Source organism: Amycolatopsis deserti, from assembly GCF_014653945.1.
Lineage (GTDB): Bacteria > Actinomycetota > Actinomycetes > Mycobacteriales > Pseudonocardiaceae > Amycolatopsis_E > Amycolatopsis_E deserti.
In genome coordinates this window covers 168126-223728 of the sequence record NZ_BNAU01000009.1, presented here as the reverse complement: position 1 = coordinate 223728, position 55603 = coordinate 168126, and the positions used below count along the sequence as shown (strand labels likewise).

Sequence of the window (55603 nt, the reverse complement as noted above, 5' to 3'; positions counted from 1 at the left end):
CCTCGAACAACACCCGCGACCTCGCGGCCGCGCTGAAACGCCGGTGCCTGCACCTCTTCCTCGACTACCCATCGGCTGAGCGCGAACTGGACATCGTGCGCAGCAAGGACACCGGCCTGCCGGAGGCGCTGGCCCGCCAGCTCGTGGAGATCGTGCGCGGCCTGCGCGAGCTGGAGCTGCGCAAGTCGCCCAGCATCTCGGAGACCATCGACTGGGCGCGCACACTCGCCGTGCTGGGGGTCGACGAACTGACCGCGCCGGTGCTGTCGGACACCGTGTCGGTGGTCGTCAAGTACGACAAGGACGTGCGCAAGGCACTGGCGGCGCTGCCCCGGCTGGTCGACCCGAACGCCGAGGTCCCGGAAACCCTGCACGGACACGGTCATGGGCACGCGCACACCCACACCCACGAGGCGCCGAAGGTCAGCGCCGACCGCGGCAGCCGGTCGTTCGGCCGCCGGTCCTAGGGACACGCGATGGAGGCCAGTCTGCACCGGTTCGTGCGGCTGCTGCGGCTGCGCGACGTCCGGATCTCGGTGCCCGAGACGATCGACGCCCTGCGCTGCGCGGCCGAGCCCGGCATCCTCGCCGACCGGGCCGTGCTCAAGGAGGCCCTGCGGCTCGCGCTGGTCAAGGACCACCGCGACGACCCGGCGTTCGACGAGATCTTCGACGCCTTCTTCGCCCTGGTCCGGGTCGGGCCGGCCGAGCACGGCCACGGTCACGGGCACAGCCACGACGACCTGTCCGACACCGGCGAGCTGGAGAGCTTCACCCTGTCCGAGGAGCCGAGCGAGACGCCGCAGCAGGGGCACGAGCACGGCAAACCCAGCGACATCCGGGATTACTTCGATTCCGAGGACCTGGCCCAGCAGTACAACCTGCACCAGGAGGCCAACAAGATCGACCTCGCCTCGATGACCGACGAGATCGTGTTCTCGAAGGACAACACGGTCACCGGCGACGCCGGGTACCGGGTGCAGCTGGACACCGACCGCCTGCACGGCGCGGGTGTACCCGGCCGGCTGTCCCAGGAGACCGGTACCAAGGTCGACGCCGAGCTGAGCATCGCCGAGCAGGACGCGTTGCTGGGCTGGCTCGAGCAGGCCGCGGACGGCGACGAGGACGACGCCGCGCAGTTGCGCCGCCGTCTCGCCGGGGTGCTGGAGAACCTCCCAGAAGCCTTGAAACGGCACCTGGAGGCGTTGCTGGAGCTGGAGAACGCCGTCGTCGAGACCCGGGAGAAGCACGCGGCCCAGGTGGAGCAGGCCGGGGAGAGCGAGCGGGCCGAGCTGGAGGAGTCGCTGCGGCGGCTGGCGTCGTCGCTGCGTGGCGCGCTGACGCACCGCAGGCGCATCGCCAGTGCGGGCCGCGTCGATCCGGGCCGGACCATGCGGCGCAACATGCGCTTCGACGGCATCCCGTTCAGCCCGGTCACCGTCCGGCGCGCGGAGGACCGGCCGCGGCTGGTGGTGCTCGCCGACGTCAGCCTGTCGGTGCGCGCGACCGCGCGGTTCACCCTGCACCTGGTGCACGGCCTGCAGAACCTGTTCGCGCAGGTCCGGTCCTTCGCGTTCGTCGACGGCATCGCCGAGACCACCGAACTGTTCGCCGAGCACCCGGTCGAGCGCGCGCTCGGCCTGATCTTCGGTGGTGACGTGCTCGACGTGGACGCGAACTCGAACTACGGCGCCGCGTTCGGCGAGTTCCTGGCCGAACACTCGTCGGCCGTCACCCGCCGGACCACCGTGCTGGTGCTGGGCGACGGGCGGGGCAACGGCAACGACCCCAATCTGACGGCGTTCGCCGAGATCGCCCGTCGCTCCCGCGAAACGATCTGGCTCACCCCCGAGCCGCGCTACTCGTGGGGCCTCGGCGGCTGCGATCTGCCGGCCTACGCGGAACACTGCGGCAAGGTCCGCGTGGTCCGCGATCTGTCCGGTTTGGACCGCGTGGCGCTGGACCTGGTGGCCCGATGACCGCCGCGCTGGACCCGCTCGCGCCGTTCCCGGTCGCGGAGTACCTCGACGACCTGGTGCGCGTGGTGCGGGCCGAGGACGACGGGCGGCCGGCGGTCGTCCGCACCGAGCACTTCCGCCTGCACCGCGCCGGGCGGCGCATCGAGGTGAGCCACTGCCTGCGGCCGGACCAGCTGCACAACGGCCTCACCGGGCTGCTGATCGACGAGCTGTTCACGCCCGGCTGGCTGTGCGGGCAGGACGTCTTCGAGCGCGTGTTCTGCGGGGTCGTCCGCAGCACGGTGCCCGAACCGGCCCGGGCCTGGGAAACCTTCTACGCCAACACCCTGGAGCACCTGCGCGATCCGCGCACCGCGCCCGGACTGATCGCGGGGATCGCGCCGGTGTACGCGCGGGTGCTGCGGCTCGTGCCGCCCGGCAGCGTGCTGGACCTGGGTTCGTGCTTCGGGTTCCTCCCGCTGATGCTGGCGCAGCGCCCGCGCACCACGGTGATCGCCTCCGACATCGTCGCCGGTTCGATGCGCGTGCTGGCGACGGTCGCCGCCGCCTGGGACACACCGCTGCGCACGATGGTGTGCGACGCGGCGCGGGTGCCGCTGCCGGACGCGTGCGTGGACACGGTGACCGTGGTGCACCTGCTGGAGCACCTCGACCCGGGCACCGGTGCCGCGGTTCTGGCCGAGGCCCAGCGCCTGGCCCGCTCGCGGGTGATCGTCGCGGTCCCCTTCGAGGACGTCCCCAACGCCGACTACGGCCACGTACGCAGCTTCGACCTGGCGACGCTGACCGAGCTCGGTGTGGGAAGCGGATGGCGCCACCGCGTGTCCGGTTTCCACGGCGGCTGGCTGATCCTGGACCGCCGCCCCGCCTGACCGCTCGTCCCGCTCAACGAGGAGCACACCATGACCACTGCCGTTGCCCCCGAAGCCCCCGTCCGCACCGAGATCACCGGCGATCCAGCCCTGATCGGGGTGCCCACCTTCATCGTCGGCGCGATCGCGCTCGGCCTGGTGCTGACCGGGTACGTCCCGGCCGGCGCGGTCGGCGCGTCGATCGCGATCATCCTGCCCGCCACCGGCCTGGGCCAGCTCGTCGCCGCGCTCTGGGCGGCGTCCCTGGGCCAGAACGCGGTCGCCGCCGTGTTCGGAGTGTTCACCGGCTTCTGGCTCAGCTACGCCGCGCTGGTGCTGGGCCTGATCCACGGCTGGTTCGGCATCGCCGCCGACGCCGCCGTCGCCACGCAGGGCCTGTTCCTGATCGCCTGGCTCGTCACGGTGGTGCTGCTGACGCTGGGCACCCTGCGCCTGCCCGCCGCGTTCACGTTGCTGTTCGCGCTGATCGACGTCGCGCTCGCCCTGGTGCTCTACGGCACGGTGAGCGGCTCCACGGCCGCGACCACCGCCGGCGGGTACGTCGTCTTCGCGTTCACCGCGGTCGGCGTCTACCTGTTCGCCGGTGCGCTGTCGGCCGCGACCGGTGGCCGTGGCCTGCCGCTGGGCCGTCCGGTCCTGCGCTGAGTCCGGTCCTGCGCTGAGTCCTGGCCGCCGGGCGGGTCCGCTCGCCCGGCGGCTCAGATCAGGCCGCGCTTGCTCGCCTCGTACACCACTTCCGCACGGCTCGAGGCGTCGATCTTGCGCATGATGTTGCGGACGTGGAACTTCACCGTCGTCTCCGAGATGAACAGCCGCGATCCGATCTCCCGGTTGCTCAGCCCGCGCGCCAGCAGCTCCAGCACGCCCTGCTCGCGGCTGGTCAGCACCGGCTCCTCCGGCGCGGTGCGGATCGAGCGCACCATCGCCGAGGCCGACCGCGAGTCGAACGCGCTCTCGTTGCGCGCCACCGCCCGGATCGAGGACACCAGCCCGGTCGTGTCCACGTCCTTGATCACGTACCCGCGCGCGCCGCGGTGGATCGCCTCCACCACCAGGGCGTCGTCGAGGAACGTGGTCAGCACCAGCACCCCCAGCTCCGGGTACCGCGAGGTCAGCTCCGAGCAGATGTCCAGGCCCTCGGTGTTGGACCCGGTCGACAGCTTGAGGTCGAGCAGCACGATGTCCGGCCGCGTCCGCTCCACCACCGCTCGCGCCTCGGCCGCGGTGGCCGCCTCGCCGATGACCGTGATGTCGTCCTCGCGCTCCAGGATGGACCGCAGCCCCTGCCGGACGATGGCGTGGTCGTCCACCAGCACGATCTTCAACGTCCGCTCACCCGTGATCATCACGCCGCCTCCCGCGGCAGCGGTATCTCCAGCAGCAACAGGATCCCCCCGATCCGGGAGCGCCGGATCGACAGCGTCCCACCCAGTTCCTCGGTCCGGGCCCGCATGTTCGCCAGACCCCGGTGCGCACCGGCCAGGTCCGTCGCCGACGACAGCCGCAGCATCCGCCGCAGCTGAGCCGGATCACCGTCGCCGTCGTCGGCGATGGACAGCCGGATGCGGTCGGCGCGGTAGTCCAGCCGGATCCGCGCCCGGGCCGCGTTCGTGTGCATCACGGTGTTGAACAGCGCCTCGCCGGTGATTCGCAGCAGCGAGTGCTCGGCCTCGCCGGGCAGCGGAACCGGCTCACCGTGCACCGACACGCTCACCGTGAGGTCGGTCGGCAGGTGCACTGTGGACAGTCGTTCGAGCAGCACCGGCAGCGACCCCGACGGCTCGGACTCGGAGTGGTGCAGCGCGTAGATCGCCGCGCGCAGCCGTTCCACCGCGTGCCGGGTCAGGTCCTTGGCGCCGGTGAGCTTCTCCCGCAGCGCCCCGAGGTCCGCGCCCGGTTCGGTCAGCTCGGCGCGGCAGATCTCGATCATCATCCCGGCCGACAGGACGTCCTGCGTGACGCTGTCGTGCAGCTCGCGCGCGATCCGGTGCCGCTCGTCGTCGAGCGCCTGCCGCTGCATCACCTCGATCAGCCGGCGCTGCGTCTCCTGCAGTTCGGCGTTGCGCGCGGCCAGGTCCCGCGCCTGCTGCTCGGCCGCCTCGGACAGCGCCTCGGTCCGCCCGCGCAACTGCATCGTGGCGTGCACCAGGTAGGAGTTGTGCAGCGCGACCGCGGCCTGGTTCGCCAGCACCCGCAGCACCGCGAGGTCGGTCGCCGCGATGTCCATGCCCGGCGCCGGCCGCGCGGCGATACCGCCGACGGGCTCGCAGTCCAGCGTCATCGGCACCCGCACACCGGTGTCGGCGGGCTCGCCGGCCTCCCACGGCCTGGTGCGCAGGACCCGCAGGTGCGCGAGCGCGTCCGCTGGGAACAGCCGCTCGTCCTCGACCAGCGTGCCACCGGTCAGCAGCAGGAACCGGGGCCGCGCCGCCCGCAGCGCGCCGTCGGCGACCGCGAACAGCAGCCAGTCCGCCTGCACGTGTTCCGCCGCGGCCCGCACCACCGCCTCGACCAGCGCGCGCGGGCCCTCACCGGTGCGCACGAGCGCCCGGGAGATGCGGTCGAGGGCGCCGACCGCGCGTTCCAGCCGCTCCGCCGTGCGCACGTACTCGGGGTAGAAGGACCGCTTGCCCGACCGCACACCGGTCAGCGCGCCGAGGTAGTTCTCCGTCGTCATGGCCTACAGCGCCTGCCGGAACAGGCCCGCCACGTCCGCGGCGCTCGCCTCGCGTGGGTTGGTCGCCAGGCAGGCGTCCTGCAGCGTGGTGCGGGTCAGCGTGTCGATGTCGGCCTCGGTGACGCCGAGCGCGGCCAGCCCCCGTGGCACGCCCACGGCGTCGGCCAGCTCGCGCACCCGGCAGGCGAACAGCTCGGCCACCTCGGCCGCGGGCTTGCCGGTCACGTCGATCCCGGTGGCCGCCGCCAGCGGGACGAACCGCTCCGGCGCGGTGGCCGCGTTGAACCGGATCGCGTGCGGCAGCAGCACCCCGTTGAGCACCCCGTGCGGCGCGTCCAGCAGGCCGCCGACCTGGTGGCTCATCGCGTGCGTGATGCCCAGGATGGCGTTGGTGAAGGCCATCCCGGCCTCCAGCGCGCCCTGCGCCATCGCGATGCGCGGGTCCGCGGCGCGCGGGTGGACCATCGTGTGCAGCAGGTTGCGGGTGATGAGCGTGGCCGCGTGGAGCGCGTGCTGGTCGGTCAGCGGGTTGTGCGCGCGGGAGACGAACGACTCGACCGCGTGGGTGAGCGCGTCCAGCCCGGTCGCCGCGTTCAGCTCGTCGGGCATGGTGATGAGCAGGCGCGGGTCGACGATCGAGATGTCCGGCACCAGCGTGCGGCTGATGATCGTGATCTTGGTGTGCTGCGTGGTGTCGGTGATGACCGCGAACTGCGACACGTCCGCGCCGGTGCCGGACGTGGACGGCGCCATCACCAGCGGCGGGATGGGCTGCACCACCTTGTCGACGCCCGCGTAGCCGAGGATCGTGCCGCCGTTGCCGGACAGGATCGCCACGCCCTTCGCCGCGTCGATGCACGAGCCACCGCCGACCGCGATGATCACGTCCGCGCCGACCGAGGCGTACTGCTGGTAGGCGGCTTCGATCTCGTGGTCCTTCGGGTTCGGGGTGACGCCGGAGAACACGACCGGCCGCAGCCCGGCCAGCCGCAGGTGGCTCTCCGCCTCGTCCACCCAGCCGGCCTCGATCAGGCCCGGGTCGGTCACCACGAACGGACGGCGGGCGCCCACCCGCAGCGCGGCGTGCCCGAGTTCGGCGAGCGAGCCGGGGCCGAACACGACCTCCGGCACGTGGAACTTGGCGAGTTCGGCGGGCTCGGTGCGGGTCTGCGCCACGCACGGCCCGGTCAGCGGTTCGGCCTGGTCGAGGACTCCGCCCGGCACGGCTACCTCCCGCGGTCGAGGATCCCCGCGACGGTGCGGCGACCGGCTCCACGGTACGTCACGGTGGCCGTCCGCGAGAACACCACCGACGACGGCGCCGGGCAGTTTCGGCAGGTCGGACAGTCGTGGCATGGGGTGCTCCTCGTCCTTCGACCGCCTCGACGCTACCCCCTGAGGTGACGGCGGACACACCCTCCGGTCGGCTGCCGGTACCTACCCGATCGGATAGGTTCCCACCCGTTGACCGGCGCCCGCCCCTCCGTCCGGGCAGTGCCGTGCGCCGCGCGCGGATGCGACAGTGCTGGTACCGGCGACGAGGCCGGAGCGGCGGAGGGAGCAGAACATGGCGGTCCTCGACCGGCAGGGCAGGCGGAGCATCACCGGGATGGCCGTGACGGTGGGCCTGTTGCACGTGATCGGCTGGGGCACGCTGGTGCTGCTGGTGGTGCCCGGCCACTACGCGATCGGGCAGGCCGGGGTCTTCGGCGTGGGGCTCGGCGTCACGGCGTACACGCTGGGCATGCGGCACGCGTTCGACGCCGACCACATCGCCGCGATCGACAACACCACGCGCAAGCTGATGATGGACGGCAGGCGGCCGCTGTCGGTCGGGTTCTGGTTCTCCCTCGGCCACTCCAGCGTCGTGTTCGGACTGTGCCTGCTGCTCGGGCTCGGGGTGCGGGCGCTGGCCGGGCAGGTCACCTCGGACTCCTCGACGCTGCACGCCGTGACGGGTTTGATCGGCACGCTCGTGTCCGGCGGGTTCCTGCTGCTGATCGGGGTGCTGAACCTGGTGGCGCTGCGGCACATCGCGGCGGTGTTCCGGCGGATGCGCACCGGCGACTACGACGAGGCCGAACTGGAGCGGCGGCTGGACGAGCGCGGGTTCCTGAACCGGATCCTGGGCCGGGTGGCGCGCTCGGTGCGCAAGCCGTGGCACATGTACCCGCTGGGCCTGCTGTTCGGGCTGGGGTTCGACACCGCGACCGAGGTGTCGTTGCTGGTCCTGGCCGGTGGCGCGGCGGCGTTCGACCTGCCCTGGTACGCGCTGCTCACGCTGCCGGTGCTGTTCGCGGCCGGGATGAGCCTCCTGGACACCGCGGACGGGGTGTTCATGAACTTCGCCTACGGCTGGGCGCTGGTCACGCCGGTGCGGAAGGTGTTCTACAACCTGACGGTGACCGCGCTGTCGGTCGCGGTCGCCCTGGTCATCGGCGGTATCGAACTGCTCGGCCTGCTCGGGGAGCGGCTGAACGTGACCGCGGGCCCGCTGGCCTGGGCGGCCAGCCTGGACCTGGCCGACGTCGGCTACCTGCTGGTCGGGCTGTTCGCGGTGACCTGGCTGGTCGCGCTCGTGGTGTGGCGCGCCGGCCGGGCGGAGCAGCGCTGGGCGCCCGAGGCCGCCGAGTGAACGGCGGCCCCGGGGTCAGAACGGCCAGTGCGCGTCGCGGCCGGCCTCCAGCAGCGGGATCATCCGGAAGGCCGCGTCGGTCAGCCCGCCGAACGTGTGCCGCGTGCCCAGCCCGGACGGCGTGTTGCCGGCGGCGTACCCGGCGACGTTCCACACGTACAGCGGAACCTGGTCCGGCACGCCGGCCGACGCGTCCGTCGTGGCCGACTGCTCGTCGGTCACGATGACGACCCGGTCGTGGCGGCGGTAGTGCCTGCGCACCGCCGCCGCGGTGTTGGTGGCCGAGAACTTGTCCAGGCTCTCCACGAACGGCAGCAGCGAGCCGCCGCGCGGAACCTCGACCTCCCGGCTGTCCCAGCCGTACACCACGACCGTCGGCTTCTGCGCCCGCACCGCCAGCGCGCACCCGAAGACCGCCGCCTGATCGGCGAACGTGGCGGCCGACCGCCGGTCCCGCGTCCACATCGAGGCGGACCGGTCGATCAGGATCAGCGTCCGCCCCGGCAGAGCGGGCACGTGGGCCAGCGACGCGTGCAGGGCACGCTCCAGCGCCGGACCCCACCGCAGCGACGGCGCCGCGCGGTAGGCGGACAGGAACCGGAACGGAAACTGCCGCGAGCGCGCCACCTCGGCCGGATCGCCGAGCCGAGCCGCGACGCGGTCGGCCACCTCGTCCGGCACCCCGGCCTCGTCGAAGTTGCGCAGGTTGCGCAGCAGAGCCATGTAACCCATGCCCGGGATCACGGCCTGCCACGCCGCCGCGTCCAGCGGGCCCTGCAGCCATCCGGCCAGCGCCTCCCACGTCATGCCGGCGGCCCGCAGCTCGGCGGGGTCCAGGGCGGCGCGCCGCTGGTCGTCCGGGAGCGTCATGAGCGCCCGTCGCCGGGACAGCACGGTCAGCTCCGGCGCCGTGCCGCCCCGCAGGATGTGTGCGAAGAGCGCGTCCTGCACGGCGTCCCGCGGCGACGGGTGCACCAGGCGCAGCACGTCGGCGAACCGCACCCCGCGGCTGCCGCTGTCCCACTTCAGGAACGACCGCTCGTCGTACAGCGCGGCGACCGCGTCGGCGACACCGCGCTTGACCGGCTTGGGCAGGCGGCGGCCGTAGCGGCCGACCCAGTACGCGATCAACTCGCCTGGCTCGTCCGCCCGCCGCAGCACACTCGCCACGACGGCGCGGTTGGACGGCCCGTCGTCGGCGCCGCCCTCGAGCCGCGCCTTGACGAACTCGGCCGCGCCGACGAGCGACGCGGACCGCATGTGCGCCTCGGTGCGCAGCCAGCTCAGGAACCGCGCCGTCCACTGTGGATCGCTGAGCGCGGCCCGCCGGACCAGCTCGGCGTAGCGGTTGTCCCGGTCGTGCGCCGACTCGTAGAAGGTGTCCTCGCCGACCATGTTCGCCACCGCGAGCAGGAACAGCTCGGACTTGGCGTCGCGGGCGTACCCGGTGCCGCCCTGGTGGTTGACGGCATCGGGCACCGCGGCCGTGACGATCGGGGATCGGTTCGCCGGTCTTCGGCGGAGCAGGTTGAACTTGGACATGCCGGCCTCGCAAGGGGAAACGGGGAAGCCGGCGACCTCGGACAGGCCCGAGAAGGAGTCGGTGAAGGTTTCCACCTCCCGAAGGAAGGGCAGGAGTCGAACCTGAGGTGCCGGAAGTAACCCTCGCCTGCGCACCGGGCCTGTCCGAAGTGGCCGGCGTGCGGAGATCAGGATACGACCGGAACCCCCGGATCCCGAACCGGTTTTCCCGCTGCGGTCAGGCGCCTTTCGATTCCCGCCTGGTGAGCACCAGCGGGCCGTCCTCGGTGATGGCGACCGTGTGCTCGGAGTGGGCCGTGCGGGAGCCGTCGGCCGAGCGGATCGTCCAGCCGTCGGGGTCGTAGACGATCCGGTCGGTGGTGCGGGCGAACCAGGGTTCGAGCGCCAGCGTGAGGCCCGGCTGCAGCTTCAGTCCGCGGCCGGCCCGGCCCTTGTTGGGCACGTGCAGGTCCTCGTGCATGGTGCGCCCGATGCCGTGCCCGCCGAACTCGGTGTTGACCGGATAACCGTAGCCGGACGCCACCGCGTAGATGGCCGCCGAGATGTCGCCGAGGCGGTTGCCCGGACGGGCCGCCTCGATCGCCGCCTCCAGTGCTTCCTCGGTGGCGCGGATCAGCCGCAGGTCCTCCTCGGCGGCGGTCCCGACGACGATGGTGCGCGCCGAGTCGGCGACCCAGCCGTCGATGCCGACCGCGATGTCCGCGGTGAGCACGTCCCCGTCGCGCAGCGTGTAGTCGTGGGGCAGGCCGTGCAGGACGGCGTCGTTGACCGACAGGCAGATGACGTTGCGGAACGGGCCCTTGCCGAAGGACGGCGCGTAGTCCCAGTAGCACGACTCCGCCCCGCGCCGCTTGATCATGCCGCGCACGTGGTGCTCGAGGTCCATCAGGTTGACGCCCACGTCGGCGAGCCGGCCGACCTCGGTCAGCACCTCGGCGACGAACCGCCCGGCCACGTGCATGCGGTCGATCTCCGCAGGCGTCTTCAGCTCGATCACGAAAAACCTCACGTCACAGGGTTTGGTATTATTATACCGCCACCGTAGCATGGCCCGGTATAGTAATACCACTTCGGGTGTGACGCTCCGTGCGCAGTGGTGGATCACACTAGGCCGGATGGAGGCTTTTCCTTGCCCCGAGCTGGGCGAGTGTGGAGTGTTGACCGACGTGAGCCAGACCAGTGATCCGGCCGTCGCCGATCCGGTGCGGGAGCGGGCCCGGACCTTCGACCACCTCGACCCGGCCCAGGCCGCGACCATCCACGAAACCCTGGCGCGGTTCCGGAAGTCCTGTCCGGTGGCGCACAGCGAGGCGCACGGCGGCATGTTCGTGGTCACCCGGTTCGACGACCTCCGGCACGTGGCCAAGCACGGGGAGACGTTCTCCTCCGCGGCGGAGGTCGGTGCGGTCGTCGTGGCGCCGGAGACTGGCGAGGTGATCGCCCCGCTGTTCGAGCAGGACCTGGACGAGCACGCCGGCTGGCGGCGCCACCTGCAGCCGTTCTTCACCCCGCCCGCCGCGGCCGCCCACGAGGACTACATCCGCCGCGTGGCACGGCAAGTCGTGGCCGTGCTGGCTCCGCGCGGGCAGGCGGACCTGGTGCCGGAGCTGTGCGCGAAGATCCCGCCCCTGGTGATCGCGTCCCTGCTGGGCCTGCCGGAGGAGCAGCGCCCGACGCTGGCCGCGCTCGTGCACGGCCTGGCCGCGGCCGGCAACGCGCGGACGGCGGAGGCGATCGGCCGCGAGTACACCGAGTTCCTGCTGGCCCACATCCGGTCCCGCCGCGGGAAGACCGGTTCCGACGTGCTCACCTCGGTGGTCAACAGCGAGATCAACGGCAGGCTGGCCAGCGACCACGAGTTGCTCAAGTTCGCGTTCCTGCTCATCGCGGCGGGCAACCTGACCACCACCGACCAGCTCGCCAGCATCCTGCTGGAGCTCGCCCAGCGCCCGGACCTGCGGCGGCGCGTGGTCGCCGATCCCGGGCTGATCCCGCAGCTGGTCGAGGAAAGCGTGCGGCACGAGTCCGCGGTCGCGGCGACCGGCCGCACGGTGGTGCGGGAGACGGAGCTGGCCGGCGTCCCGCTCCGCCCCGGCGACCGGATGCTGCTGACCTGGGGCTCGGGCAATCGCGACGAGGACCACTTCCCGGACGGCGACGAGTTCCGGCTGGGCCGCCCGCGCCGGCCGCACCTCGGCTGGGGCGCGGGCGCGCACCGCTGCCTCGGCCTGCACGTCGCGCGCGTCGAACTACGGGTCATCTGCGAGGAGTTCCTCTCGGCGATCCCGGAGTTCACGCTGCCGGAGGGCTTCGTGCCGGAACGCACGTACGGCGTGATCCGCGGCGTGAAAGCGCTTCCCGTCACGTGGCCTGTGTAGCGCCGGTGCGGTTCATGCGCAGCTGGGCCTCCGCACCCCCTGCAGCGGGCGCCGCGAGCGCGGCAACCTCAGGACCTGCGTCGCCCGCTCGGCGTCCAAAAGTCGGCGGCAAGATCGAAAAGCAAAAACCCCAGGCCCGTGGACCTGGGGTGACTGTGCGCCATCAGGGACTCGAACCCCGAACCCGCTGATTAAGAGTCAGCTGCTCTGCCAGTTGAGCTAATGGCGCTGGCCTTGGCCGCCTGGTCTCCCTGGCGACGTGGAAAAGATTAGCACGCCCGCGGGAGGCCCTTCACGGGGGTCCCCTCTCGCGTTTCGGCAGGTCTCGCCCCTCGCCGCGGCGAGATCGGGCAGACTGGGCGGAGGAGAACGAAGCGGGCGATCTTCACCGGATTGGGGGCATGATGCGGCGTTCGGTGGTTGCGGGCAGATGGGCTTGCCTGGTGCTGGCGGCCGGGTTGCTGGCCGGCTGCACGGCGGAGTCGGGCAACGGCGGTACCAGCGGGGAAGGGTCACCGGGCTCGGCGTCGGCGGAAGCCGCGCGGCCGGCGTCGCTCGCCGTGGTGCCGCCGTCGGGTGCCGCGGACGTCGCGCCGGGTGAACCCGTTTCGGTGAGGGCCACGGACGGCAGGTTGACCGAGGTCACGCTGCGCAATCCCGAGGGTGAGGCCGTCGCGGGCGTCTTGTCGGCCGACGGCACGTCGTGGGAGTTCGCGGACGGTCTCGGCTACGGCAAGCAGTACACGCTGACGGCGGTCGCGGTGGGCGGGGACGGCAGGCAGGTCACCTCGACCTCGACGTTCACCACGGTGGCGAAGCCGCGGAAGACGATCTCGGTGTCGTTGAACATGCAGGACGGGGAGACGGTCGGCGTCGGGATGCCGTTGATCTTCACGTTCGGTTCGAAGGTCGCCGACCGGGCGGCGGCTGAGCGGGCGCTGAAGGTGGTGACGGAGCCGGTCACCGAGGGCGCGTTCCGCTGGATGAGCGACAGCATGGTGATCTGGCGGCCGAAGGACTACTGGCAGCCGGGCACGAAGATCTCCGTGGAGGCCGCGATCTACGGCAAGCCGTTGGGCGGTGGTGCGTACGGGCTGGAGGATCGTGCGGCGAAGATCACAGTGGGTGACAAGGTGGTCGTGGTCGCCGACGGTGCGTCGCACCAGGCGAAGGTGATGGTGAACGACGCCGAGGTGCGGACGTTGCCGATCTCGATGGGCAAGTCCGGGCACACCACGCCGGTGGGGACGTACACGGTGATGAGTGAGCACAACGGCTACACGATGGATTCCGGCACGTACGGTGTCCCGGCGGACACTCCGGGTGGTTACCGGACGTTCGTGAGGTACGCGGTGCGGTTGTCGAACAGCGGGATCTTCTACCACTCGGCGCCGTGGTCGGTGGGTTCGCAGGGGCGGCGGAACGTGTCGCACGGCTGCATCAACCTGTCGGACGCGAACGCGAAGTGGCTGATGGACCTCTCGAAGAAGGGCGACCTGTTCACAGTCACGAACAGCGGCGGCCAGCCCTTGGAAGCCACCGACGGCTGGTCAGTCTGGCAACTCCCCTGGCAAACCTGGACAACCCCCACAACCAGCTAAGCGGCCCCGCCGGCGCCCACCCACCGCCCCACGAGGTCGCCCAGCGACCGAGTAGGGGCCCCGCCACGCCCGACAAGGTCGCCCAGCGACCTCGTCCGGGCGATGCTGGTCGCCACGTGACGTGCCCAGCGCTCGCCAGGGTGAGGAGCTCGCACCGTGGGGGCCCGGGGGCTCGGCCCCCGGAGGAAATGACGAACCCCACCCGGCGAGGCCGCGAAGCGAGGGAGATGGGGTGGGGCCCTGGGGCGGTGCCGATGGCTCAAGCACCCACGCTCACCCGGCCCGACGAGGTCGCCCAGCGACCTCGTCCGGGCGATGCTGGTCCCCCGTGACGTGCCCAGCGCTCGCCAGGGTGAGGAGCTCGCACCGTGGGGGCCCGGGGGCTCGGCCCCCGGACGAAATGACGAACCCCACCCGGCGAGGCCGCGAAGCGACCGAGCAGGGTGGGGCCATGGGGTGAGTGACGGGACTTGAACCCGCGACTTCCTGGACCACAACCAGGTGCTCTACCAGCTGAGCTACACCCACCACGTTGGGGCGTCTTGCGATCGCCACCAGCCGGGATATCGTAGCGTGCCCGTGGGCGGGGGCTCGCGGGGGGTCACTTGGTGTGTTTGAGCTGCACTTCGGCGGCCGCGGCGCGGGCTTCGTCGGTGGTGGGGCCGGGCAGGGGCACAAACGCGGTGCGCCGGTAGTAGTCGAGTTCGCTGATGGATTCCTTGATGTCGGCGAGTGCCCGGTGCGCGAGGCCCTTCTCGGGCTTGGCGTAGTAGATGCGGGGGTACCAGCGCCGGACGAGTTCTTTGACCGAGGACACGTCGACCATGCGGTAGTGCAGGTGGGCGTCGAGGGCCGGCATGTCGCGGGCGATGAATCCGCGGTCGGTGGCGATGGAGTTGCCGGCGAGTGGGGCGCTGTTGGGTTCGGGGACGTGGGTCCGGATGTAGTCGAGGACGCGTTGTTCGGCTTCCTCGAGGGTGGTGACGGAGCGGCGGACTTCGTCGGTGAGCCCGGATTTGGCGTGCATTTCGCGCACGACGTCGGGCATGCCGGCGAGTACGTCGTCATCGGCGTGGATGACGAGGTCGAGGCCGTCGCCGAGGATGTTGAGGTCGGCGTCGGTCACCAGGGCGGCGATTTCGATCAGGGCGTCCTTCGCGAGGTCCAGCCCTGTCATCTCGCAGTCGATCCAGACAAGACGGTCGGTCACCGGGAAACCCTAACGCGGGCCGCGCGCGGGGACCGTCCGGCACAGCGGAACGGGCCGCCCCGACCGCGGCCCGTTCCGGGTGGGTCAGCTGTTCTCGATCTGCTCGATGATCGTTTTGGCGTCGTTGATGGGGATGGCGAAGCCGATGCCGACGGATCCGGTGGAGCTGGCCGAGGGGCTGTAGAGGGCGGAGTTGATGCCGATGACCTCGCCGTTCATGTTGACGAGTGGTCCGCCGGAGTTGCCCTGGTTGATGGAGGCGTCGGTCTGGATGGCGGTGTAGCTGGGGCCGCCGCTGGTGTTGGCGGTCTGTCCGAACGGGGTGTCCGGTTCGCCGCTGGAGATGTCGGAGAGGTCGCGGTCGAGGGCGCTGACGATGCCGGAGGTGACGGTGTTCTGCAGGCCGCCGGGGGAGCCGATGGCGACGACCTGCTCGCCGACCTGCACCTTGCCGGAGTCGCCGAGGGCGGCGGGGGTGAGGCCGCTGGCGCCCTTGGCCTGCAGGACGGCGATGTCGGCCTTGGTGTCCGCCCCGAGGACGGTGGCCTGGTACTCGGTGCCGTCGGACAGGGTGATGGTGACGTCGCCGACGGCGCCGGACACGACGTGCGCGTTGGTGAGGATCTTGCCGTCGGCGGTCAGGATCACCCCGGAGCCGATGGCCTCGCCTTGGCGGGTGGTGACGTTGACCTGCACGACGCTCGGCAGGACCTTGGCGGCGACGGCGCTGACGTCGGTGTTCGTGGTGCTGGACACCGTGGTCGCGGAGGTGGCCGGGCCCGTGGCGGAGCCGCTGTCGAGGCCCGCGATGGCGGCTCCGCTGGCGCCGCCGATCACGGCCGCGGCGAGGGTGCCGGCGGTGACGAGTGCGGCGACGCGCTTCTTCTTGGGCCGCGGGGGCGTGAGCACCGGCGCGGCCGCGACCGGCTGCTGGTTGTAGGGGTGGCTGTAGGTCGGCGGGAGCCCGCCGGCCTGGCTCGCCCGGAACTCGTTCTCGTTCATGTTCACGAGGTTGGTCCGCTTTCTTGTGAGAATCCTGTGGGACGACCCGGAAATCTCCTGAGAAGAATTTCCTGAGAGCTCTCAGTTCCGGAGCCGTTTCGGCAGGGCCGGCCAGGTGCGGCCGGGGGACAGGTCGCGCGCGAGCCGTGCCCAGGCGTGGGGCGGGACGGTGCCGGCGGGTTCGTCCGGGCGGATTCCGGTGCGGCGCAGGGCTCGCCGGTCGAACAGCTGGACCGCCGGTGCGGCGGGGTGGCGGTAGGCGGTGGACAGGACTGTCCACAGTGCTCGTTCGGCCGAGCGCGGGAAGGAGTTGCGGCGGATCGTCAGGTGCGCGGAGTCGACGCGTGGTGGCGGGGAGAAGTGGTGCGCGCCGATCCGGGTCACCAGGTCGAGGTCGAAGCGGGCGGCCCACCACGCCTGTTCGAGCTGCCGGGGCACGGTGGCGCAGATCCGTTTGGCGAAGCCCCATTCGACGATCACCGCGGCGCGGTGGAGTGCGGTGCGGGCGGTGAGCACGCGGCGGAGGATCGTGGTCGACAGCGCGTACGGGAGGTTGGCCACCAGCAGGAACCGCCTTCGGGGCAGCGGAATGTCGCGGGCGTCGGCGTGCACGACGCGGACGTTCGGCTGATCACCGAATCGGGTGGTCAGGCGGCGCACGAAATGGTCATCTCGCTCGACAGCGAGAACGCGCGCGCCGGTGACGGCGAGGTGCCGGGTGAGGGCGCCCTGTCCGGCGCCGATCTCCAGGACGAGATCGTCACCACCGATGGCGCAGGACTGGACGAGTTGTGCGGCGATCGCCGGCGTGGCAAGGAAATGCGCGCCGGCGGACCGCCCGGCACGGGGTGCCGAGGGCATGGGAACTCCACGTCATGAGAGCGGGCAGGAAGCTCATGACGCAGCGGCCGGCGTGGGGACGCTTGGTGTGAAAAGGGCAGCCGCTGCGTTCAGGCGCGCCGCAAACGGGCGAACACCGTGCAGGACTGCGACAAGGTACCCATGGCCCCACGGTAGCGGGGCGGGCAACCGGTTTTCCCGGAATTGTCGGTGGGTCCCGCTACCGTCGTCCCATCATCGTCGAACCGAAGGAGAGCAACGATGACGAGCACTGTGACGGGCACGGTCGAGATCGCCGTGCCGGGGCCGTTCGATCTGGCGGCGTCGGCCGGTTTCCTTGAGGGGTTCGCGCCGGCGTCGCGCCCGGACGCCGCGGAGGAGCCGGGCACGCTCCGGTTGGCTTTCCCGTTGCCGGGCGGGTGGGTGCACACCGGCGTGCGGGTGCGGCAGCGAGCGCCGGGGTCCGTGGAAGTGTCGGTGGTGGCGGGTGAAGCCGATGCCGCGGAGGCGGCGCGGCACGTGGCGCGGATCCTGTCGCTCGACGTGGACGGCTCCGGTTTCCCCGCGGTCGGTGAGCGCGATCCGGTGGTGGGTGCGTTGCAGGCGCGGTATCCGGGGCTGCGGCCGGTCCTGTTCACGTCGCCGTACGAGGCCGCCTGCTGGGCGATCATCGGCCAGCGGATCCGGTTCACGCAGGCGGCGCTGTTCAAACAACGCATCGCCGAGCGGCACGGTGAGAAGCTCGATGTCGACGGGCGTCCGTTGTGGTCGTTCCCGACGCCGGCGCAGTTGCTGGAGATGCCGGCGCCGTCGTGGCTGCCGGAGATCAAAGTGGACCGTCTGCGTGTGGTCGCCGAAGCCGCGCTGACCGGGGTTCTCGACCCGGACGCCCTGCGCGCGGCGGACCCCGCGGACGCCCTGGAGGCGCTGCGCGCCCTGCCCGGGGTCGGGGCGTTCTCGGCGCAGCTGATCCTGATCCGCGGCGCCGGCCACCCGGACGTCTTCCCCACGGACGAGCGCTACCTGCTCGAAGAGATGCGCCGAGCCTACGACCGCCCCGCCGCGTCGACGGCGGAACTCGCCACCATCGCCGACGCCTGGGCCCCGTACCGCAGCTGGGCGGCCCTGCTGTTCCGCGTGGACCGCACCCACCACGCGAAGCCGGACCGCCCACCGGCGACGGGGCAGGCCGCCTGACCACAGCCTGCCCATCACCTCGGTCAGGAGGGCCACCGCACGCCCCGCGACCGCTTCAGGAAAGGAGGCACCACCGCGAGCGCCCGAGACTCGTCTGCTCACAAGGACTGTCCGGTCACCGAAACCGAAACCCGTCGACGGCAGCCACAACCGTCGCGGTCGGCGGTCGGGTGCCGGGCGGTGCCCGGACCCGTGTCCGAGTAGGCCAACGCCCGCGTGCGGATGTGGCGCGATCAGGCATGCCCGGCGACCGATCCACCGTGGCACCCAGGATGCCCCGCTGGTCGGCCAGCGTCGCGCCGCGAGCAAGCACGGCGCCCCGCCGCCGCCGACTCAGCACGGCACGACGTCCCCGCGCACCCAGACGTCCTGGGAGCTGGGCACCGACGCGGTCGTGCGCACCTCCACGGCCAAGGAGGTCACCGGCTTGAGCCCGATGAACGCGCCGATCGCGAACACGACCGTCTGGACGGCCAGCAACGGCCACCTCCCCGAAACATCCCGGTCGGCGCTGCCAGCCGCGCCAACCCGACTACCAGTGAAGGAGCTGTGAACGCGATGGGGGTGATAACAGGGAGTGCACCCCACATGTGGTGAGCTTCGCGCGTGAACGAGGCGACGGCAGAGATCGACGTGCTGGCGGGTCTCTTCGGGGCGCAGCCGGATCCGTCCATTCCGGTACCGCTGGTGACCGGCGGTGTGGCGCTCCTGCTGGTGCTGTCCGGCGCGCCCTGGCGGATGGCCCGCAACGTGGTGACGATCGTGCACGAGGCGGGTCACGCGCTGGTCGCGGTGCTGGCCGGGCGTCGGCTGCAGGGGATCAAGCTGCACTCGGACACCTCGGGCGTCACGGTGTCCCGGGGCAAGCCCGAGGGCCCGGGCATGGTGCTGACCGCTCTCGCGGGCTATCCGGCGCCCGGGATCCTCGGCCTGGCCTTCGCGAGCCTGCTGGCCGCGGGCCGCATCACGGTGCTGCTCGCGCTCGCCGCGTTGCTGCTGCTCGGCGTGCTGGTCATGGTCCGCAACGCCTACGGCGTGCTGTCCGTGGTCCTCACCGCGGCCGGGCTCGCGGTGGTCGCCCTCGTCGCCGGGCCGCAGGTGCAGGCGTGGTTCATCTACCTGATCACGTGGTTCCTGCTGCTGGGCGGGCTCCGGCCGGTCATCGAGCTGCAGATGAAACGGCGGCGCGGTGCGGCGCGGGACTCCGACGCCGACCAGCTCGCCCGGCTGACCGGGGTGCCGGCGGCGCTGTGGATGCTCATGCTCGGCGTGATCGCAGTCACGTGCCTGTTCGTCGGCGGCGCCTGGCTGCTCGAACCCGCACTGCAGCCCTGACCTGCCGGTGCGGCACACTGGAGGCTCCCAGTTTCCAGCGTGGAGGTAGCGGTGTCCGACGAGGTGGCGAAGGCTGTTGAGGAGTGCGCACGGGCGGCCAAGGCGGCGGCCCCGTCGTTGGCCACCGCGTCCGACGAGGCCATCGACGCGGCGCTGACCGCCATGGCGGACCGTCTCCTCGACGCGCGCGAGAGCGTTCTGGAGGCCAACCGGGCCGACGTGGCGCGGGCGGAGCAGGACGGCATGAGCGCCGGCCTGCTCGACCGCCTCACGATCACCGAGGAGCGGCTCACCGGCATGGCCGAGCAGCTGCGCCTGCTGGCCGGCTCGCCCCACCAGGAGCGGGCGATCCCGGTGAAGGCGCTGTCCGGCGGGCTGCGGCTGGTCGAGCGGCGCCGTCCGGTGGGTGTCATCGGCGCGAACTACGAGGCCCGGCCCAACGTGACGGTCGACGTCGCGTCGCAGCTGGTCAAGTCGCGCAACGGTGGCGTGCTGCGCACCGGCTCGGCCGCGCTGGGCTCGGCGCAGCGGCTGCTCGAGGTGGTCATCGCCCCGGCGCTGTCCGACGCGGGCATCGACCCCGCCGTCGTGCAGCTGGTGCCGCGCGTCGAGCGGGAGGCCGCCGCGGCCCTGGTCCGGTTCCCGGACCTGGTGCCGCTGGTCATCCTGCGCGGCAGCGGTGAGAGCACCCGCGCGCTCGCGCTGGAGGCCGCCCAGCACGGCGTCCGCACGCTCGCCCACGCCGACGGCGGTGGCGTGCTGTACGTCGACGAGGCCGCCGACGCCGGCAAGGTCCGCGACCTGGTGTTCAACAGCCTGGACCGGCTGGGCGTGTGCAACCGGCTCAACCTGCTGCTCATCCACTCCGCGGTGCACGACCAGTTGTGGCCGGTCATCTCCGAGGCACTGGCCGAGCGGCAGGTGACGCCGTCCCTGCCGCCGCACGAGCACGCCATCGGCTACGAGTGGGCGCTCGACTCCGACCACGAGGCCACCGTGACCGTCGCGCAGGTCAGCGGCGTGACCGAGGCGGTCTCGATCGCCAACGAGCAGACGTCCGGCCTGGCGGCGGGCATCGCCACCGAGGACGCGGAGACCGCGACGGCCTTCCTCGACGGCTACACCGGAACCGGCGTGTTCTGGAACGCCCCGACGCGCCTGCTCGACGGCTTCAAGCTGCTCGCCGTGCCAGAGACCGGCATCAACCTGGACAAGGTGCCGGGCCCCCGCGGGCCGGTCACCTACACCGACCTGTACGTGCGCCAGTACGCGGTCCTGCCCGCGGACAACTGAGCCGGACCCGCCGCGTCCGCACTGCGTCAGCGCCCTGACGTGGTGCGGACGCGCAGGTCCGCTAGCCGCGCCGGAGCACGTACGGGTGCAGCCGCGTGTAGCCGCGCACCGTCACCGGGCGGCGAGAACGCACGGCGAAACCCGGAAGCTCGGCCAGCTGGTTCGCCAGTTCGCGGTCGATCAGCACCGTCCCGGGGCGCGCCACCGACGTGAGCCGCGCGGCCATGTTCACCACCGACCCGTACACGTCGCCGAAGCGGCTCAGGATCCGGCCGGCCGCCAGGCCCGCCCGGACTTCCGGCAGTTCGGCGTCGGCCGCGGTGCGCTCGGTCAGCGTCAGGGCGATCCCGGCCGCGTCGGCGGGTGCGTCGGCCACGAACAGCACCTCGTCGCCGATCATCTTCACCACGCGGCCGTGGTGGTCGGCGATCACCTCGGTCGCGAGCAGTTCGAAGCTCTCCAGCACGGCGCTGAGCTCGCTTTCGGCGAGGCGGCGGGTCAGCCGCGTGTAGCCGACCATGTCGACGAACCCGACGACCTCCGTCCGCGCCTCCATGTCCTCCTCGGGCGAGGCCAGCGCCCGCCCGGCGAAGGCCGCCAGGTGCCGCCGCCACACGAAGTCCTGCACGCGCTGCAACTCCGGCAGCAGACGCTCCACGAGCGTGACGACCTGCGAGTCGTCCTGGCCCAGGTGCTCGTTCTCGGTGATCAGCGTCCACAGCATCCGCACCTGCCACTCCGCCAGCCGCGACAGGTGGAGGCCGAGCGTGCGGGCCACCGGCGCCTCCAGGCCCTGGTCGAGCAGCCCGGAGGAGATCAGCTGGTCGGCGGTGCGGACGGCCTCGATGTCGGCGTCGGTGAAGACCACCTCGTCGTCGCCGACCGTGGCGAACCCGAGCGCACGCCACAGGCGGGTGGCCCGCTCGATGGGCACACCCGCCTTGTCGGCCACCTCGAGCCGTGTGTAGCGGCGCTTGCCGCCGAGCAGGATGCTCTCGAGGCGCTCGGAGTCCATGCCGGCCTACGTGGTGTGCACGATCAGGACGTCGACCCCCGACTTGCGCGCGGCTTCGGACGGCACCGACCCGAGCAGGCGCCCGGTGAGCGTGTTCAGCCCGCGGTTGCCGACGACCAGCAGGTCGGCGGACCTGTCGGAGACGACCTTGCGCAGCGCCTCGACCGGCTCGCCGACCACGGCGATGGTCTCGGTCGAGCCAGCGCCGGCCTTGAGGGCGCGGTCGCGGGCGCTGCGGAGGGTGTCCTCGGCCGGTGCCGAGCCGACCACCTGGTAGGCCTCCTCGCCCAGGACGTCCTGGGCCTTTTCCACGTCCTGCCTGCTCGCCGGGTAGTAGGCGCACACGATGACGAGCGTGGCGCCGGAGTCCGCGGCCACAGCCGCCGCCCGGTCGACCGCGCGGAACGATGAATCAGACCCGTCCGTACCGACAACCACGGTCCGGTATGCAGCCATCCCAATACCTCCGGCAAGGGTGCGCGCCTGTGCGCTTTCGCAAGTGGCGCCCTAGGTTACTCGCCAGTCGGTTTCGGCGCAGCCCCACCACCGGGGAGGGTTTCCCGATCTTCGGCACCGCGTGACAACGCGCCAGAAGCACCTCGTCTGATGGGGACAACCGCCCAGGTCGCGTGTTCTGGGGAAGCCGATCCATCCGCCGGCCGCGAAGCAGCTCTCCTCGGCCGGAACTGCCCCGAGCGGGCGCAGCTCGACCGGCGGCGCGGCCTGCTGAGGTGGTTCAGCTCCCGGCTCGGTGGTGTATTCCCAGCGGGATGCGGCCCGCCTGAGGGCACGGCTGGCCGAAGTGGCTCAGCCCTCTCCGCCAGGCGTTACCTCAGCCTGGCGGCCCCGAGGGGTCACTTCCAACGGGGCGGCAAATCCCGAGGTGCCACCCCCACTCGGGAGGCCCCCGAGGGTCACTCGCGCCCGGCGGGCCCCTTCCGGGGTCACTTTCAGCGGGGCGGCAAATCCCGAGGTGCCACCCCCACTCGGGAGGCCCCCGAGGGTCACTCGCGCCCGGCGGGCCCCTCCCCGGGGGTCACTTCCAACGGGGCGGCAAACCCCCGACGTGTCACCCCCCGGGGCGAGAAGCCACTCTGTCCAGGAAGCCCCGCCCGGGGTTCACTGCCGTCCGGAGGGCTTCCCCGCCGGCGCGGCCTCGCGTTCCTCCGGGAGTGGCTCGATCACCGGTTCGGCCTCGCCGAGGACCGAGTTGGCCTCTACCAGCACTTCGCGCGCTGCCTTGACCTGTTCGGCGATTCCGGCGCGCAGCTTGCGCAACGCCTCGACCCGGTCCGCGGCCGCGTTGATCCTCCGGTTCGACTCCTCCGTCGCCTCGCGGACGCGGCGCGCCGCCTCGTCCGAGGCCTCCGCCAGGCGGGCGTTCGCCTCGGTGATCGACTCCGTCTTGCGCCGGTTGGCGTCCTCGATGGACTCGCGGCGGCGGCGCTCGATCTCGGCCTTCGCGGCGGCCTCCTCCTCGGCGACCTTCTTGCGGATCGCCGCGGCCTCCTCCGTCGCTTCGCGGACGCGGCGCTCGGCTTCCGCCTTGCTCGTCGCCTCCTGCTCGGCCAGCACGCGCATCGCCTCGGTGCGCCGCGCCGCCATCGCGATCTCGAAGTCCTCTTCGACCTGCGTGCGGCGCTGCTCGGCCTCGCGGTCCAGCCGGTCGCGCTCCTCCTTGGCCTTGGTCGTGATCGACTCGGCCTCGGCGCGCGCGGTCTCCAGGACCTTGCGGTGCTCGGCCTCCATCTCCTTGCGCCGCGCGTCCAGCTCGGACAGCAGCTGCTCGTACCGGGCGCGCATGGCGCTGGCGTCCGATTCGGCCTTTGCCCGGATGTGCCCGGCCTCGGCCTCCGCGCGGGCCCGCGTGTCGGCCGCCTCCTCCTGCGCCAGCCGCAGCATGCGCTGCAACCGCTCGGACAGGCCCTCGACCGTCGTCGGCGGCTGGCCCAGCCGCTCGACCTGGCCGCGCAGGTTCTCGATCTCCCCGCGAGCCTGCTCGAGCTGCCGGGCCAGGTCGCCGGCCTGCGAGATGGCGGCATCCCGGTCGGCGGCGAGCATTTTCAGGTCGCTGTCCAGCCGTTCGAGGTGCTCGTCGACCTGGTGGCGGTCGTAACCGCGCTTGGCCAGGTCGAAACCCGCGCCGAGCGGTACAAGCTCTCGTTCGTCGCCAAGGCTCATACGGCCCAGACTACTTAGGCGCCGCGGAACAAATTGATCCGGTCGATGTGCTTGGACCGCTTCTCCGCATCACGCACGCCCAAACCCTCCTCGGGGGCGAGACACAACACGCCGACCTTGCCCTGGTGGGCGTTGCGGTGCACGTCCAGCGCGGCCTGCCCGGTCTCGGTCATCGGATACGTCTTCGACAGCGTCGGGTGGATCAGACCTTTCGCGATCAACCGGTTGGCCTCCCACGACTCGCGGTAATTCGCGAAATGCGAGCCGATGATCCGTTTCAGGTTCATCCACAGGTACCGGTTGTCGTACTGGTGCAGATAGCCCGAGGTGGACGCGCACGTCACGATCGTGCCGCCCTTGCGCGCCGCGTAGACCGACGCGCCGAACGTTTCGCGGCCCGGGTGCTCGAACACGATGTCCGGGTCCTCACCGCCGGTCAACTCACGGATGCGTGCGCCGAAGCGCTGCCACTCCTTCGGGTCCTGCGTGTTCTCGTCTTTCCAGAACCGGTAACCCTCCGCATTCCGGTCGATCACCAGTTCGGCACCCATCCGGCGGACGATCTCCGCCTTCTCCGGGCTGGACACCACGCACACCGGGATCGCGCCACCGTTGAGCGCGAACTGCGTCGCGTACGACCCGAGCCCGCCGGAGGCGCCCCAGATGAGCACGACGTCGCCCTGCTTCATGTTCGCGCCGTTGGTGGTCACCAGCTGCCGGTAGGCGGTGGAGTTGACCAGCCCGGGACAGGCGGCCTCCTCCCAGGTCAGGTGGTCCGGCTTGGGCATCAGCTGGTTGGCCTTGACCAGCGCGAGCTCGGCCAGCCCGCCGAAGTTCGTCTCGAAGCCCCAGATCCGCTGGTCGGAGTCGAGCATGGTGTCGTTGTGCCCGTCCGGGCCCTCCAGCTCGACGTTGAGGCAGTGCGCCACGACCTGATCGCCCGGCTTCCACCGGTGCACGCCGGGCCCGGTGCGCAGTACGACGCCGGCCGCGTCCGAGCCGACCACGTGGTAGGGCTGGTCGTGGCGCTTGGCCAGCGGCGAGAGCTTGCCGTAGCGCTGCAGGAACTTGAACGTCGGGATCGGCTCGAAGATCGACGTCCACACGGTGTTGTAGTTGATGGCGCTGGCCATCACGGCGATCAGCGCCTCGCCCGGCCCCGGCTCGGGCGTGGGCACCTCGTCCACGTGCAACGACTTGCGCGGGTCCTTGTCGCGGGAGGGGATCCCGTCGAACATGGCGACCTCGTCCGCGTGCACGGTCACGCCGCGGTAGGCCTCGGGCACCGGCAGGGCGCCCACTTCGGCGGTCTCGCCGGTGAGGATCGCATCCCGGATGTCCGTGATCGTCATGTCCGCCTCCCTGCGCTGGGTTGGAGGAGATGACATTACTGGCCAGTAACGTCATCCGCCACTGCCCGGAAGGAGGGCTGGGTCACCTGCCTGATCCGTCCGGTCTGCCGTAATCGGCGCGTGATTGACCGGCCGGCCAATCAAGGCGCACCATGGCAGGTGCGGAGACCGCGCCGCGTGGTCTCCCGGATCGGGTTCGGAGGTGATCACGAATGGCTGATCGTTCGAAGCGGGCGTGGACCCGTCCGCACGACTGGGCCGAGGTCGTGCTCGGGGTGGTGGCGGTACTGACGCCACTGTGGGCCGACACCGACACCACCACCATGTGGACGATGATCGTGCTGGGTGCCCTCATCGCGCTGGACGGCCTGCTGTCGCTGTCCATGCCGGGTCTCGTCTACGGCGAGGGGGTCCAGGTCATCCTCGGGGCGCTGCTGTTCATCGCGCCGTGGGTGATGACGTACACGGCACTGGACGTGGCCGCGTGGTCCTCGTGGATCATCGGCGCCCTGACCGCGATCGCCGGGCTGGCGGCCCTGCCGGTGGCGAACTCGGTGCATCGCGGCGGGATCACGGCGGCGCACTGAGCAGGTCGCCATCCGGTCGGCCCACGACGAGCCGGTTTTCGGTTAGCGTGGTGGGCCGGCGAGCTGTACGAGAGGCGGGCGGAGTGGCGCGGACCGAACACGACGACCTCCCGGCCAAGGAGCGGATCCTCCGCGCGGCCGAGGACCTCTTCGCGGAAAGCGGTTTCGACGCCACTCCGACCTCCCGGATCGCCGAGCGCGCCGGCGTGCCGAAGGGCCTGGTGCACTACTACTTCCGCCGCAAGTCCGACCTGCTGACCGCGCTGATCAAGCGGTTGCCCGACGAGCAGATCGACGCCGCGCGGATCGTGGTGCCCGGGGACATCGCGGAGAGCCTGCGGCGGCTGGTGTCCGAGCTCGACGCGCGCCTGGCCCGGTCCCGGATGCTGTCGCACCTGCTGTGGCGGGAGGCGGACACCCACCGCGCGGTGCGGGACGCGCTGCACGACCGGTTCCAGCAGCTGGTCCGCCAGGTGCGCACGGTGATCATCGCCGCCGGTGACGGCGCACTGCCGGTGGCCGACGTGGACAGCGCGGCCGGACTGCTGGCCCTCGCGGTCAGCTACCGGCACTCCGTGGCGCGGCACGGCGGCGACGATCCGCCGGACCTGATGGAGCGGGAGCTGAACTTCATCGCCGACGCGCTGATGGCCCGGCCCGCGCCGGGCTAGTGCGACGGGGCGGGCTCGACCAGCTCGACCAGGACGCCGCCGGCGTCCTTCGGGTGCACGAAGTTCACCTTGCTGTTCGCGGTGCCGCGCTTGGCCTGGTCGTACAGCAGGCGCAACCCCTTGGCCCGCAGCGCCTCGGCGGCGGCCTCGACGTCGGTGACGCGGTAGGCGACCTGCTGCAGGCCGGGGCCCTTGGTGTCGAGGAACTTCCCGATCGTCGAGTCCGGCCGCAGTGGCGCGAGCAGCTGGATGGCGGGGCCGGACTCGTCGCCCGGCGCGTGCAGCATCGCCTCGCGCACGCCCTGCTCCTCGTTGACCTCGGAGTGCGTGGCGATCATGCCGAAGTTCTCCGCGTAGAAGTCGATCGCGGCGTCGAGATCGGCGACGGCGATGCCGACGTGGTCGATGGTCGTCACGAACGGCTTCAGCGCGTCATTCATAGTGGTGAGGATAAGGCTTGGCACCGCGGTGAGTGGGTGCTACGGCTCACACCTGTACTGGACGGCCGCTCCGGGTATCGTCGGATCGACCGCCGTCGTTCGTCTGTTGGAGGCTGTTGTGTCCGGTTCCGTCATCCTGGGTGCCGCGCGTACCCCGATCGGGCGTCTGCTCGGTTCACTGAAGGACTTCACCGGGGCGCAGCTGGGCGGTATCGCCATCAAGGCCGCGCTCGAGCAGGCCGGGGTGTCCCCGGACCAGGTGCAGTACACGATCATGGGCCAGGTGCTCACCGCGGGCGCCGGCCAGATCCCGGCGCGGCAGGCCGCGGTCGCCGCCGGCATCCCGATGGACGTGCCCGCGCTGACCATCAACAAGGTGTGCCTGTCCGGCCTGGACGCGATCGCGCTGGCCGACCAGCTCATCCGGGCCGGCGAGTTCGACCTGGTGGTCGCGGGCGGCCAGGAGTCGATGACCCAGGCGCCGCACCTGCTGCCCAAGTCGCGGTCCGGCTTCAAGTACGGCGACACGACGCTGCTCGACCACATGGCCTACGACGGCCTGTTCTGCGCCTTCGACCAGTGCGCGATGGGCGCGTCGACGGAGAAGTACAACTCCCGCTACGGCATCACGCGCGAGGACCAGGACACCTTCGCCGCCCGCTCGCACCAGCGCGCGGTCGCCGCGGCCGAGGCCGGACGGTTCAAGGCCGAGCTGGCGCCGGTGTCGATCCCGCAGCGCAAGGGCGACCCGGTCGTATTCGACACCGACGAGGGCGTGCGCGCCGACACCACCGCCGAGAGCCTGGCCAAGCTGCGCCCGGCCTTCGCCGCCGACGGCACCATCACCGCGGGTTCGGCGTCGCAGATCTCCGACGGCGCGGCCGCGGTGATCGTCGCCAGCCGCGCCAAGGCCGAGGAGCTGGGCCTGGAGCCGCTGGCCGAGATCGGTGCGCACGGCGTGGTCGCCGGGCCGGACGCGAGCCTGCACGAGCAGCCGTCCAACGCGATCAAGGCCGCGCTGGCGAAGGCGAAGCTGGACGCGAGCGCGCTGGACCTGGTGGAGATCAACGAGGCGTTCGCCGCGGTCGGCCTGGTGTCGACGAAGGCGCTGGGCATCGACCCGGAGATCGTGAACGTCGACGGCGGCGCCATCGCCCTCGGCCACCCGATCGGCGCGTCCGGCGCCCGGCTGGCCGTGCACCTGGTGCACGAGCTGCGCCGCCGCGGTGGCGGTCTCGGCGCGGCCGGGCTGTGCGGTGGCGGTGGGCAGGGCGACGCGCTGCTGATCAAGGTGCCCGCGCTGTAGTGCCACTGGACGTCGGGGAACTCGTCGACCGCGCGCGGGAGGGACAGCCGCGCGCGGTCGCCAGGCTGATCTCGCTGGTCGAGGACGCGCACCCGCGCCTGCGTGAGGTGGCCGCGGCGCTCACGCCGCACACCGGGCGGGCGCGGGTGATCGGCCTGACCGGGCCGCCCGGGGTCGGCAAGTCGACTTCGACGTCCATGCTGTTGTCCGCGTTGCGGGCGGAGGGCAAGCGGGTCGGGGTGCTGGCGATCGACCCGTCGTCGCCGTTCTCCGGCGGGGCGCTGCTCGGCGACCGGATCCGGATGACCGAGCACGCGACCGATCCGGGCGTGTTCATCCGCTCGATGGCCACGCGGGGGCACCTGGGCGGGCTGTCCTGGGCGACGCCGCAGGCGGTGCGGGTACTCGACGCCGCCGGGTTCGACGTGATCCTGATCGAGACCGTCGGGGTCGGACAGTCCGAAGTGGACGTCGTGAAGCTGGCCGACACCACGGTGGTCCTGCTGGCGCCCGGGCTCGGCGACGGCATCCAGGCGGCCAAGGCCGGGGTGCTCGAGATCGCCGACGTGTTCGTGGTGAACAAGGCCGACCGCGACGGCGCGGAGACCGTGGTGCGCGACCTGAAGCAGATGATCGCGTTCGCGCGACGGGAAATCCGCGGCGAGAGCTGGCGGCAGCCGATCGTGCGGACGGTCGCCGCCCGCGGCGAGGGCGTGCCGGACCTGGTGAAGGCGCTGTCCGAGCACCACGACTGGCTGGAATCGCACGGGGAACTGGCCCGCCGCCGAGCCGAGCGAGCCGCGAGCGAGGTGGCGGCCATCGCGCTGCGCGAGCTGCAGGCGCGGCTGACGGACCTGCACGGCGGCGGGCACCTGCCGGCGGTGGCGAAGAAGGTCGTGGACCGCGAGCTGGACCCGTACGCAGCGGCCGACGAGCTGCTGGCCGCCCTACGCGCCGACTGACGAGCTGCTGGCCGCGCCACGCGGCGGCTCGTGGGCCATCGCCGGTGGTCCCGTCCGGGGTCGGGCGGTCGGCTGGCGCGGGCCGCTCACCTCGCCGCGCACGGTGGGGCGTTGCTCCACGCACCGCGGCCGGCGAGCTGCTGGCTCCCTACGCGACCGCTCGTAGGCCGTCCACCAGGGCTTCCACCGCTGGGCCGAACGCGTGCTCCGCCGGGGTCGCGTATCCGATCACCAGTCCGCCGGGGCCCGAGCGCACCCAGTAGCGGCTCAGGTGGTCCACCGACACCGAGCGGCGGCGCAGTGCCCTCAGCACCGCACCCTCGTCGGGCACGCGCAGCACCAGGTGCAGCCCCGCGGAGATGCCTTCCGGCACGAACTCCCGCGGCAGCGCGGCGAGCAGCCGGTCGCGGCGGCGGCGGTAGGCGACCCGGCGCTGCCGGACGTGCCGGTCGTAGGCGCCGGAGTTCAGCAGCTCGGCGAGGACCAGGTGGTCCACCACCGGCGCGCGCCAGCCCAGCGCCGCCATCGTGTCGCGCACCGGGCCGACCAGCCGCCGCGGCAGGACCAGCCACCCGATCCGCAGCGCCGGCGCCAGTGTCTTGCTGACCCCGCCGGCGTAGATGATCCGCTCCGGCGCCAGCGACTGCACCGCCCCGACCGGCTGTCGGTCGAAGCGGAACTCGCCGTCGTAGTCGTCCTCGATCACCAGGCCACCCGCCGCCGCCCAGCCGGCCAGCGCGGAGCGGCGTTCCGGCGCGAGCGTGACCCCGAGCGGGTACTGGTGCGCCGCCGTCACGACCACCACTGGACTGTCCAGTTCGGACACCCGGATCCCGCGCTCGTCCACCGGCACCGGCACGACCTCCGCGCCGCCACGAGCCGCGCCCTCGCGGAACTCCGGCAGCGACGGATCCTCGAAGGCGATCTCGTCGAACAGGTGCCCCAGCACACCGATCGCGTGCGAGTAGCCGCCGCACACCACGATCCGGTCCGGCTCCGCGAGCACGCCGCGGCTGCGCGCGAGGTACCGGGCCAGGGCTTCGCGCAGCGCGGCCGGCCCGGCCGGATCGCCGTAGTCGAACGCGCCGGCGGGCATCGACTGCAGCACCCGGCGCGTGGCGGACGCCCACGCCGCCCGCGGGAACGCCGACAGATCCGGCCGCCCGGGGAACAGGTCCCACCGCGCGTCCCGGAACCAGGCGGACGTCGGCGGCCCGGACTTCTCGCGCGGTTCGGCCGGCGTGTGGGTGTCCGCGGCGACGCGCGTGGGCGCGCCCTGCCTGGTGCGCAGGTACCCCTCGGCGGTCAGGTCGCTGTAGACGCGCGTGACGGTGCCGCGCGCGATGCCGAGATCGGCGGCGAGCGCGCGCGTGGACGGCAACGCCGTGCCGGGAGCGAGCCGCCCTTCACGAACGGCGCGCCGCAACGCGTCGGCGAGCCCGCGCCTGCCATCCGAGGGCGACCAGTCGAGATGCAGATCGGAACTGGACCAGGAACCTGTCACGAAACTGGACCATACTCGTGGGCCAGCGGCGGATAGCGTGGTCGCATGACCAAGCGAATCCAGTTGTCCGCCGCGCTGCCCGAGGCCTACCAGTCGATCATCCAGCTGCACACCGTCGTCGAGAAGGCGGCCGCCAACGCGGGACTGGACCAGCGGCTGATCGAGCTGGTGAAGATCCGCGCGTCGATGCTCAACGGGTGCGCCTACTGCCTCGACCTGCACTCGCGCGACGCCCGCAAGCTGGGGGAGAGCGAGCGGCGGATCATCATGCTCAGCGCGTGGTGGGAGACCGACCTCTACACCGAGCAGGAGCGGGCCGCGCTCGCGCTGACCGACGCGATGACCCGGCTGCCGCAGCACCAGGACGTGCCCGACGACGTCTACCAACAGGCGACCAGCGTCTTCACCGAAGAGCAGTACGTCGCGGTCGCCTGGGCGGCCACGGTGATCAACGCCTTCAACCGGCTCGGCGTCACCAGCCACAAGCCGCTCCCGGTGAACCCGAAGTGACCGCCGAGGCGCTGCGGGCGCTGCACGTCCCGGGCGACCCGCTGATCCTGCCGAACGCGTGGGACGCCGACACCGCGCGCCTGGTCGAGGAGGCCGGGTTCCCGGTGGTGGCCACGTCCTCGGTCGCGGTCGCCGCCGCGCTCGGCTACCCGGACGGCGAGGCCGCGCCGGCCGAGGAGATGTTCGCCGCCGCGGCCCGCATCGCTCGTGCGGTGTCGGTGCCGGTGACGGTGGACGCCGAGAGCGGCTACGGGCTGTCCGGGGCCGAGTTCGCCGAACGACTGCTGGCGACCGGCGCGGTCGGGTGCAACTACGAGGACACCGACCACGCGCGCGGCGCCCTGCGGCCGGTGGACGAGCAGGCGGCCCGGCTGGCGGCGGTGCGCGCGGCCGCGGGCCGGGACCTGGTGATCAACGCGCGGATCGACGTGTTCCTGCGCGCCACCGACCCGCGCGCGGTGCTGCCGGAGGCGATCGAGCGGGCCCGGGCCTACCTCGAGGCCGGGGCGGACTGCGTGTACCCGATCCTGCTGCGGGACCGCGAGGTCCTGGGCGAGTTCGTGCGGGCGGTGAGCCCGGCCGCGGTCAACGCCAACGGTCCCGTCGCCGAACTGGCCGAGCTGGGCGTCGCGCGGATCTCGCTCGGCGCCGGGCTGTGGCGGGCCGCCCGCGGGTGGCTGGCCGAGCACCTGAAGACCCTGCGGTGAAAACCGGGGAGGTGCGTACCCCCAGGGGCGCACCTCCCCGGCCCCCTCAGCAGGACTGCTTGTAGAAGTACTGGCTGTTGGCGTCCATGTTCGCCTTCGTGATGGAGTGCAGCGGCGCGGTCAGGTTGCGCTCCACCGGCTTGCCCTCCAGCGCGGCGACCGCCTGCTGCACGCCCCGCTGCCCGATCATCGCCGGGTCCTGCGCGATCAGCGCCTGGTACTCGCCGTTGCGCAGACCCTCCACTTCGGACGGACTGGCGTCGAACCCGACCAGCTGCACCTGGCCCACCTTGCCGGCGTTGCGCAGACCCGTCGCCGTGCCCTCACCGGTGTTGAGGTTGGTCGCGAAGATCCCCACCAGGTCCGGTGTGGACGCCAGCGCCGCGGTCACCTTCGACGCGGCCTGCTCCGGCTCGTTCTGCGTGAACTGGATGCCCACCGACTTCAGGTTCGGGTACTTCTTGAGCTGCTCCTCGAACCCGGCCGCGCGCGCGTTCGTCGTCGAGGTGCCCGCGATCGTGTCCAGCACCAGCACCGAGCCGGACTTCCCGGCGGTCAGCTGCGCCAGCGTGTCCGCGGCGAGCTGCCCGCCCTGCGTGTTGTCCGACGAGATCGACGACCGCGCCACACTGGTGTCCTTCAGCGAGGTGTCCACCTCGATGATCTTGACCCCGCGCGAGGCGACCTGCTGGATCGGCGCGAGCATCGCCGTGTCGTCGGTCGGCGCGATGAGCAGCGCGGCCGGCGGGTTCGACCCCAGCGCGTTGACCTTCTCCGTCTGCAGCGCGGCGTCGAACTTCTGCGGCGCCGAGGTGTCCAGCGTGTAGCCCAGCTTCTGCGCCTCGGCCTGCGCGCCGCACTGCATCGAAATGTAGAACGGCTCCGCCTGCACCCCCGGGATGAGCGTCAGCCGCTTGTTGTTCTCCACCGGCGCGCCGCCGGAGCCGCCGACCTGACCCGATCCGCAAGCAGCCAGCAGCACCGCGGTCGCCGCCAGTCCGGCGATCTGCACCAACTTCATCCGATCCCTCTCCCTACCTCGTTGTACGGATCTCAGCGGGAACTGCGTGCCCGACGGCGCCGCTGGTCGAACCACACCGCGGCCACCAGCACCGCGCCGACCGCGATCATCTGCCAGAAGTCCTGCACGTGCGTGATGTTGAAGCCCTTCTTCAGCACGGCCGGGATGAACACCCCGATCACCGTGCCCAGCACCGATCCGACCCCACCGAACAGGCTCGTCCCGCCCATCACGGTCGCCGCGATCGCGTTGAGGTTGTCGTTGGTGTGCGCGGTGATCGTGGTCGAGGCGTAGTAGGCCAGCGACAGGAAACCCGCCACCCCGGCCAGGAACCCGGTCAGCAGGTACACCTTGAGCAGGTGCGCGGTCACCCCGATCCCGGCCCGGCGCGCGGCCTCGGCGTTCGACCCGACGGCGTAGGTGTAGCGGCCGAAGCGGGTCGTGTGCAGCAGCCACGCGCCGATCAGGGTGATCACCGCGGCCACCAGCACCAGGTTCGGGACGCCGCCGAACGACGTGCCGTAGCCGAGCGTGCGGTTCAGCGTGGTCGGCACGCTGCGCACGTCGGAGCCGCCGTTGAGCAGGTACGCCGCCCCGAGCGCGGCGCCCATCGAGCCGAGCGTCACGATCAGCGGCGGGATCTTCGCCACCGCGATGAGGAACCCGTTGATCAGACCCCACGCCGTACCGGCCAGCACCGCGGCGATCAGCCCGACGGTGATCACGCCCCAGCCGGCGGCGCTCGCGTTGCCGCCGGACAGGGCCTCCATCGTCTTGCCGCACACCATGCCGGAGAAGATCAGCACCGAGCCGACGGACAGGTCGATGCCGGAGGTGATGATCGCGAACGTCATCCCGACCGACAGCACCAGCAGCACCGACGTCTCGATCAGCAGCGTCTGGAATGTGAACACGGTGGCGAACTCGTTCGGCGCGAGCACGGTGAACACCGCGATCAGCGCGAGCAGCGCCAGGGCGATCCAGAACGTGTTGGCGCCGATCAGCCGCTGCCCCAGGGACCGCTTGCCGATCCCGCCGCTCACCTCGGTCTGGACCGCCGTGCTCACGCCGCCTCCTCGTGGGTCAGTGCGCCGGTCATCGCCGCCACCAGGTCCTCGAGCTTGGTCTCGGCCGCCACGAACCGGGCCACCCGGGTGCCCAGCCGCAGCACCTCCACCCGGTCGGCCACCGACAGCACCTCGGGCATGTTGTGGCTGATCAGCACCACCGCGATGCCCTCGTCGCGGACCCGGCGGATCACGTCCAGCACCCGTTCCCGCTGCACCACGCCGAGCGCGGCGGTCGGCTCGTCCATGAACACGACCTTCGACGCCCACACCACCGACCGCGCCACCGCGACGCTCTGCCGCTGCCCGCCGGACAGCGAGCCGATCGGCACGTCGGTGCTCTGCAGCGTCACCCCGAGCCGCTGGAACTCCTCGATCGCGCGCCGCCGCATCTCGGCCTTGTCGAGCATGCCGAGCCTGCCGAGGACGCCCTTCCGGCGGATCTCCCGGCCGAGGAACAGGTTCGCCGCCGGATCGAGTTCCGGGGCGACGGCGAGGTCCTGGTACACCGTCTCGATGCCCAGGCGCCGCGCGGTCACCGGCGAGTCGAGCGACACCGTCCTGCCGTCCAGCCGGATCTCGCCGCTGGTCGGTTGTTCCGCGCCGGACAGGCACTTGACGAGGGTGGACTTCCCCGCGCCGTTGTCGCCGATCAGTGCGGTCACCTCACCCGCGCGGGCCTGGAAGGAGGCGCCGCGCAGGGCCTCCACCGAACCGTAGTGCTTGACCAGGTTCCGCGCGTCGAGCAGGACGGTGTCGGTCATCAGTGCGCTCCGGGAGCCGGGGGACGGCAGCGGATGACGGTCACCTCGCCGGCCAGTTCGAGCTGCCCGGCGGCGTGCGGCACGACCAGCGTCTCGCCCTTCGCCACGGCGATCTCGCCGCCGTGCTCGGTGCGCAGCGTGCCCTCGCCGTCGAGCGCCACCAGCACGGCGAAGGACGGGTCGAGCGCGAGCGCGGGGGACGGGCGCAGCTGGTCGGCGCGGAAGAACCCGGCCGACCCGGCGGCCAGCAGGTCCACAGTGGACCCTTCCTCCTCAGCCGTGTGCTTGACGATGCTCGCCAGCCGGTCGTCGTCCCAGCCGGAGGTGTCCAGGGCCCGCAGCGCGGTGTCGAACCCGAGTCCGAGGTGCCCCTGGTCCGGGTCGTCCAGGAAGTTCCGCCACTCGATGGTGAGCGAGAAGTCGGTCGGCTGCTGGAGTTCGACCACGAACACGCCCGCGCCGATCGCGTGCGGCAGACCGGCCGGGATGTAGACCGTGTCGCCGGGGCGGACCGCGACGCTGTTCAGCGCGCCGAGCATCGCGTCGGTGTCTTGCTCGCGCACCCATTGGTTCACCGTGGCTGGGCTGACCGTCTCCCGGAACCCGGGGTAGACGCGCGGGTCGTCGCCGCTGGTGCCGACCACGATCCAGGCCTCGGTCTTGCCGAAGTGCGAGTCGAAGTGCTCGCGCGCGAAGGCGTCGGTGGGGTGGAAGTGCACCGGCAGCCGCTGGCCGGCGTCGAGCAGCTTGACCAGCAGCGCGGTGGAGTCGTGGAAGGCGGCCACGTGCTCGGCGCCGAGCCAGGACTCCGGGTCGTCGCGGACCGCGTCGCGCAGCCAGCGGCCGTCCGGCAGCCGGGTCAGCCCGGCCTCCTCCTGGCCGAAGCGGGTCGTGGTCGAGGCGACCCAGTCCTCCGGGCCGAACGCGGAGTCCTGTTCGGACACTCCGCGCAGCGCGGCGATGGCCGCGCCGCCGCGGTAGAACTGGGCCGGCTGGTTGGCCGGGAGCTTGATCGGGGCGGTCACGGGGCCACCTCACCGGAGCCGCGGGGAACGAGGTGCACGGGCAGGACAACCTTTCTCGGTGCGGAGGCATCGCCGTTGATGCGGGCGAACAACAGCTCGGCCGCCGCCGACCCGAGACGGCTCACGTCGTGCGCGACGACGGTCACCGGCGGGTCGAGCAGGTCGGCGAGTTCGAAGTCGTCGAAACCGACGACGGCCGGGCGCGGCGTGACGTGGGCCAGCGCCCGCAGCAGGTGGACGGTGACGCGGTTGTTGCCGGCGATGATCGCGGTGGCCGGGTCGGGGTCGGCGAGCAGGCGCGCGACCGCGTCGGCGACGCTCTGCCTGGTCGGCGGGCGCAGGATGGCCAGCCGCTCGTCGAAGCGCAGCCCGGCGCGGACGCACCCCTCGCGGTAGCCGCGCAGGCGCTCGGCGGCGGTGTAGATGTCCGGCCGGTCCCCGACGAAGGCGATCCGCCGGTGCCCGTGCCGGGCCAGGTGGGCGACCGCCTCGACGGTGCCGCCCCGGTTGTCGACCAGGACGGTGTCGGCCGCGATGTCCCCGGCCGGGCGGTCCACGAACACCACCGGGGTGCCGGCGCGCATCTCCGGCAGCAGGTAGCCGTGCTGGGTGCCGGCCGGGACGATGAGCAGGCCGTCGACGCGACGGGAGCAGAACTCCAGAGCCAGCTCGCGTTCCCGGTCGGAGTCCTCCTCCGACGAGCCGGACAGCACGTGCCGGCCGAACGCGGTGGCGACCTTCTCGGCCGCGCGGGTGAGCTCGGAGTAGAACGGGTTGCCGACGTCCTCCACGACCAGGCCGATCGTGCCGGTGGTCGAGCCGCGGCGCAGGTTGCGGGCGCCGAGGTTGCGCCGGAAGCCCAGCTCGTCGATGGCCGCCAGGACCCGCTCGGCGGTCTCCGGGTGCACCGCGGGCTCGTCGTTGACGACCCGCGAGACCGTCTTGATGCTAACGCCGGCCAGGCGGGCGACATCGTTCATCGTGGCGCGCCGCGACGCCTTGCCCGGACCCGACGACAACGTTGTCATAGCGGGTGGATTTCACACCACCGGGCGGCGGTGTGTCAACCATCGCCGACTGCCCGGGCCCTGGCGCGCCCTCGACGGGACCGGCGCTCGCCGACCCGCGCACGTCGTGACCGACGGCACGGCCCATCGAGACCCGGTCGGCGACGACGGGGTAGACCGGCCTGCCGTTGATCTCGCCGGGGTTGGCGTAGTCCACCGCGATGCCCGCGCGCTCGGCGATCTCGACCGTGGTGTCCAGGCCGTGGGCGATGCCGCCGGTGTCCAGCGTGACGATCTTGGGCCCGTAGTCGTTCAGGCTGCCCATCGACACCTACCGAGCGGCACCGATGGTCATCCGATACCCGGTCCATACGCGATCCATATCCGCGCGCCGCCAAGATGGCCGGGTGCGGGTTCTGGTGGTCGAGGACGAGGCGGCCCTGGTCAAGTACCTCGTCGCCGGCCTGCGCCGGCACGGCTTCGCGGTGGACGTCGCCGCCGACGGCGCCGCCGCGCTGGAGAAGTGCGCGGTCACGCCCTACGACGTGGTCGTGCTGGACCGCGACCTGCCGGTGGTGCACGGCGACACGGTGTGCCGCCGCCTGGCCGAGGACGGCACGGCCCGGATCCTGATGCTCACCGCCTCCGGGTCGGTCGCCGACCGGGTCGAGGGGCTCGGCCTCGGCGCCGACGACTACCTGGGCAAGCCGTTCGCGTTCTCCGAGCTGGTCGCCCGCGTCCAGGCACTGGCCCGGCGCACCGCCCCGGCCCGCCCGCCGGTGCTGCGGGCCGCCGACGTCGTCCTCGACCCCGCGCGCCGCACCGCGGAACGCGGCGGCCTGCTGTTGCAGCTCACGCCCAAGGAGTTCGGCGTGCTCGAACAGCTCTTGGCCGCGCGCGGGGACGTGGTGAGCGCGGAGACGTTGCTGGACAAGGTGTGGGACGAGCACGCCGACCCGTTCACCAACGCCGTGCGCATCACCGTGGGCACGTTGCGCCGCAAGCTCGGCGAACCGCCGGTCGTGGAGACCGTCACCGGCGCCGGCTACCGGATCAGCCGGTGCACCTGAGCGCGCGCGGCCGCCTCACGCTGCTCTACACCGGGCTGGTCCTGGTCGCGGGTGTCGTGCTGACGGCGCTGACCTACCTGCTGCTGCGGTCGAAGCTGGAGCGGCGGATCTCGCTGCTCATCATCCGCACGCCCGCAGATCCCGCGCCCGCCCCGCCCGAACTGGCCGGAACCGCCGACCAGGTGCGCGACGCCGCGCTTTCGGAGTTCCTCGGCCAGGCCGCGATCGCGCTCGCCGTGGTCGCCGTGCTGGCCGCGGTCCTGGGCTGGCTGGTGGCCGGCCGGGTGCTGCGCCCGATCCGGGCGATTTCGGCGACCGCGCGGCGCCTGTCCGCGGAGAACCTCGCCGAGCGCGTCCCGGTCTCCGCGCCCGCGGACGAGCTGGTCACCCTGGCCGCCACGATCAACGGGATGCTCGACCGCATCCAGCAAGGCATCGCCGAGCGCGAGCGGGTGCTGCACAGCCAGCGGATGTTCACCGCGAACGCCGCGCACGAGCTGCGCACCCCGCTGACCACGGTGCGCACCGCAATCGACGTCACACTCGACGGCGACCCCAGCCGGGCCGAGCTGCTGGCGATGACCGGCGACATCGCCACCGCGGTCGAGCACAGCCGGCGCACGCTCGACGGCCTGCTGGTGCTGGCCCGCAGCCAGACCGTGTCCCATCCGCGGGAGCGGGTCGACCTGGCCGCTCTGGCCGCGGCGGCGCTCGACGGTTCGGCCACGCACTCGTTGCAGGTGCGGTCCGAGCTGGCGCCCGCGCTCACCGACGGCGAACCCGTGCTGCTGGAACGAATGGTGGGCAACCTGGTCGACAACGCCGTCCGCTACAACCACCCCGGCGGCCGCATCGAGGTGACGACCGGCAGGGCCGACGGGCAGGTTGTGTTGTGCGTCTCGAACACCGGCAGCGTGGTGCCGGACGACGCCGAGCGGTTGCTGGAACCGTTCGTGCGCGGGGCGGGCGCGCGGCTGCGCACCGAATCCGGCGCCGGGCTCGGGTTGTCGATCGTGCACGCGGTCGCCACCGCCCACGGCGGAGGGGTGAGCGTGGAAGCCCGGCCGTCCGGTGGACTCCACGTGACCGTGTGGCTACCGGAATCCTCTGTGGACAGCGGCTCGTGATGATGATCACGACCCCCGGAGTTCCAGTGAGGACCATCACGCCTCACACTGGGTACCGAAGCGTCCGACAGCGTGGTTGACGTAACCGGAGTCGGACGTTTTCTCATGTGCTTCTCACAAGGAGGAAAGCAGTGACCAGCAAGGCCGCTCTCGTGTTCCGCGTGGCCGCCGTCGCCGAGGCGCTGTCCTGGGCGGGTTTGCTGATCGGGATGTTCCTGAAGTACGTCGTCGACGCCCCGAACGAGGGCGGCGTGCCGGTGCTCGGCATGGTCCACGGCGTCGTCTTCGTCGTGTACCTGATCGTCACGCTGGCCGTGTTCAAGCCGCTGGGCTGGCGCCCGCGCGTGGTGATCACCGCGCTGCTCGCCAGCATCCCGCCGCTGTTCACCTGGTGGTTCGAGACGTGGGCGCTGCGCACGGGCAAGCTGGACGGCCCGGAGCGCCTCACCTACGGCGGCACGGGCCTCATCGTCCGGGACACCGTCTCCGCCTGATCTTCCCGCGAAGCGCCGCAGCCACGCCGGGTGGTTGCGGCGCTTCGTGCTGTCACGGAGCTGCGTAGAGATCGGCCGCCGAGCGGATGAGCGCGGCGACCGCGGGGGAGCGGCTGCTCGCCGGCCAGGCGAGCACGGTCGTGACCTCCGGCGCGTCGACGACGGGCACCGCCACGTGCTCCGGCCACTGCCAGGCCCGGCTGGACGCGGGGATGACGAGCAGCGTCCGCCCCAGCGCCACGAGCTGGGCCAGCTGCGACTGCGTGCGCACCTCCGGGCCAGGGCCGGCCGGGTAGGTGCCGTCGAGTCGGGGCCACCGCGCGATCGGCAGGTCCGGGACGTCGCTGACGTCGGCGAGGGTGAGCTGCGAGCGGGCCGCGAGCGGGTGCGCCGCGGGCAGGATCGCGACCTGCCCTTCGACGACGAGGTCTTCGGTGTCGAAGCCGGTGAGGTCGTCGAACGGGCGGTGCATGATCGCCACGTCGGCCTGCCCGTCGCGCAGCAACCCGGCCTGCTCGCCCACTTCGCACAGGAGGACCTCGACCCGCGGCACGTCCGGTTCGGCCGCGACGGCGTCCAGAAGCCGCTGCAAGAGTTCGTGTGACGCCCCGGCTTTCGTCACGAGCACCAGCGGCCGGTTCGGGTCGGCGGCGCGGCGTGTGCGGTGCGCGGCGGCCGTGACCGCGTCGAGGGCCACCCTGGCTTCGCGGAGAAGCACCCGCCCGGCGTCGGTCAGCGCCACCCCGCGGCGGTCGCGGTCGAGCAGCCGGGCGCCGAGCCGCTGTTCCAGCTGCCGGATGGCGCGGGAGAGCGGCGGCTGCGCGATCCCGAGCCGCTCCGCGGCGCGGCCGAAGTGCAGCTCCTCCGCGACGGTGACGAAGTACCGGAGCTCGCGGGTTTCCAGATCACGCACGGTTTCGAGCCTACGCGCGCTGATACCTGCCGAGTATCACAGGATTGCGAGCTGATCTTGGACAGCGCGTCCCCGCGCGCCGAGCATGGGCCGCGTGAACGACACGAAGATCGCGCTGGTCACCGGCGCGAACAAGGGAATCGGTTACGCGATCGCGCAGGGGCTCGGCGCGATCGGCTACACGGTCGCCGTGGGGGCTCGCGACGACGCCCGCCGCGAGGAGGCTGTCGAACGGCTGCGTGCCGCGGGCGCCGACACGTTCGGGGTGGCCCTCGACGTCACCTCCGACGACAGCGTCGCGGCGGCCGCGGCGGCGATCGAGCGCAGAGCGGGACGGCTCGACGTCCTGGTCAACAACGCGGGCATCGGCGGCCGGACCGACGGCGGCGCGCAGGATCCGACCACACTGGACCTCGACGTCGTCCGGACCGTCCTCGACACCAACGTGTTCGGCGTCGTCCGGGTGACGAACGCGATGCTCCCGCTGCTGCGGCGCGCCGGCTCGCCGCGCATCGTCAACATGTCCAGCAACATGGGCTCGCTGGCACTGCGGACCGGCCCGGTGATGGCCGCGTACGCGCCGTCGAAGTCGATGCTCAACAGCATCACCGTGCAGTACGCCCGCGCGCTCGCCGACACGAACGTCATCGTCAACGCCGCGTGCCCCGGTTACGTCGCGACCGACTTCACCGGCTTCACCGCGCCCCGGACTCCCGAACAGGGCGCGGCCATCGCTATCCGGCTCGCCACCCTGCCCGACGACGGGCCGCGCGGTGGCTTCTTCGACGACGAGGGCGTCATCCCCTGGTGAGGCGCACTCCCCGCGCCGCACTCCACGGCGCGGGGAACGCTGCCTCAGAACAGCGCTGATTCAGAACAGGGCCGACGCCAGGTTCCGGCGCGCCGCCGCCACTCGGTCGTCCGCGGGGTCGAACAGTTCGAACAGGCTCACCAGGTGCTCGCGCACGCGGTTGCGCTCCGGGCCAGCCGTGCGGCGCACCGCCTCGATGAGCCGCGCGAAACCGTCCTCGACCTTGCCCGTCGCCACCTCGTAGTCGGCCGCCGCGAACTGGGCCTCCAGGTCGTCGGGGGCGGCGTCGGCGCGGGCGACGGCCGTCGGGTCGGCCTCGGCGGCGCGGGCGGCGAACCGCACCTGCGCCAGACCGGCCTTCGCCAGCTCGTTGGCCGGCTCGACGTCCAGGATCCGCTGGTAGGCGGCCTCGGCGGCGGCGAAGTCACCGCGCTCGAACGCGGCCTCGGCTTCGGTGAAACGCGGGTCCTCGGGCTCCTCGGCGCCACCGGCACCCGACGGCGGGATGCCCGGCAGCTTGCCCTTCAGCGCCTCCAGCAGCTGGTCCAGCCACTGCCGGATCTCGTTCTCCGGCAGCGCGCCGGAGAACGCGTTGACCGGCTGCCCGCCGGCGATCGCCACCACCGTCGGGATCGACTGGACCCCGAACACCTGCGCGATCCGCGGGTTGGCGTCCACGTCGACCTTCGCCAGCACCCAGGCCCCGCCGGACTGCTCGGCCAGCCGCTCCAGCACCGGGCTCAGCTGCTTGCACGGCCCGCACCACTCGGCCCACAGGTCCACCACGACGAGCTGCTGCAGCGACCGCTCGACGACCTCGGCCTGGAACGTGGCCTCGGTGACGTCGATGACCGCGGCACCGGCGCCGCCACCCCCGGCCGGGGCGCCGCTCGACGGCGGCGGGGCGTTGCGCTGGGCCTCGGCCCTGGCCTTGAGCGCGGACAGATCCACCGCGCCGGACAGCGCGGCGGACATGGCGGCTGACTTCGCTGCTGATGCGCGTGGATTTGTCACGCTTCCATCCTGGCATGTACTGTCCGGCGTTTCACCGGAGGTGCTCTTCCAGCCGCTCCACTTTCGCTTCCAGCTGACCGCTGTCGAAGCCCGGCCGGATGTCGGCCTTGAGCACGAGCGACACCCGGGCCGCGCCCTCGCCGGCCGCCTCCACCGCCCGCTTCACCACGTCCATGACCTCGTCCCAGGACCCCTCGACGTTGGTGAACATCGCGTTGGTCGAGTTCGGCAGGCCCGAATCGCGGACGACCTTCACCGCCCTGGCGACCGCTTCGCTGACCCCGCCGTCCGGGTCACCGCCGGACGGGCTCACGCTGAACGCGACGATCATCGGCTCTCCTCACACTTGCGACACTTTGCGCACTACCCTGCCCCCTCGGTCAAGAACCCGCTGGTAGCTTCCCTGCCATGAACCGCCCGCTGCCTTTCGACCCGATCGCCCGCGCCGCGCAGCTGTGGGAGGACCGGATCGGGCCGTCCGCGACGATGGCGGCGGTCACCGGCGTGATGCGGGTGCAGCAGATCGTCCAGTCGGCCGTCGACGGCGCGCTCAAGCCCCACGGCCTGACCTTCGCCCGCTACGAGGCGCTCGTGCTGCTGTCCTTCGCCCGCCGCGGCGCGCTGCCGATGCGGGTGATGGGCGAGCGGCTGCAGCTGCACCCCACCAGCGTCACCAACATCGTGGACCGGCTGGAGAAGGACGGGCTGGTCAAGCGGGTGCCGCACCCGACCGACCGGCGCACCACGCTGGTGGAGATCACCGACGACGGTCACGCCCGGCTGGAGGAGGCGACGAAGGCGGTCACCGCGATCGACTTCGGGCTCGTCGGCCTCACGCCGAAGCAGACCGAGCAGCTGTCCGACCTGCTCACCAAGGTACGCAAGGCCACCGGCGACTTCATCGGCTGACGGCTCAGCCGTACTGGCTGACTCAGCCGTATTGGGTGCTGCACGGCCCCGAGCCCTGCAGGTAGCCGGTGCGCATGGCCTCGACCCGGTTGAACCCGCTGGCCGCCGGCTTGCCCTCGACGTCGGCCGCGACCAGCGAATCCGGCCGCAGCAGGTCCGAGATCGCCTCGTCCAGGTCGCCCGCCGACAGCCGCATCTGCTGACCCTCCTGCGCGGCCACCGCGGCCCACGCCCCGACCAGGCACGCGGTGCGCAGCCCGGCGTTGGCGTTGTCCAGCGAAGCGCCGACGCCCTTCTGGATGCCCATCGCGTACCGGGACGCGACCTCGGAGAACGCCGCGAAGTCGCCGTGCCCGCCGCTGCTGGACCCGGTGAACTCGCCCTCCTGGTCCACCGGCTGCCCCAGCTCGGCCAGCGCGGGCAGGTCGATCCGCACCGTGTTGTCGCTCGTGCAGTACGTGGCGGGCGGGGTGGACGCGCCGTTGGGGCAGGACGCGCCGCCGTCGACGATCTCCGGCGCCTGCACCTTGGCGCCCGCGAACGCCTGGTCGAGGCTGTCGGCCAGCAGGTCGATCGCGTCCTGGTCGACCTCGATGTCGCCGTCCCGGTCACCGGTGTCGAAGGGCCGCTCGGTCAGCCGCGGCTGGATGTTGTCCAGCGTCATCCCCGCGCACTCCTTGGGCCCCTGCTCGAAGCCGATCTGGAAGGCGTAGGTCCGGTCGAACCCGGTGCCGTGCGCGGACCGGTCGGTCGCCGACGTGCCCGCGCTGTCGCGCACCAGGAACAGCGACGACAGGGCGGAGTTCAGCCCGTCGGAGGTGGACACCGCGAAGTACTTGCTCTTGCCCTCGACGACCCAGCGGTAGTAGCCGCCGGCGAAGCAGTCGGCCTGCTGCTCCTTGACGATCGTGGGGGTGTTGCGGCTGATGCCGGCCTTGTCACCGAGCCGGTACTGCACCGCGTGGCCGAACTCGTGCGCCAGCACGGTGACCACCGACAGCGGCCCGAACTGGTCCATCATCGTGGGCAGCAGCACGCCGCGGTCCCAGGCCACCGAGTCGTCCACGCTGCAGTAGAAGGCGTTCGCGTTGCCCCTGGTGTCGCCGCAGCCGTTCTCCTGGTTCTCGCCCTCGGAGTCGTAGGACAGCAGTGACTTCACCGGCTCGAACGGCATGTCGAAGCTCGCCGGGAGGGTGTCGGCCCAGTAGTCCTCGACGTCGGCGATGGTGGCGACGGCCACCCGGTCCGCCTCGTCGCTGCTGACGTTGGTCACCTCGAGGTCCGGATCGGGCGCGGTCGGCTTGAGCCCGCTCTCGAAGTGGGTGATCGGCAGGCCGGCGACGTCACCCTCGGACACCGAGGCGCTCTTGCCGTCGCTGCAACCGGCCAGCCCCAGCGCCACCACCCCGGTCAGCGCCACCAGCGATCGCCGCACCCCGGCCCCCTCGATGTTCGTCACGCTTGTCGCAGCGCACCTTACCGATATCGTCGATCCTCATGAGAGCAATCCGCCGGTTCACCGTCCGCGCGAGCCTGCCCGAGCCGCTGGCCGGGTTGCGCGCGCTGGCCACCAACCTGCGCTGGACGTGGCACCCGCCGACCCGTGACCTGTTCGCGTCCATGGACGACGACCTGTTCCGGCGCGTGCGGGACCCGCTCCGGATGCTCACCGCGGTGCCGCCCGCGCGGCTGGAGGAGCTGGCCGGGGACGAGGACTTCCTCACCCGCGTCCGCGCGATGAGCGAGGACCTGGAGCGCTACCTCACCGAGGACCGGTGGTACCAGCAGCGGCCGCAGGGGGAGCAGTCGCCGGACGCGATCGCCTACTTCTCGATGGAGTTCGGCGTGCACGAGGCGCTGCCGAACTACTCGGGCGGTCTCGGCGTGCTCGCCGGTGACCACCTCAAGGCCGCCTCCGACCTGGGCGTGCCGCTGATCGGCGTCGGCCCGCTGTACCGGTCGGGGTACTTCCGCCAGTCGCTGTCGCTGGACGGCTGGCAGGTCGAGCACTACCCGGTGATCGAGCCGAGCGCGCTGCCGCTGGAACTGCTCACCGGCGAGGACTCCGAGCCGGCGCTGGTGCACGTCGCGATGCCCGGCGGGCGCGACCTGTACGCGCAGGTGTGGCAGGCGCAGGTCGGGCGCGTGCCGTTGCTGTTGCTGGACACCGACGTCGAGGCCAACGACGAGGACCTGCGCCGCGTCACCGACCGGCTCTACGGCGGCGACGCCGACCACCGCATCCGCCAGGAGATCCTGGCCGGCATCGGCGGCATGCGCGCGGTGCGCCGCTACTGCGAGCTGACGGGCCACCCGCAGCCGGAGGTGTTCCACACCAACGAGGGGCACGCCGGGTTCCTCGGCCTGGAGCGGGCGCGAGAGGTGATCGACGAGCACGGTCTCGCCTTCGACGAGGCGCTGTCCGCGGTGCGCGCTGGCACGGTGTTCACCACGCACACCCCGGTGCCGGCCGGCATCGACCGGTTCCCGGTGGACCTGGTGCAGCACTACTTCGGCGACGGCCGTCTGCTGCCCGGGCTGGAGCTGCAGCGCATTCTGGCGCTCGGAGCCGAGGACAACCCGGGCATGTTCAACATGGCGCACATGGGCTTGCGGCTGGCGCAGCGGTCCAACGGCGTGTCCCAGCTGCACGGGCGCGTGTCGCGGCGCATGTTCGCGCGGCTGTGGCCCGGGTTCGACGACGCCGAGGTGCCGATCTCGTCGGTCACCAACGGCGTGCACGGCCCGACCTGGGTGGCGCGGGAGCTGACCGCTCTGCTCGGCGGCAAGCACAAGGCGTGGGGGCACGACGGCAAGCTGCCCAGCCAGATGGGCGTGTCCGACGAGGAGCTGTGGGCGCTGCGGCGGGACCTGCGGCAGAAGCTGGTGCTCGAGGTGCGGCGGCGGGTGCGCAACGCGTGGCTGCAGCGGGGCGCGTCGGCGCTCGAGCTGGGCTGGGTGAACCAGGTGTTCGACCCGGACGTGCTGACCGTCGGGTTCGCCCGCCGCGTGCCCACCTACAAGCGGCTGACGCTGATGCTGCGCGATCCGGAACGGCTGCGGGCGCTGCTGCTCGACGAGGAGCGGCCGATGCAGATCGTCGTCGCGGGCAAGTCGCACCCGGCCGACGAGGGCGGCAAGGCGCTGATCCAGCAGGTCGTGCGGTTCGTCGACGACCCCGCGGTGCGGCGGCGGATGGTGTTCCTGCCCGACTACGACATGTCGATGGCGCGTTACCTCTACCGCGGTTGTGACGTGTGGCTGAACAACCCGACGCGGCCGCTGGAGGCGTGCGGCACGTCGGGCATGAAGTCGGCGCTCAACGGCGGGCTCAACCTGTCCATCAAGGACGGTTGGTGGGACGAGTGCTACGACGGCAGCAACGGATGGGCCATCCCGACCGCGGACGGGGTGACCGACCCGCTGCGCCGGGACGAGCTGGAGTCGGCCGCCCTGTACGACCTGCTGGGGCAGCAGGTGGCGCCGCTGTTCTACGAGCGGGACGACTCGGGTGTGCCGCGCGGGTGGATGTCGATGGTGTGGCACACGCTCGACGTGCTCGGGCCCCGGGTGCAGGCGTCGCGGATGGTGCGCGAGTACGTGGAGACGGCCTACCACCCGGCGGCGGTCACCAGTGCGTCGGCGGCCGCGGACGGCTACCTGGGCGCCCGGTCGCTGGCCGAGTACCGGCGGCGGGTCGACGCGGTGTGGCGACAGGTGCGGGTGCTGGACACCGAGCTGACCGTGGAGGCGCAGGAACGCCTGGTGGTCGGCGACGAGGTCCGGGTACGGGCGAAGGTGGACCTGGCCGGGCTGGCACCGTCCGAAGTGGAGGTCCAGACGGTGGTCGGCCGGGTGGGTGACACCGACGAGCTGGCGGAGCCCATGACGGTGCCGATGGAGCCGTCCCCGGAGGGCGAGTACACCGCGACGCTGCGCCTGCCCCGGGCGGGCTCGCTCGGGTACACCGTGCGGATCCTCCCGCGGCACGACCTCCTGGCGACCCCGGCCGAACTGGGCAAGGTGGTGCTCGCCTGAGCGCGGAACTCACGCGCGTGGAAGGTTCGCGGTCGCGGTGGTCCACAACGGAGTGACGAGCACGGTCAGCGCCGATCACACGGCCTGAGGTCGGCTCAGGGCACCGCCGGCGTGCCGCCCGGCTGCACCGGCAGCCCCGCGGCGCGCCAGGCCCGGAACCCGCCCACGAGATCCGTCGCGCGGGTCAGCCCGAGCCGGCGCAGGTCGGCGGCCGCCAGGCTGGACGCGTACCCCTCGTTGCAGACCACGACCACCGGCAGGTCCGCGTGCACCCCGGGCAGCCGGTGGTCGCTGGCCGGGGCGAGCCGCCACTCCAGGTGGATCCGCTCCACCGGCACCGCGCCCGGGATCTCGCCCTCGGCCTCGCGGTAGGCGATCGGCCGGATGTCCACGATCAGCGCGCCCTCGGCCTGCAGCCGCCACGCGTCGGCCGGCTCGGCCCGGTCCAGCGCGGACCGGGCCGAGGCCAGCATCTGCTCGATGTCCATCAGGCGACTATGCCGGGCAGCGGCGGGATCTCGGCGGGCACGTCGGCCAGGCTGGCGTATTCGCGGGTCGGCACCAGCGGCGGTGAGTACGCGTGGATGCTCGCCGACGGCGCCGAGCCCGCGCCGGTCACCTGGTGCGCCCGCCCGGCACCGAATCCGATTCCGTCGCCCGCGACGTGCGTGCGCTGCCGGATCGGGCCGCCCGGGTAGCGGTACTCCTCGGACAGCTCGCCGCGCAGCACGGTGAACGAGCCGGCCGCGCCGCCGTGGTCGTGCGGCTTGGTGCCCTGCCCGGGCAGCCAGGTCAGCACCCACAGCTCGATGCCTTCGGTCAGGGCGAGCCGGGCCCACCACCGCTGGTCGGCGTCGAAGTGCAGGAACTCGCCGATCGCCGCGCCCAGTTCGAGCGTGACGGTGCGGGTCAGGCCGGCGAGCTGGGTCGGCGTCCACAGCAGCCGCTCGGGGTGCAGCAGCTCCTCGAGCGCGGTGCCGATCAGCCGGGGGTGGATCTCGGAAGAACGCAGAACGGAGGTCACGAAAACTCCCAGGAGTGGTCGCGGTTACGGGGGCGCGGCAGGACGCGACACGGCTCAGCGACCGTGCCGCGTCGGGCTACACCCGCACGACGCGACCAGCACCAGGTCCACGGCACGGTTGCGCCAGAAGCGGCGCCGCGGGTACCGGGAGGTGCTCACGAAGCGCATCGTGCCACGAGATCCGGCTACCCGCTGTGACGTCTCACTTAGTGGTACGGGGGCGGCGGGACTCCGGTGGCGCCCGGCGGCCACAATGGGCCCGTGAGCGAGCCGAACGACCTTGACGATCTCGTGGTGCGGATGGCCGGGGTGGGGGTCCGCCGCGGGCGCAACGACCTCCTGGCCGGCCTCGACTGGACGGTGGAGCTGGACGAGCGCTGGGTGGTGCTGGGTCCCAACGGCGCCGGCAAGACCACCCTGCTCCGGCTCGCGGCCGCCGAGCTGCACCCCACCACCGGATCGGTCCACCTGCTGGGCGAGCAGATCGGCCGCACCAACATCTTCGACCTGCGCCCGCGCATCGGCTTCACCTCCGCGGCGATCGCCGCGCGCGTGCCCGGGGACGAGAAGGTCGTCGACGTCGTGGTCAGCGCCGGCTACGCGGTGATCGGCCGCTGGCGCGAGCAGTACGACACGATGGACACCGGCCGCGCCGAGGAGCTGCTGGGCGCGCTGGGCATCCGGCACCTGGCCGACCGCGAGTACGGCACCCTGTCCGAGGGCGAGCGCAAGCGCACCCTCATCGCCCGGTCCCTGATGACCGACCCGGAGCTGCTGCTGCTCGACGAGCCCGCCGCGGGCCTCGACCTGGGCGGCCGCGAGGACCTGGTGGCCCGGCTGTCCGAGCTGGCACTCGACCCGGACGCGCCGGCCATGGTGCTCGTCACACACCACGTCGAGGAAATTCCGCCAGGCTTCACCCACGCGCTGCTGCTGCGGGAAGGCCGGGCCGTGGTCGCGGGCCTGATCGATGACGTGCTCACCGCCGAGAACCTGTCCAAGACGTTCGACCAGGACCTGCTCCTCGAACGCTCGGGTGACCGCTTCTTCGCGCGTCGCCGGTAAGGTCACCCCTACTAGCCGGTAGGGGCACCGCAAGATCAAGGAGGATGCCAGCGTGGGCGAGTTCGTACGGCTCGAGGTGGACGGCGGGATCGGCACGATCCGGCTGGAGCGGCCCCCGGTCAACGCGATCAACGGCCAGGTCACGGCCGAGCTGGCGGTGGCCGCGCAGGAGGCGGCCGAGCGGTCCGACGTGCGCGCGGTGATCCTCTACGGCGGCGAGAAGACGTTCTGCGGCGGCGCCGACGTCAAGGAGATGGTCACCCGCTCCTACGTCGAGATGCGGTCCTTCGGGGCCAAGCTGCAGAACACCGTCGCCGCGGTCGCCGCGATCCCGAAGCCGGTCGTGGCCGCGATCACCGGGTACGCCCTGGGCGGCGGGCTCGAGCTGGCGCTGGGCGCGGACTACCGGATCGCCGGGGACAACGTGAAGGTCGGCCAGCCGGAGATCCTGCTCGGCATCATCCCCGGCGCGGGTGGCACTCAGCGGCTGTCCCGGCTGATCGGCCCGAGCAAGGCCAAGGACCTGGTGTTCACCGGCCGCTTCGCCAAGGCCGAGGAGGCCCTGTCGCTGGGCATCGTGGACCAGCTGGTGGCGCCGGACGACGTCTACTCGGCCGCGCAGAAGTGGGCCGGCCAGTTCGTGGGCGGCCCGGCGGTCGCGCTCGCGCAGGCCAAGGCCGCGATCGACGGCGGTCTGGACATGGACCTGGCCAGCGCGCTGAAGCTGGAGACGCAACTGTTCACGGCGCTGTGGGCGACCGAGGACCAGGCCGCGGGTATGACCTCCTTCGTGGAGAACGGCCCCGGCAAGGCCACCTTCGAAGGGAAGTGACGTGACCACGGACCCCGCGCCGAACCCGCACGCGACCGAGGAAGAGGTCCAGGCGGCGTTCTCGGATCCGAAGCTGGCCAACATCCTCTACCACGACTGGGAGGCCGGCACCTACGACGAGAAGTGGTCGATCTCCTACGACGAGCGGTGCATCTCCTACGCCACCGACGTGTTCAACGCCGTCGCCGGTGAGGAGGGCCAGCCCTATCCGACCGCGATGGAGCTGGGCAGCGGCACCGGGTTCTTCCTGCTCAACCTGATGCAGGGCGGCGTGATCAAGAAGGGGTTCGTCACCGACCTCTCGCCGGGCATGGTGCAGGTCGCGCTGCGCAACGCCCGCAACCTGGGCCTGGACGTGGATGGCCGGGTCGCCGACGCCGAGCGCATCCCGTACCCGGACGACAGCTTCGACCTGGTGGTCGGGCACGCGGTGCTGCACCACATCCCGGACGTGCCGGGCGCGCTGCGCGAGGTGCTGCGGGTGCTCAAGCCGGGCGGCCGGTTCGTCTTCGCCGGTGAGCCGACCAAGATCGGCAACTTCTACGCGCGCAAGCTGGGCCAGCTGACCTGGTGGCTGACCACCAACGTCACCAAGGTCCCGGCGCTGAGCGGCTGGCGTCGTCCGCAGGAGGAGCTGGACGAGTCCTCGCGTGCGGCGGCGCTGGAGGCCGTGGTCGACCTGCACACCTTCGACCCGTCGGAGCTGGAGCGCATGGCGCTGGGCGCCGGGGCGGTCGACGTCCGCGCGGTCACCGACGAGTTCAGCGCGGCCCTGGCCGGCTGGCCGATCCGCACGTTCGAGGCGGCGGTGCCGCAGGAGAAGCTGACCGTGCGGTGGCGGATGTTCGCCTACCACCTGTGGCTGCGGCTGTCCGCGCTGGACAAGAAGGTGCTGTCCAAGGTCCTGCCGCGCGAGCTGTTCTACAACGTGATGATCATCGGCACCAAACCGTAAGTGCCCTACGCGTTCACCCTAGACGACGTCGCCTTCCTCCGCTCGGAGGAAGGCGCGCGTGCGTTGGCCGCCTGTGACGCGCTGCCGCTGACCGACCGGGTCGCGGACGTGGCGGCCGTGCGCAAGCTGGTGGGCGAGCGGTTCGCGGCGGTGCTGGAGACCGTGCTGCTGCGGCGCAAGGGCAAGCTCGACCCGTCCTGGCTCTACACCGGTGACGCGCTGCAGCAGGCGAGCGTGCCGGCGGTGGCCCGGCACCGCGCCGAACGGCTGGCCGGGCGCGATGTGCACGACGTGACCTGTTCGATCGGCGCCGACCTGGCCGAGCTGGCCCGCGTCGCGCGCTGTTGCGTCGGCTCCGACCTGGACCCGGTGCGGCTGGCGATGGCGCGGCACAACTGCCCGGGCGTGCCGCTGGTTCGCGCCGACGCCCTGCGGCCGGCGAGCCGGGACGCGGTGGTCGTCGCCGACCCGGCCCGCCGTGATTCCTCCGGCCGCCGGACCTGGCGGCCGTCCGACTTCGCGCCGCCGCTCGACGAGCTGGCGGAGGTCTACGCGGGCCGGGACCTGGCGGTGAAGTGCGCGCCCGGCCTGGACCCGGCGGTGGTGCCGTGGGCGGGCGAGATCGAGCTGGTGTCGCTCGACGGCCAGGTGCGGGAGGCCTGCGTGTGGAGCGCGGGTCTGGCCACCGCCTCGCGACGGGCCACGGTGCTGCGCTCGGACGGTACACAGTGGACGGTCACCGACCGCGGCCCGTCCGACGTCGGAGCGGCCGAGCCCGGTGAGTGGATCATCGACCCGGACGGCGCGGTGGTGCGGGCCGGCCTGGTCAAGCACTACGCGGCCCGGCACGGGTTGTGGCAGCTCGACGAGCGCATCGCCTACCTGACCGGCGACGTGCCGCCGCCGGGCGTGCGGGCGTTCCGCGTCCGCGAGCACGGGCCCTACCAGGAGAAATCCCTGCGGACGCTGCTGCGCGCTCGCGAGGTCGGACGGCTGGAGATCCTGGTCCGCGGCCTGGACGTCGACCCGGACGCGCTGCGCAAGCGGCTCAAGCTCAAGGGCGCCGAGGACGCCACCGTGGTGCTCACCCGCATCGGCCGCACACCGCACTTCTTCCTCTGTCGCGCGGAGCGGATCCCGGAGTAAGTTCTCGTCCCGTTCGTCGTCCACGGGGAGAGATCATGTTGCGTGAGAAAATGTCCGGTTTGGTCAAATTGGCCGCCGCGGCCGCGATCGGCGCCACCGTCGCCGGTGGCACCACCGCGCTCGCCACCTCGGGTGGCACCCACGAACCGGACAACCTCGGCCAGGTCAAGCTGGACGTCAAGGCCTACTACGGCGACCAGGTCGACGCCGCGGGCAAACACCACGAGTCCGCCGACAGCCAGTGGGCCGCCGACGTCCGCCGCCAGGTCGAGCGGGCCCAGCAGTACCTCGCGATCCGCCTGCAGCAGGGCGTGCGCGATCCGGCGATCGTGCTCGACATCGACGACACCTCCGAGGTCACCTACGGCTGGGAGGCCGACAACGACTTCGGCTTCGACCCGGTCAAGCAGGAGAAGGCCATCAACGACGGCGCGTTCCCGGCGATCCGGCCCACGCGCGAGCTGGCGAACTGGGCGGCGCAGCACGGGGTGGACGTGTACTTCCTGACCGGGCGCAAGGAGCACCAGGGCCCGGCGTCGCTGAAGAACCTCGCCAACGAGGGCTACCCGGCGCCGGCCGCGGCGTTCTTCAAGCCGGAGACCACCGCGCCGGATTACCTGCCGTGTGGCCTGACCTGCACCACGGTGCAGTACAAGTCCGGCACGCGGGCGCACATCGAGTCGACCGGTGCGACCATCGTGCTCAACCTCGGCGACCAGTACAGCGACCTCGACGGCGGCCACGCCGAGCGGCCGGTCAAGCTGCCCAACCCGATGTACTACCTGCCCTGAGGCGAGATCGCGCCGTCCTTGGCCAGCACCGGCACGGACACCTGGACCGTCTCCGGGTACTTGATGCCCGCGCCGGTGTTGAGGACGACGACCTCGTCGTCCGCGGCGAGCCAGCCCGATCCGCGAAGTTTCCGCACCGCGGCGAAGCAGGCGGCGCCCTCGGGGCAGACGAAGGCGCCTTCGGCGCGCGCGAGGTTGCCCTGCTCGGCCAGCAGTTCTTCGTCGCTGACGGCGATCGCGGTGCCACCGGTGGAGTAGACCGCGTCCAGCACCAGGAAGTCGCCCAGCGCCTTGGGCACCGTGATGCCGAACGCGATCGTGTGCGCGTCCACGGCCGGCTCCGACTCGGTGGCGCCGCGCTCGAACGCGTCCACGATCGGCGCGCAGCCGGTGGCCTGGACCGCGACCAGCCGCGGCAGCTTGCCGTCCGGGATCCAGCCCAGCTCACGCATCTCCAGCAGGGCCTTGTGGATGCCGATGATGCCGACCCCGCCGCCGGTCGGGTAGACGATCACGTCCGGCACCCGCCAGCCGAGCTGCTCGGCGATCTCGTACCCCATCGTCTTCTTGCCCTCGATGCGGTACGGCTCCTTGAGCGTGGAGACGTCCTGGTAGCCGCCGCGCTCGGCGACGGCCTCGCGGATCAGCTTGCCCGCGTCGGAGATCAGGCCGTCGACCAGGTACAGCTCGGCGCCGCTGACCTGGCACTCCGCCCTGGTGATCGCCGGGGCGTCGACCGGCATCGCGATCAGGCTGCGCAGGCCGGCACGCGCCGCGTACAGGGCCCAGGCGGCGCCGGCGTTGCCGTTGGTGGGCATCGCGATGCCGGTGACGCCCAGCTCGGCGGCCTTCGACACGCCGACCGCGGCGCCGCGTGCCTTGAACGAGCCGGTCGGGACCAGGCCCTCGTCTTTCATCAGCAGCCCGGGCACGCCGACCTGCTCGCCGTAAGTAGGCAGCGGCAGCAGCGGCGTCATGCCCTCGCCGAGGGTGACCACGCGCGCGGCCGACCGGACCGGCAGGACCTCGTGGTAGCGCCAGAGGTTCGGCTCGCGGGTGGCGATCTCGTCCCTGGTGACCGTGATGCCGGCCAGGTCGTAGCGGGCGAGCAGCGGTGAGCCGCAGGAGCAGAGGCCCTGCACGCGGTCCGCGTCGTGGGTCAGGTGGCAGCGGGGGCAGTCCAGGTGGGAGAGCGCGGAGTAGGCCACGCCTTCCGTTCTACCGGACGAGGGTGTCGGTGTTGATCAGCCAGGTGCCGTCGCGCTGGACCATGCCCAGGTGGTGGCGTTCGCGGGAGTGCGAGCTGCCCTTCACGAAGTCGACCGTGACCTCGACGGTGTCGGCGTCGATCTGGCGTGGTCCGCCGACGATGCTGACCGAGGTGATGGTGGACCAGAACCTGACGTAGCTCGCCTTGCCCTGGGCCTGCAGCGCCGGGCCGAGGCGCGTCCAGCCGGCGTCGGTGTTGCCCGGCATCAGGGCGTAGTAGTCGCTGACCGCCTGCACCGGTGAGGCTGTTGGCGGGGCGGGGCTGCTGGTCGCGGTCTTGGTGACGGTGGTGACGCTGGTCGACGGCGGGGCCGGGGTGCTCGGCGAGGGGGAGGGCGCGGCCGAGGACGTGTCGGCGGGCGCGGCGGTGTCCCCGGTCGAGGAGGGGAGCAGGACGACGAGTGCCACGACCACGGCGGCGACCACGGCCAGCGCGGCGCCGGCGTAGGCGAGTCTTCGTCTGGACGGTCTGCGCGGCGGGACCGGATCCACCTTCGTGGTGGCCGTCATCAGGGCGAGTTTGCCCAGCTCAGCGGCCAGTTCGGCCATCGTGGGGCGGGCGCTGGGGTCGACCTGGAGCATGCGGGTGAGCACGCCGGTGAGCGGCCCGGCCTGTTCCGGCGGGGCGATCCGGCCGGCGGCGGCCGCGTAGAGCAGCGCCATCTGGTTGTCGGTGTCGCCGTAGGGCATGCGGCCCTCGACCGCGGTGTAGAGCGTCGCGCCGAGGGAGTAGACGTCGGACTCCGGGCCGGGCTGCTCGCCGCGGGCGGCCTCGGGGGAGAGGAAGGCGGGCGTGCCGGCGAAGCGGCCGCTGCCGGTGAGGGTGCCGTCGTCGGCGGCCTTGGAGATGCCGAAGTCGGTGATCTTCGCGGTGCCGTCCTCGCCGAGCAGGATGTTTCCCGGTTTGACGTCGCGGTGGACGATGCCGGCGGCGTGGGCGGCGGCCAGCGCGGAGGCCGCGTGGGCGCCGATGCGGGCCACCTCGCCCGGCGGGAGGCTGCCCCGCTCGGCGAGGACCTCGGCCAGGCTGTGCGAGGGGAGGTATTCCATGACGAGGACGGGTTTGCCGTCGTCGTCGGCCACGTCGAACACGGTGATGGCGTGGGGGTGCTGGAGGCGGGCGGCCAGGCGGGCCTCGCGGAAGGAGCGTTTGCGGGCCTGGTCGGCCTCTTCCGGGGTGAGCCGCGGCGGTAGCAGGAGTTGTTTCACCGCAACGGTTCGGTCGAGTAGTTGATCGGTCGCCTCCCAGACGACGCCCATCGCGCCCCCGCCGATGTGACGCTGCAGCCGGTAACGGCCGGCGATCGTGCGCGCGTTGTCCTGCCCCTCGGTCTCCGTCACCCGGCAAGGCTACGGTGTGGGCTGATCGTGCCGCGCGGCAAACACCGCGAAACCGCCGAGCAGCCGGTACCAGCCACGCTTCACGGTCCGGAAAGGCTCAAGTAGGCGTTGAGGCAGCCGAGCC

55 protein-coding genes, 2 tRNA genes and 1 pseudogene (1 of these 58 running past the window's edge) are annotated in these 55603 nt (G+C 72.0%); 28 read left to right on the top strand and 30 right to left on the bottom strand.

Annotated elements, in window-relative coordinates; all coding sequences use genetic code 11:
- The 4 genes in view from IE290_RS32000 to IE290_RS31985 are tightly spaced (at most 30 nt apart) and all read left to right on the top strand, a layout consistent with a single transcriptional unit that may run on beyond the window.
- On the top strand, positions 1 to 467 hold the 3' end of the coding sequence (locus tag IE290_RS32000; protein WP_191248449.1) for an AAA family ATPase. It extends 565 nt beyond the left edge of the window; the window shows 467 of its 1032 coding nt (coding positions 566-1032); its start codon lies off the left edge, out of view; its stop codon occupies positions 465 to 467.
- A gap of 9 nt (positions 468 to 476) precedes the next feature.
- On the top strand, positions 477 to 1979 hold the full coding sequence (locus tag IE290_RS31995) for a VWA domain-containing protein (RefSeq protein ID WP_191248448.1): 1503 nt from the start codon (positions 477 to 479) through the stop codon (positions 1977 to 1979).
- Positions 1976 to 2851: a mycofactocin oligosaccharide methyltransferase MftM gene (gene mftM / locus IE290_RS31990; protein WP_191248447.1), complete on the top strand. Its 876-nt coding sequence runs from the start codon at positions 1976 to 1978 to the stop codon at positions 2849 to 2851. Before IE290_RS31995 ends, mftM begins: the two co-directional genes overlap by 4 nt.
- Positions 2852 to 2881: 30 nt before the next feature.
- Positions 2882 to 3496 (top strand): acetate uptake transporter family protein, encoded by a 615-nt coding sequence (locus IE290_RS31985; protein WP_191248446.1) that lies wholly within the window; start codon positions 2882 to 2884, stop codon positions 3494 to 3496.
- A 53-nt stretch (positions 3497 to 3549) separates the two neighbouring features.
- On the opposite strand, the gene IE290_RS31980 is transcribed toward IE290_RS31985, so the two are convergent.
- From IE290_RS31980 to IE290_RS31970, 3 genes are read right to left on the bottom strand one after another with little or no spacing between them, the layout of a single operon-like run.
- The gene (locus IE290_RS31980) at positions 3550 to 4197 is read right to left on the bottom strand and encodes a MadR family response regulator transcription factor (protein ID WP_191248542.1); all 648 of its coding nucleotides are present in this window, start codon (positions 4195 to 4197) and stop codon (positions 3550 to 3552) included.
- Positions 4197 to 5528, bottom strand: a complete 1332-nt coding sequence (locus IE290_RS31975; protein WP_308431397.1) for a MadS family sensor histidine kinase — start codon at positions 5526 to 5528, stop codon at positions 4197 to 4199. Before IE290_RS31975 ends, IE290_RS31980 begins: the two co-directional genes overlap by 1 nt.
- 3 nt (positions 5529 to 5531) lie before the next feature.
- A complete protein-coding gene (locus tag IE290_RS31970) occupies positions 5532 to 6884 on the bottom strand; it encodes an iron-containing alcohol dehydrogenase (RefSeq protein ID WP_191248445.1) in 1353 nt (450 codons plus the stop codon).
- Positions 6885 to 7095: 211 nt separating this feature from the next.
- Here IE290_RS31970 and nicT point away from each other — a divergent pair, with 211 nt between their 5' ends.
- Positions 7096 to 8163 carry a Nickel transporter NicT gene (gene nicT, locus IE290_RS31965; protein WP_191248444.1) on the top strand — a complete coding sequence of 356 codons (1068 nt, stop codon included), beginning with the start codon at positions 7096 to 7098 and terminating at the stop codon, positions 8161 to 8163.
- Between the two features lie 15 nt (positions 8164 to 8178).
- Here nicT and IE290_RS31960 read toward each other — a convergent pair whose 3' ends face one another.
- Together IE290_RS31960 and map are read right to left on the bottom strand one after the other, a co-directional pair.
- Complete coding sequence (locus IE290_RS31960) at positions 8179 to 9705, bottom strand: TROVE domain-containing protein (RefSeq protein ID WP_191248540.1); 1527 nt, start codon at positions 9703 to 9705, stop codon at positions 8179 to 8181.
- A gap of 217 nt (positions 9706 to 9922) precedes the next feature.
- The gene (gene map / locus IE290_RS31955) at positions 9923 to 10702 is read right to left on the bottom strand and encodes a type I methionyl aminopeptidase (protein WP_191248539.1); all 780 of its coding nucleotides are present in this window, start codon (positions 10700 to 10702) and stop codon (positions 9923 to 9925) included.
- A 169-nt stretch (positions 10703 to 10871) separates the two neighbouring features.
- Here map and IE290_RS31950 point away from each other — a divergent pair, with 169 nt between their 5' ends.
- Complete coding sequence (locus tag IE290_RS31950; protein ID WP_191248443.1) at positions 10872 to 12083, top strand: cytochrome P450; 1212 nt, start codon at positions 10872 to 10874, stop codon at positions 12081 to 12083.
- 156 nt (positions 12084 to 12239) lie between these two features.
- Here IE290_RS31950 and IE290_RS31945 read toward each other — a convergent pair.
- A tRNA-Lys gene (locus IE290_RS31945) sits at positions 12240 to 12312 on the bottom strand.
- A 172-nt stretch (positions 12313 to 12484) separates the two neighbouring features.
- Here IE290_RS31945 and IE290_RS31940 point away from each other — a divergent pair.
- A complete protein-coding gene (locus IE290_RS31940; protein ID WP_191248442.1) occupies positions 12485 to 13684 on the top strand; it encodes a L,D-transpeptidase in 1200 nt (399 codons plus the stop codon).
- Positions 13685 to 14136: 452 nt separating this feature from the next.
- Here IE290_RS31940 and IE290_RS31935 read toward each other — a convergent pair.
- The 4 genes from IE290_RS31935 to IE290_RS31920 form a co-directional block, all read right to left on the bottom strand.
- Positions 14137 to 14212: transfer RNA gene (locus tag IE290_RS31935), tRNA-His, on the bottom strand.
- A 73-nt stretch (positions 14213 to 14285) separates the two neighbouring features.
- A complete protein-coding gene (gene orn, locus IE290_RS31930) occupies positions 14286 to 14894 on the bottom strand; it encodes an oligoribonuclease (RefSeq protein WP_191248441.1) in 609 nt (202 codons plus the stop codon).
- Between the two features lie 84 nt (positions 14895 to 14978).
- On the bottom strand, positions 14979 to 15896 hold the full coding sequence (locus IE290_RS31925) for a S1C family serine protease (protein WP_373300588.1): 918 nt from the start codon (positions 15894 to 15896) through the stop codon (positions 14979 to 14981).
- 81 nt (positions 15897 to 15977) lie between these two features.
- The gene (locus IE290_RS31920; protein WP_191248439.1) at positions 15978 to 16757 is read right to left on the bottom strand and encodes a ribosomal RNA small subunit methyltransferase A; all 780 of its coding nucleotides are present in this window, start codon (positions 16755 to 16757) and stop codon (positions 15978 to 15980) included.
- Between the two features lie 240 nt (positions 16758 to 16997).
- Here IE290_RS31920 and IE290_RS31915 point away from each other — a divergent pair, with 240 nt between their 5' ends.
- The 4 genes and pseudogenes from IE290_RS31915 (at position 16998) to IE290_RS31900 (ending at position 20561) form a co-directional block, all read left to right on the top strand.
- Positions 16998 to 17933: a DNA-3-methyladenine glycosylase family protein gene (locus tag IE290_RS31915; RefSeq protein WP_191248438.1), complete on the top strand. Its 936-nt coding sequence runs from the start codon at positions 16998 to 17000 to the stop codon at positions 17931 to 17933.
- 352 nt (positions 17934 to 18285) lie between these two features.
- Positions 18286 to 18357 (top strand): annotated as a pseudogene (locus tag IE290_RS38435) (heme-binding beta-barrel domain-containing protein); the annotation flags it as partial.
- Between the two features lie 182 nt (positions 18358 to 18539).
- A complete protein-coding gene (locus IE290_RS31905; RefSeq protein ID WP_191248437.1) occupies positions 18540 to 19268 on the top strand; it encodes a M50 family metallopeptidase in 729 nt (242 codons plus the stop codon).
- Positions 19269 to 19319: 51 nt separating this feature from the next.
- Entirely contained in the window at positions 19320 to 20561 is a 1242-nt protein-coding gene (locus IE290_RS31900; protein ID WP_191248436.1) for an aldehyde dehydrogenase family protein, read from the top strand.
- A gap of 61 nt (positions 20562 to 20622) precedes the next feature.
- On the opposite strand, the gene IE290_RS31895 is transcribed toward IE290_RS31900, so the two are convergent.
- The 4 genes from IE290_RS31895 to ccrA all read right to left on the bottom strand — a co-directional run bounded on the left by IE290_RS31895 (position 20623) and on the right by ccrA (position 25109).
- Positions 20623 to 21576: an adenylate/guanylate cyclase domain-containing protein gene (locus IE290_RS31895; RefSeq protein ID WP_191248435.1), complete on the bottom strand. Its 954-nt coding sequence runs from the start codon at positions 21574 to 21576 to the stop codon at positions 20623 to 20625.
- A 6-nt stretch (positions 21577 to 21582) separates the two neighbouring features.
- A complete protein-coding gene (locus IE290_RS31890) occupies positions 21583 to 22032 on the bottom strand; it encodes a universal stress protein (protein ID WP_191248434.1) in 450 nt (149 codons plus the stop codon).
- A 663-nt stretch (positions 22033 to 22695) separates the two neighbouring features.
- On the bottom strand, positions 22696 to 23757 hold the full coding sequence (locus tag IE290_RS31885) for a coiled-coil domain-containing protein (RefSeq protein ID WP_191248433.1): 1062 nt from the start codon (positions 23755 to 23757) through the stop codon (positions 22696 to 22698).
- A gap of 14 nt (positions 23758 to 23771) precedes the next feature.
- Positions 23772 to 25109 (bottom strand): crotonyl-CoA carboxylase/reductase, encoded by a 1338-nt coding sequence (gene ccrA / locus IE290_RS31880; RefSeq protein WP_191248432.1) that lies wholly within the window; start codon positions 25107 to 25109, stop codon positions 23772 to 23774.
- A 212-nt stretch (positions 25110 to 25321) separates the two neighbouring features.
- Here ccrA and IE290_RS31875 point away from each other — a divergent pair, with 212 nt between their 5' ends.
- Together IE290_RS31875 and IE290_RS31870 are read left to right on the top strand one after the other, a co-directional pair.
- A complete protein-coding gene (locus IE290_RS31875) occupies positions 25322 to 25696 on the top strand; it encodes an SPW repeat protein (protein ID WP_191248431.1) in 375 nt (124 codons plus the stop codon).
- Positions 25697 to 25779: 83 nt separating this feature from the next.
- Positions 25780 to 26367, top strand: a complete 588-nt coding sequence (locus IE290_RS31870) for a TetR/AcrR family transcriptional regulator (RefSeq protein WP_191248430.1) — start codon at positions 25780 to 25782, stop codon at positions 26365 to 26367.
- On the opposite strand, the gene mce is transcribed toward IE290_RS31870, so the two are convergent.
- Positions 26364 to 26807, bottom strand: coding sequence for a methylmalonyl-CoA epimerase (gene mce / locus IE290_RS31865; protein WP_191248429.1), 444 nt, complete (start codon positions 26805 to 26807; stop codon positions 26364 to 26366). The two genes, IE290_RS31870 and mce, sit on opposite strands and share 4 nt — an antisense overlap.
- 118 nt (positions 26808 to 26925) lie before the next feature.
- Here mce and IE290_RS31860 point away from each other — a divergent pair, with 118 nt between their 5' ends.
- Together IE290_RS31860 and meaB are read left to right on the top strand one after the other, a co-directional pair.
- Positions 26926 to 28113 carry an acetyl-CoA C-acetyltransferase gene (locus tag IE290_RS31860; RefSeq protein WP_191248428.1) on the top strand — a complete coding sequence of 396 codons (1188 nt, stop codon included), beginning with the start codon at positions 26926 to 26928 and terminating at the stop codon, positions 28111 to 28113.
- Positions 28113 to 29075, top strand: coding sequence for a methylmalonyl Co-A mutase-associated GTPase MeaB (gene meaB, locus IE290_RS31855; RefSeq protein ID WP_191248427.1), 963 nt, complete (start codon positions 28113 to 28115; stop codon positions 29073 to 29075). The genes IE290_RS31860 and meaB overlap by 1 nt, the downstream gene beginning before the upstream one ends.
- A gap of 148 nt (positions 29076 to 29223) precedes the next feature.
- Here the strand turns inward: meaB and pdxR are convergent, their stop codons facing one another.
- A complete protein-coding gene (gene pdxR, locus IE290_RS31850) occupies positions 29224 to 30579 on the bottom strand; it encodes a MocR-like pyridoxine biosynthesis transcription factor PdxR (RefSeq protein WP_191248426.1) in 1356 nt (451 codons plus the stop codon).
- 45 nt (positions 30580 to 30624) lie between these two features.
- Here pdxR and IE290_RS31845 point away from each other — a divergent pair, with 45 nt between their 5' ends.
- Together IE290_RS31845 and IE290_RS31840 are read left to right on the top strand one after the other, a co-directional pair.
- On the top strand, positions 30625 to 31089 hold the full coding sequence (locus IE290_RS31845) for a carboxymuconolactone decarboxylase family protein (protein ID WP_191248425.1): 465 nt from the start codon (positions 30625 to 30627) through the stop codon (positions 31087 to 31089).
- Positions 31086 to 31796 carry an isocitrate lyase/PEP mutase family protein gene (locus tag IE290_RS31840; protein ID WP_191248424.1) on the top strand — a complete coding sequence of 237 codons (711 nt, stop codon included), beginning with the start codon at positions 31086 to 31088 and terminating at the stop codon, positions 31794 to 31796. Before IE290_RS31845 ends, IE290_RS31840 begins: the two co-directional genes overlap by 4 nt.
- A 46-nt stretch (positions 31797 to 31842) precedes the next feature.
- On the opposite strand, the gene IE290_RS31835 is transcribed toward IE290_RS31840, so the two are convergent.
- Genes IE290_RS31835 through IE290_RS31810 form a run of 6 tightly spaced genes read right to left on the bottom strand, consistent with a single transcriptional unit; the run spans position 31843 to position 37005 of the window.
- Positions 31843 to 32817 carry an ABC transporter substrate-binding protein gene (locus tag IE290_RS31835; protein WP_191248423.1) on the bottom strand — a complete coding sequence of 325 codons (975 nt, stop codon included), beginning with the start codon at positions 32815 to 32817 and terminating at the stop codon, positions 31843 to 31845.
- 32 nt (positions 32818 to 32849) lie between these two features.
- On the bottom strand, positions 32850 to 33884 hold the full coding sequence (locus IE290_RS31830; RefSeq protein WP_191248422.1) for an ABC transporter permease: 1035 nt from the start codon (positions 33882 to 33884) through the stop codon (positions 32850 to 32852).
- Positions 33881 to 34648 (bottom strand): ATP-binding cassette domain-containing protein, encoded by a 768-nt coding sequence (locus IE290_RS31825; RefSeq protein ID WP_191248421.1) that lies wholly within the window; start codon positions 34646 to 34648, stop codon positions 33881 to 33883. Before IE290_RS31825 ends, IE290_RS31830 begins: the two co-directional genes overlap by 4 nt.
- A complete protein-coding gene (locus IE290_RS31820) occupies positions 34648 to 35673 on the bottom strand; it encodes a class I mannose-6-phosphate isomerase (RefSeq protein ID WP_191248420.1) in 1026 nt (341 codons plus the stop codon). Before IE290_RS31820 ends, IE290_RS31825 begins: the two co-directional genes overlap by 1 nt.
- Positions 35670 to 36653: a LacI family DNA-binding transcriptional regulator gene (locus IE290_RS31815; RefSeq protein ID WP_191248419.1), complete on the bottom strand. Its 984-nt coding sequence runs from the start codon at positions 36651 to 36653 to the stop codon at positions 35670 to 35672. Before IE290_RS31815 ends, IE290_RS31820 begins: the two co-directional genes overlap by 4 nt.
- Positions 36622 to 37005, bottom strand: a complete 384-nt coding sequence (locus IE290_RS31810) for a hypothetical protein (RefSeq protein ID WP_191248418.1) — start codon at positions 37003 to 37005, stop codon at positions 36622 to 36624. Before IE290_RS31810 ends, IE290_RS31815 begins: the two co-directional genes overlap by 32 nt.
- A gap of 82 nt (positions 37006 to 37087) precedes the next feature.
- Here IE290_RS31810 and IE290_RS31805 point away from each other — a divergent pair, with 82 nt between their 5' ends.
- The 3 genes from IE290_RS31805 (at position 37088) to IE290_RS31795 (ending at position 39371) form a co-directional block, all read left to right on the top strand.
- The gene (locus IE290_RS31805; protein WP_191248417.1) at positions 37088 to 37750 is read left to right on the top strand and encodes a response regulator transcription factor; all 663 of its coding nucleotides are present in this window, start codon (positions 37088 to 37090) and stop codon (positions 37748 to 37750) included.
- Entirely contained in the window at positions 37741 to 38877 is a 1137-nt protein-coding gene (locus tag IE290_RS31800) for a sensor histidine kinase (protein WP_229874838.1), read from the top strand. The genes IE290_RS31805 and IE290_RS31800 overlap by 10 nt, the downstream gene beginning before the upstream one ends.
- A gap of 131 nt (positions 38878 to 39008) precedes the next feature.
- Positions 39009 to 39371: a DUF3817 domain-containing protein gene (locus tag IE290_RS31795; RefSeq protein WP_094006171.1), complete on the top strand. Its 363-nt coding sequence runs from the start codon at positions 39009 to 39011 to the stop codon at positions 39369 to 39371.
- 52 nt (positions 39372 to 39423) lie between these two features.
- Here the strand turns inward: IE290_RS31795 and IE290_RS31790 are convergent, their stop codons facing one another.
- On the bottom strand, positions 39424 to 40284 hold the full coding sequence (locus IE290_RS31790; RefSeq protein WP_191248416.1) for a LysR family transcriptional regulator: 861 nt from the start codon (positions 40282 to 40284) through the stop codon (positions 39424 to 39426).
- A gap of 85 nt (positions 40285 to 40369) precedes the next feature.
- Between IE290_RS31790 and IE290_RS31785 the strand changes: the two genes are divergently transcribed.
- A complete protein-coding gene (locus IE290_RS31785) occupies positions 40370 to 41095 on the top strand; it encodes an SDR family oxidoreductase (RefSeq protein ID WP_191248415.1) in 726 nt (241 codons plus the stop codon).
- Positions 41096 to 41155: 60 nt separating this feature from the next.
- Here IE290_RS31785 and trxA read toward each other — a convergent pair whose 3' ends face one another.
- On the bottom strand, positions 41156 to 42109 hold the full coding sequence (trxA, locus tag IE290_RS31780; protein ID WP_191248414.1) for a thioredoxin: 954 nt from the start codon (positions 42107 to 42109) through the stop codon (positions 41156 to 41158).
- A gap of 31 nt (positions 42110 to 42140) precedes the next feature.
- Entirely contained in the window at positions 42141 to 42440 is a 300-nt protein-coding gene (locus IE290_RS31775; RefSeq protein WP_020420187.1) for a thiamine-binding protein, read from the bottom strand.
- Between the two features lie 77 nt (positions 42441 to 42517).
- Between IE290_RS31775 and IE290_RS31770 the strand changes: the two genes are divergently transcribed.
- A complete protein-coding gene (locus tag IE290_RS31770; RefSeq protein WP_191248413.1) occupies positions 42518 to 43018 on the top strand; it encodes a MarR family winged helix-turn-helix transcriptional regulator in 501 nt (166 codons plus the stop codon).
- Between the two features lie 22 nt (positions 43019 to 43040).
- Here IE290_RS31770 and IE290_RS31765 read toward each other — a convergent pair whose 3' ends face one another.
- Complete coding sequence (locus tag IE290_RS31765; protein WP_191248412.1) at positions 43041 to 44477, bottom strand: neutral zinc metallopeptidase; 1437 nt, start codon at positions 44475 to 44477, stop codon at positions 43041 to 43043.
- 38 nt (positions 44478 to 44515) lie between these two features.
- Between IE290_RS31765 and glgP the strand changes: the two genes are divergently transcribed.
- Entirely contained in the window at positions 44516 to 47056 is a 2541-nt protein-coding gene (glgP, locus tag IE290_RS31760; RefSeq protein WP_191248411.1) for an alpha-glucan family phosphorylase, read from the top strand.
- 95 nt (positions 47057 to 47151) lie between these two features.
- On the opposite strand, the gene IE290_RS31755 is transcribed toward glgP, so the two are convergent.
- On the bottom strand, positions 47152 to 47544 hold the full coding sequence (locus IE290_RS31755) for a rhodanese-like domain-containing protein (protein ID WP_373300585.1): 393 nt from the start codon (positions 47542 to 47544) through the stop codon (positions 47152 to 47154).
- The gene (locus IE290_RS31750; protein WP_191248410.1) at positions 47544 to 48080 is read right to left on the bottom strand and encodes a cysteine dioxygenase; all 537 of its coding nucleotides are present in this window, start codon (positions 48078 to 48080) and stop codon (positions 47544 to 47546) included. The genes IE290_RS31755 and IE290_RS31750 overlap by 1 nt, the downstream gene beginning before the upstream one ends.
- Before the next feature lie 300 nt (positions 48081 to 48380).
- Between IE290_RS31750 and IE290_RS31745 the strand changes: the two genes are divergently transcribed.
- Genes IE290_RS31745 through IE290_RS31725 form a run of 5 tightly spaced genes read left to right on the top strand, consistent with a single transcriptional unit; the run spans position 48381 to position 52869 of the window.
- The gene (locus tag IE290_RS31745; RefSeq protein WP_191248536.1) at positions 48381 to 49145 is read left to right on the top strand and encodes an ABC transporter ATP-binding protein; all 765 of its coding nucleotides are present in this window, start codon (positions 48381 to 48383) and stop codon (positions 49143 to 49145) included.
- 52 nt (positions 49146 to 49197) lie between these two features.
- Positions 49198 to 49977: an enoyl-CoA hydratase/isomerase family protein gene (locus tag IE290_RS31740; RefSeq protein WP_191248409.1), complete on the top strand. Its 780-nt coding sequence runs from the start codon at positions 49198 to 49200 to the stop codon at positions 49975 to 49977.
- Between the two features lies 1 nt (position 49978).
- Positions 49979 to 50932 carry a class I SAM-dependent methyltransferase gene (locus tag IE290_RS31735; RefSeq protein WP_191248408.1) on the top strand — a complete coding sequence of 318 codons (954 nt, stop codon included), beginning with the start codon at positions 49979 to 49981 and terminating at the stop codon, positions 50930 to 50932.
- A complete protein-coding gene (locus IE290_RS31730; protein WP_191248407.1) occupies positions 50933 to 52078 on the top strand; it encodes a THUMP-like domain-containing protein in 1146 nt (381 codons plus the stop codon).
- Between the two features lie 50 nt (positions 52079 to 52128).
- Complete coding sequence (locus IE290_RS31725) at positions 52129 to 52869, top strand: HAD family acid phosphatase (RefSeq protein WP_191248535.1); 741 nt, start codon at positions 52129 to 52131, stop codon at positions 52867 to 52869.
- Here the strand turns inward: IE290_RS31725 and IE290_RS31720 are convergent.
- Both IE290_RS31720 and IE290_RS31715 read right to left on the bottom strand, forming a co-directional pair.
- Positions 52857 to 54077 (bottom strand): threonine synthase, encoded by a 1221-nt coding sequence (locus tag IE290_RS31720; protein WP_191248406.1) that lies wholly within the window; start codon positions 54075 to 54077, stop codon positions 52857 to 52859. The two genes, IE290_RS31725 and IE290_RS31720, sit on opposite strands and share 13 nt — an antisense overlap.
- A 10-nt stretch (positions 54078 to 54087) precedes the next feature.
- Complete coding sequence (locus tag IE290_RS31715; protein WP_191248405.1) at positions 54088 to 55479, bottom strand: serine/threonine-protein kinase; 1392 nt, start codon at positions 55477 to 55479, stop codon at positions 54088 to 54090.
- Between the last annotated feature and the right edge of the window lie 124 nt (positions 55480 to 55603).

Excerpts from the sequence above, each read along its gene's own strand:
- IE290_RS31995 (WP_191248448.1), top strand. The coding sequence starts at position 477 with ATGGAGGCCAGTCTGCACCGGTTCGTGCGGCTGCTGCGGCTGCGCGAC.
- mftM (WP_191248447.1), top strand. The coding sequence starts at position 1,976 with ATGACCGCCGCGCTGGACCCGCTCGCGCCGTTCCCGGTCGCGGAGTAC.
- IE290_RS31985 (WP_191248446.1), top strand. The coding sequence starts at position 2,882 with ATGACCACTGCCGTTGCCCCCGAAGCCCCCGTCCGCACCGAGATCACC.
- IE290_RS31980 (WP_191248542.1), bottom strand. The coding sequence starts at position 4,197 with ATGATCACGGGTGAGCGGACGTTGAAGATCGTGCTGGTGGACGACCAC.
- IE290_RS31975 (WP_308431397.1), bottom strand. The coding sequence starts at position 5,528 with ATGACGACGGAGAACTACCTCGGCGCGCTGACCGGTGTGCGGTCGGGC.
- IE290_RS31970 (WP_191248445.1), bottom strand. The coding sequence starts at position 6,884 with ATGCCACGACTGTCCGACCTGCCGAAACTGCCCGGCGCCGTCGTCGGT.
- nicT (WP_191248444.1), top strand. The coding sequence starts at position 7,096 with ATGGCGGTCCTCGACCGGCAGGGCAGGCGGAGCATCACCGGGATGGCC.
- IE290_RS31960 (WP_191248540.1), bottom strand. The coding sequence starts at position 9,705 with ATGTCCAAGTTCAACCTGCTCCGCCGAAGACCGGCGAACCGATCCCCG.
- IE290_RS31940 (WP_191248442.1), top strand. The coding sequence starts at position 12,485 with ATGATGCGGCGTTCGGTGGTTGCGGGCAGATGGGCTTGCCTGGTGCTG.
- IE290_RS31925 (WP_373300588.1), bottom strand. The coding sequence starts at position 15,896 with ATGAACGAGAACGAGTTCCGGGCGAGCCAGGCCGGCGGGCTCCCGCCG.
- IE290_RS31920 (WP_191248439.1), bottom strand. The coding sequence starts at position 16,757 with ATGCCCTCGGCACCCCGTGCCGGGCGGTCCGCCGGCGCGCATTTCCTT.
- IE290_RS31915 (WP_191248438.1), top strand. The coding sequence starts at position 16,998 with ATGACGAGCACTGTGACGGGCACGGTCGAGATCGCCGTGCCGGGGCCG.
- IE290_RS31895 (WP_191248435.1), bottom strand. The coding sequence starts at position 21,576 with ATGGACTCCGAGCGCCTCGAGAGCATCCTGCTCGGCGGCAAGCGCCGC.
- IE290_RS31890 (WP_191248434.1), bottom strand. The coding sequence starts at position 22,032 with ATGGCTGCATACCGGACCGTGGTTGTCGGTACGGACGGGTCTGATTCA.
- IE290_RS31885 (WP_191248433.1), bottom strand. The coding sequence starts at position 23,757 with ATGAGCCTTGGCGACGAACGAGAGCTTGTACCGCTCGGCGCGGGTTTC.
- ccrA (WP_191248432.1), bottom strand. The coding sequence starts at position 25,109 with ATGACGATCACGGACATCCGGGATGCGATCCTCACCGGCGAGACCGCC.
- IE290_RS31875 (WP_191248431.1), top strand. The coding sequence starts at position 25,322 with ATGGCTGATCGTTCGAAGCGGGCGTGGACCCGTCCGCACGACTGGGCC.
- mce (WP_191248429.1), bottom strand. The coding sequence starts at position 26,807 with ATGAATGACGCGCTGAAGCCGTTCGTGACGACCATCGACCACGTCGGC.
- IE290_RS31845 (WP_191248425.1), top strand. The coding sequence starts at position 30,625 with ATGACCAAGCGAATCCAGTTGTCCGCCGCGCTGCCCGAGGCCTACCAG.
- IE290_RS31835 (WP_191248423.1), bottom strand. The coding sequence starts at position 32,817 with ATGAAGTTGGTGCAGATCGCCGGACTGGCGGCGACCGCGGTGCTGCTG.
- IE290_RS31825 (WP_191248421.1), bottom strand. The coding sequence starts at position 34,648 with ATGACCGACACCGTCCTGCTCGACGCGCGGAACCTGGTCAAGCACTAC.
- IE290_RS31815 (WP_191248419.1), bottom strand. The coding sequence starts at position 36,653 with ATGAACGATGTCGCCCGCCTGGCCGGCGTTAGCATCAAGACGGTCTCG.
- IE290_RS31810 (WP_191248418.1), bottom strand. The coding sequence starts at position 37,005 with ATGGGCAGCCTGAACGACTACGGGCCCAAGATCGTCACGCTGGACACC.
- IE290_RS31785 (WP_191248415.1), top strand. The coding sequence starts at position 40,370 with ATGGGCCGCGTGAACGACACGAAGATCGCGCTGGTCACCGGCGCGAAC.
- IE290_RS31775 (WP_020420187.1), bottom strand. The coding sequence starts at position 42,440 with ATGATCGTCGCGTTCAGCGTGAGCCCGTCCGGCGGTGACCCGGACGGC.
- IE290_RS31770 (WP_191248413.1), top strand. The coding sequence starts at position 42,518 with ATGAACCGCCCGCTGCCTTTCGACCCGATCGCCCGCGCCGCGCAGCTG.
- glgP (WP_191248411.1), top strand. The coding sequence starts at position 44,516 with ATGAGAGCAATCCGCCGGTTCACCGTCCGCGCGAGCCTGCCCGAGCCG.
- IE290_RS31755 (WP_373300585.1), bottom strand. The coding sequence starts at position 47,544 with ATGGACATCGAGCAGATGCTGGCCTCGGCCCGGTCCGCGCTGGACCGG.
- IE290_RS31745 (WP_191248536.1), top strand. The coding sequence starts at position 48,381 with ATGGCCGGGGTGGGGGTCCGCCGCGGGCGCAACGACCTCCTGGCCGGC.
- IE290_RS31725 (WP_191248535.1), top strand. The coding sequence starts at position 52,129 with ATGTCCGGTTTGGTCAAATTGGCCGCCGCGGCCGCGATCGGCGCCACC.